The 57,671-nt window shown below is 53.5% G+C and carries 53 protein-coding genes, 1 tRNA gene, 2 pseudogenes and 1 riboswitch (1 of these 57 running past the window's edge); of the genes and pseudogenes, 40 read left to right on the top strand and 16 right to left on the bottom strand.

The window, feature by feature from the left end; translation table 11 throughout:
- The 6 genes in view from KGZ92_01780 to KGZ92_01755 are tightly spaced (at most 53 nt apart) and all read left to right on the top strand, a layout consistent with a single transcriptional unit that may run on beyond the window.
- Positions 1-1,091, top strand: partial view of a PAS domain S-box protein gene (locus tag KGZ92_01780; protein ID MBS3888013.1) — the final stretch only. It extends 1,558 nt beyond the left edge of the window; 1,091 of the gene's 2,649 nt are visible here — the last part of the coding sequence; its start codon lies beyond the left edge, outside the window; its stop codon occupies positions 1,089-1,091.
- Positions 1,092-1,144: 53 nt separating this feature from the next.
- Positions 1,145-2,032, top strand: coding sequence for an efflux RND transporter periplasmic adaptor subunit (locus tag KGZ92_01775; protein MBS3888012.1), 888 nt, complete (start codon positions 1,145-1,147; stop codon positions 2,030-2,032).
- Between the two features lie 10 nt (positions 2,033-2,042).
- Complete coding sequence (locus KGZ92_01770; protein MBS3888011.1) at positions 2,043-2,762, top strand: ABC transporter ATP-binding protein; 720 nt, start codon at positions 2,043-2,045, stop codon at positions 2,760-2,762.
- Positions 2,728-3,900, top strand: a complete 1,173-nt coding sequence (locus tag KGZ92_01765) for an ABC transporter permease (protein ID MBS3888010.1) — start codon at positions 2,728-2,730, stop codon at positions 3,898-3,900. Before KGZ92_01770 ends, KGZ92_01765 begins: the two co-directional genes overlap by 35 nt.
- A gap of 50 nt (positions 3,901-3,950) precedes the next feature.
- On the top strand, positions 3,951-4,625 hold the full coding sequence (locus KGZ92_01760; GenBank protein ID MBS3888009.1) for a response regulator transcription factor: 675 nt from the start codon (positions 3,951-3,953) through the stop codon (positions 4,623-4,625).
- The gene (locus KGZ92_01755; GenBank protein MBS3888008.1) at positions 4,622-5,668 is read left to right on the top strand and encodes a HAMP domain-containing histidine kinase; all 1,047 of its coding nucleotides are present in this window, start codon (positions 4,622-4,624) and stop codon (positions 5,666-5,668) included. The genes KGZ92_01760 and KGZ92_01755 overlap by 4 nt, the downstream gene beginning before the upstream one ends.
- Positions 5,669-5,806: 138 nt before the next feature.
- On the opposite strand, the gene KGZ92_01750 is transcribed toward KGZ92_01755, so the two are convergent.
- Positions 5,807-6,112, bottom strand: a complete 306-nt coding sequence (locus KGZ92_01750) for a hypothetical protein (GenBank protein MBS3888007.1) — start codon at positions 6,110-6,112, stop codon at positions 5,807-5,809.
- A 213-nt stretch (positions 6,113-6,325) separates the two neighbouring features.
- Here KGZ92_01750 and KGZ92_01745 point away from each other — a divergent pair, with 213 nt between their 5' ends.
- The 3 genes from KGZ92_01745 to KGZ92_01735 all read left to right on the top strand — a co-directional run bounded on the left by KGZ92_01745 (position 6,326) and on the right by KGZ92_01735 (position 10,277).
- On the top strand, positions 6,326-8,002 hold the full coding sequence (locus KGZ92_01745) for a sensor histidine kinase (GenBank protein ID MBS3888006.1): 1,677 nt from the start codon (positions 6,326-6,328) through the stop codon (positions 8,000-8,002).
- Positions 8,002-8,727, top strand: a complete 726-nt coding sequence (locus KGZ92_01740; protein ID MBS3888005.1) for a response regulator transcription factor — start codon at positions 8,002-8,004, stop codon at positions 8,725-8,727. Before KGZ92_01745 ends, KGZ92_01740 begins: the two co-directional genes overlap by 1 nt.
- Before the next feature lie 119 nt (positions 8,728-8,846).
- Positions 8,847-10,277, top strand: coding sequence for a carbon starvation protein A (locus KGZ92_01735; GenBank protein ID MBS3888004.1), 1,431 nt, complete (start codon positions 8,847-8,849; stop codon positions 10,275-10,277).
- A 62-nt stretch (positions 10,278-10,339) separates the two neighbouring features.
- On the opposite strand, the gene KGZ92_01730 is transcribed toward KGZ92_01735, so the two are convergent.
- On the bottom strand, positions 10,340-11,308 hold the full coding sequence (locus KGZ92_01730) for a deoxyhypusine synthase family protein (GenBank protein ID MBS3888003.1): 969 nt from the start codon (positions 11,306-11,308) through the stop codon (positions 10,340-10,342).
- 250 nt (positions 11,309-11,558) lie between these two features.
- Between KGZ92_01730 and KGZ92_01725 the strand changes: the two genes are divergently transcribed.
- Positions 11,559-12,713 (top strand): cation:dicarboxylase symporter family transporter, encoded by a 1,155-nt coding sequence (locus KGZ92_01725; GenBank protein MBS3888002.1) that lies wholly within the window; start codon positions 11,559-11,561, stop codon positions 12,711-12,713.
- Between the two features lie 77 nt (positions 12,714-12,790).
- Here KGZ92_01725 and KGZ92_01720 read toward each other — a convergent pair whose 3' ends face one another.
- The 3 genes and pseudogenes from KGZ92_01720 to KGZ92_01710 form a co-directional block, all read right to left on the bottom strand.
- On the bottom strand, positions 12,791-13,993 hold the full coding sequence (locus KGZ92_01720; protein MBS3888001.1) for an acetyl-CoA C-acetyltransferase: 1,203 nt from the start codon (positions 13,991-13,993) through the stop codon (positions 12,791-12,793).
- 39 nt (positions 13,994-14,032) lie between these two features.
- Positions 14,033-14,776, bottom strand: coding sequence for a 3-oxoacyl-[acyl-carrier-protein] reductase (gene fabG, locus KGZ92_01715; protein ID MBS3888000.1), 744 nt, complete (start codon positions 14,774-14,776; stop codon positions 14,033-14,035).
- A gap of 101 nt (positions 14,777-14,877) precedes the next feature.
- Positions 14,878-15,273, bottom strand: a pseudogene (locus KGZ92_01710) (GntP family permease).
- Positions 15,274-15,585: 312 nt separating this feature from the next.
- Between KGZ92_01710 and KGZ92_01705 the strand changes: the two are divergent.
- Together KGZ92_01705 and KGZ92_01700 are read left to right on the top strand one after the other, a co-directional pair.
- Positions 15,586-18,147 (top strand): diguanylate cyclase, encoded by a 2,562-nt coding sequence (locus KGZ92_01705; GenBank protein MBS3887999.1) that lies wholly within the window; start codon positions 15,586-15,588, stop codon positions 18,145-18,147.
- Positions 18,119-18,406, top strand: a complete 288-nt coding sequence (locus KGZ92_01700) for a heavy metal-binding domain-containing protein (protein ID MBS3887998.1) — start codon at positions 18,119-18,121, stop codon at positions 18,404-18,406. Before KGZ92_01705 ends, KGZ92_01700 begins: the two co-directional genes overlap by 29 nt.
- On the opposite strand, the gene panC is transcribed toward KGZ92_01700, so the two are convergent.
- From panC to KGZ92_01660, 8 genes are all read right to left on the bottom strand, one after another.
- Positions 18,398-19,237: a pantoate--beta-alanine ligase gene (gene panC, locus KGZ92_01695; GenBank protein ID MBS3887997.1), complete on the bottom strand. Its 840-nt coding sequence runs from the start codon at positions 19,235-19,237 to the stop codon at positions 18,398-18,400. The genes KGZ92_01700 and panC overlap by 9 nt on opposite strands.
- A gap of 15 nt (positions 19,238-19,252) precedes the next feature.
- Positions 19,253-20,035: a 3-methyl-2-oxobutanoate hydroxymethyltransferase gene (gene panB / locus KGZ92_01690; protein MBS3887996.1), complete on the bottom strand. Its 783-nt coding sequence runs from the start codon at positions 20,033-20,035 to the stop codon at positions 19,253-19,255.
- 12 nt (positions 20,036-20,047) lie between these two features.
- A complete protein-coding gene (locus tag KGZ92_01685) occupies positions 20,048-20,413 on the bottom strand; it encodes an aspartate 1-decarboxylase (protein ID MBS3887995.1) in 366 nt (121 codons plus the stop codon).
- Positions 20,401-21,324: a DUF2520 domain-containing protein gene (locus KGZ92_01680; protein ID MBS3887994.1), complete on the bottom strand. Its 924-nt coding sequence runs from the start codon at positions 21,322-21,324 to the stop codon at positions 20,401-20,403. The genes KGZ92_01685 and KGZ92_01680 overlap by 13 nt, the downstream gene beginning before the upstream one ends.
- Positions 21,325-21,398: 74 nt before the next feature.
- Entirely contained in the window at positions 21,399-22,625 is a 1,227-nt protein-coding gene (gene coaBC, locus KGZ92_01675) for a bifunctional phosphopantothenoylcysteine decarboxylase/phosphopantothenate--cysteine ligase CoaBC (protein MBS3887993.1), read from the bottom strand.
- Positions 22,626-22,632: 7 nt separating this feature from the next.
- On the bottom strand, positions 22,633-23,397 hold the full coding sequence (locus tag KGZ92_01670; protein MBS3887992.1) for a type III pantothenate kinase: 765 nt from the start codon (positions 23,395-23,397) through the stop codon (positions 22,633-22,635).
- 73 nt (positions 23,398-23,470) lie between these two features.
- Positions 23,471-25,429 (bottom strand): ferrous iron transport protein B, encoded by a 1,959-nt coding sequence (gene feoB / locus KGZ92_01665; GenBank protein MBS3887991.1) that lies wholly within the window; start codon positions 25,427-25,429, stop codon positions 23,471-23,473.
- Positions 25,430-25,441: 12 nt separating this feature from the next.
- A complete protein-coding gene (locus KGZ92_01660) occupies positions 25,442-25,684 on the bottom strand; it encodes a ferrous iron transport protein A (GenBank protein MBS3887990.1) in 243 nt (80 codons plus the stop codon).
- 124 nt (positions 25,685-25,808) lie between these two features.
- Here KGZ92_01660 and KGZ92_01655 point away from each other — a divergent pair, with 124 nt between their 5' ends.
- A complete protein-coding gene (locus KGZ92_01655) occupies positions 25,809-26,291 on the top strand; it encodes a DtxR family transcriptional regulator (protein MBS3887989.1) in 483 nt (160 codons plus the stop codon).
- 121 nt (positions 26,292-26,412) lie between these two features.
- Positions 26,413-27,675, top strand: coding sequence for an MFS transporter (locus tag KGZ92_01650; protein MBS3887988.1), 1,263 nt, complete (start codon positions 26,413-26,415; stop codon positions 27,673-27,675).
- Here KGZ92_01650 and KGZ92_01645 read toward each other — a convergent pair.
- The gene (locus tag KGZ92_01645) at positions 27,672-29,015 is read right to left on the bottom strand and encodes a nicotinate phosphoribosyltransferase (protein MBS3887987.1); all 1,344 of its coding nucleotides are present in this window, start codon (positions 29,013-29,015) and stop codon (positions 27,672-27,674) included. The two genes, KGZ92_01650 and KGZ92_01645, sit on opposite strands and share 4 nt — an antisense overlap.
- Positions 29,016-29,148: 133 nt before the next feature.
- Between KGZ92_01645 and KGZ92_01640 the strand changes: the two genes are divergently transcribed.
- The 25 genes and pseudogenes from KGZ92_01640 (at position 29,149) to KGZ92_01520 (ending at position 52,991) form a co-directional block, all read left to right on the top strand.
- The gene (locus KGZ92_01640; protein MBS3887986.1) at positions 29,149-30,153 is read left to right on the top strand and encodes a ThiF family adenylyltransferase; all 1,005 of its coding nucleotides are present in this window, start codon (positions 29,149-29,151) and stop codon (positions 30,151-30,153) included.
- 67 nt (positions 30,154-30,220) lie between these two features.
- The gene (locus tag KGZ92_01635) at positions 30,221-31,810 is read left to right on the top strand and encodes a PAS domain S-box protein (protein ID MBS3887985.1); all 1,590 of its coding nucleotides are present in this window, start codon (positions 30,221-30,223) and stop codon (positions 31,808-31,810) included.
- The gene (locus KGZ92_01630) at positions 31,807-33,117 is read left to right on the top strand and encodes a response regulator (GenBank protein MBS3887984.1); all 1,311 of its coding nucleotides are present in this window, start codon (positions 31,807-31,809) and stop codon (positions 33,115-33,117) included. The genes KGZ92_01635 and KGZ92_01630 overlap by 4 nt, the downstream gene beginning before the upstream one ends.
- An 83-nt stretch (positions 33,118-33,200) precedes the next feature.
- The gene (locus KGZ92_01625; protein ID MBS3887983.1) at positions 33,201-33,659 is read left to right on the top strand and encodes a transcriptional repressor; all 459 of its coding nucleotides are present in this window, start codon (positions 33,201-33,203) and stop codon (positions 33,657-33,659) included.
- Positions 33,643-33,906 carry a metal-sensitive transcriptional regulator gene (locus KGZ92_01620; protein ID MBS3887982.1) on the top strand — a complete coding sequence of 88 codons (264 nt, stop codon included), beginning with the start codon at positions 33,643-33,645 and terminating at the stop codon, positions 33,904-33,906. The genes KGZ92_01625 and KGZ92_01620 overlap by 17 nt, the downstream gene beginning before the upstream one ends.
- 31 nt (positions 33,907-33,937) lie before the next feature.
- A pseudogene (locus tag KGZ92_01615) lies at positions 33,938-34,147 on the top strand (heavy-metal-associated domain-containing protein).
- A gap of 68 nt (positions 34,148-34,215) precedes the next feature.
- On the top strand, positions 34,216-35,133 hold the full coding sequence (gene trxB, locus KGZ92_01610) for a thioredoxin-disulfide reductase (GenBank protein ID MBS3887981.1): 918 nt from the start codon (positions 34,216-34,218) through the stop codon (positions 35,131-35,133).
- Positions 35,130-36,515 (top strand): L-seryl-tRNA(Sec) selenium transferase, encoded by a 1,386-nt coding sequence (selA, locus tag KGZ92_01605; protein MBS3887980.1) that lies wholly within the window; start codon positions 35,130-35,132, stop codon positions 36,513-36,515. The genes trxB (KGZ92_01610) and selA overlap by 4 nt, the downstream gene beginning before the upstream one ends.
- Positions 36,512-38,446, top strand: a complete 1,935-nt coding sequence (gene selB, locus KGZ92_01600; GenBank protein MBS3887979.1) for a selenocysteine-specific translation elongation factor — start codon at positions 36,512-36,514, stop codon at positions 38,444-38,446. Before selA ends, selB begins: the two co-directional genes overlap by 4 nt.
- A gap of 9 nt (positions 38,447-38,455) precedes the next feature.
- Positions 38,456-38,552, top strand: a tRNA-Sec gene (locus KGZ92_01595).
- 561 nt (positions 38,553-39,113) lie between these two features.
- A complete protein-coding gene (locus tag KGZ92_01590; GenBank protein ID MBS3887978.1) occupies positions 39,114-40,046 on the top strand; it encodes a LysR family transcriptional regulator in 933 nt (310 codons plus the stop codon).
- The gene (selD, locus tag KGZ92_01585) at positions 40,043-41,068 is read left to right on the top strand and encodes a selenide, water dikinase SelD (protein ID MBS3887977.1); all 1,026 of its coding nucleotides are present in this window, start codon (positions 40,043-40,045) and stop codon (positions 41,066-41,068) included. The genes KGZ92_01590 and selD overlap by 4 nt, the downstream gene beginning before the upstream one ends.
- Before the next feature lie 96 nt (positions 41,069-41,164).
- A riboswitch (glycine riboswitch) is annotated at positions 41,165-41,267 on the top strand.
- 129 nt (positions 41,268-41,396) lie between these two features.
- Positions 41,397-41,702, top strand: coding sequence for a late competence development ComFB family protein (locus KGZ92_01580; protein ID MBS3887976.1), 306 nt, complete (start codon positions 41,397-41,399; stop codon positions 41,700-41,702).
- Positions 41,674-42,060 carry a GrdX family protein gene (locus KGZ92_01575; protein MBS3887975.1) on the top strand — a complete coding sequence of 129 codons (387 nt, stop codon included), beginning with the start codon at positions 41,674-41,676 and terminating at the stop codon, positions 42,058-42,060. Before KGZ92_01580 ends, KGZ92_01575 begins: the two co-directional genes overlap by 29 nt.
- 29 nt (positions 42,061-42,089) lie before the next feature.
- Complete coding sequence (gene trxB, locus KGZ92_01570; GenBank protein ID MBS3887974.1) at positions 42,090-43,310, top strand: thioredoxin-disulfide reductase; 1,221 nt, start codon at positions 42,090-42,092, stop codon at positions 43,308-43,310.
- Between the two features lie 66 nt (positions 43,311-43,376).
- Complete coding sequence (locus tag KGZ92_01565) at positions 43,377-43,694, top strand: thioredoxin (GenBank protein MBS3887973.1); 318 nt, start codon at positions 43,377-43,379, stop codon at positions 43,692-43,694.
- An 18-nt stretch (positions 43,695-43,712) separates the two neighbouring features.
- Positions 43,713-44,996 carry a glycine/sarcosine/betaine reductase component B subunit gene (locus tag KGZ92_01560; GenBank protein MBS3887972.1) on the top strand — a complete coding sequence of 428 codons (1,284 nt, stop codon included), beginning with the start codon at positions 43,713-43,715 and terminating at the stop codon, positions 44,994-44,996.
- 56 nt (positions 44,997-45,052) lie between these two features.
- Positions 45,053-45,517, top strand: coding sequence for a glycine/sarcosine/betaine reductase complex selenoprotein A (locus tag KGZ92_01555; protein MBS3887971.1), 465 nt, complete (start codon positions 45,053-45,055; stop codon positions 45,515-45,517).
- Between the two features lie 36 nt (positions 45,518-45,553).
- A complete protein-coding gene (grdB, locus tag KGZ92_01550) occupies positions 45,554-46,867 on the top strand; it encodes a glycine reductase complex selenoprotein B (GenBank protein MBS3887970.1) in 1,314 nt (437 codons plus the stop codon).
- Positions 46,868-46,941: 74 nt separating this feature from the next.
- Positions 46,942-48,483: a ketoacyl-ACP synthase III family protein gene (locus KGZ92_01545; protein MBS3887969.1), complete on the top strand. Its 1,542-nt coding sequence runs from the start codon at positions 46,942-46,944 to the stop codon at positions 48,481-48,483.
- Positions 48,484-48,497: 14 nt separating this feature from the next.
- Positions 48,498-49,655, top strand: a complete 1,158-nt coding sequence (locus KGZ92_01540; protein ID MBS3887968.1) for a glycine reductase — start codon at positions 48,498-48,500, stop codon at positions 49,653-49,655.
- Between the two features lie 96 nt (positions 49,656-49,751).
- A complete protein-coding gene (locus tag KGZ92_01535) occupies positions 49,752-50,102 on the top strand; it encodes a DUF2680 domain-containing protein (protein MBS3887967.1) in 351 nt (116 codons plus the stop codon).
- Between the two features lie 111 nt (positions 50,103-50,213).
- Positions 50,214-50,915, top strand: coding sequence for a response regulator transcription factor (locus KGZ92_01530; protein ID MBS3887966.1), 702 nt, complete (start codon positions 50,214-50,216; stop codon positions 50,913-50,915).
- The gene (locus KGZ92_01525) at positions 50,912-52,273 is read left to right on the top strand and encodes a HAMP domain-containing protein (protein MBS3887965.1); all 1,362 of its coding nucleotides are present in this window, start codon (positions 50,912-50,914) and stop codon (positions 52,271-52,273) included. Before KGZ92_01530 ends, KGZ92_01525 begins: the two co-directional genes overlap by 4 nt.
- A 295-nt stretch (positions 52,274-52,568) precedes the next feature.
- A complete protein-coding gene (locus KGZ92_01520) occupies positions 52,569-52,991 on the top strand; it encodes a CPBP family intramembrane metalloprotease (GenBank protein MBS3887964.1) in 423 nt (140 codons plus the stop codon).
- A gap of 332 nt (positions 52,992-53,323) precedes the next feature.
- Here the strand turns inward: KGZ92_01520 and KGZ92_01515 are convergent, their stop codons facing one another.
- Positions 53,324-55,060 (bottom strand): ABC transporter ATP-binding protein, encoded by a 1,737-nt coding sequence (locus KGZ92_01515; protein MBS3887963.1) that lies wholly within the window; start codon positions 55,058-55,060, stop codon positions 53,324-53,326.
- Positions 55,061-55,424: 364 nt separating this feature from the next.
- Entirely contained in the window at positions 55,425-56,372 is a 948-nt protein-coding gene (locus tag KGZ92_01510; protein ID MBS3887962.1) for an SPASM domain-containing protein, read from the bottom strand.
- A 609-nt stretch (positions 56,373-56,981) separates the two neighbouring features.
- Here KGZ92_01510 and KGZ92_01505 point away from each other — a divergent pair.
- On the top strand, positions 56,982-57,671 hold a 690-nt coding region (locus KGZ92_01505; GenBank protein MBS3887961.1), incomplete at its 3' end, for a helix-turn-helix transcriptional regulator.

The raw sequence follows: 57,671 nt of genomic DNA, 5'->3' as shown, positions 1-57,671 counted from the left end.
TTAGCCGTGACATCACGCAGAGAGCCGAGTCACGCACAGCCGAAGAGAGGCTGGCCTTGCTCGTCACGCAGTCGAGTAATGCCATTATCTCAACTAAGCGGGATGGCAGCATTTTGACTTGGAACAGCGCAGCCACTGCCATGCTAGGGTATGACCAGGACAAGGTGCAGGGAGATAATTTTGCCCGCGTACTCGGTGGTGGTCACCAGCAATGGGACGAAATCTTTGCTGCTGTTCATGACGGCCAATCGCCTAGCGTTATGACGACGGAGCTCAGACATCAGAATGGCGCATCCATCAAGGCCATGGTGACGCTGTCTCCCTTGCGGCACTACTCACATGTCCTCTACGGGGTAGTCTTGGTTGTGCGCGACCTAACCAAGGAGACTCGCCACGCTTATGAGCTGTTTCGGCTCGATCGCCTAAATTATGTGGGTCAAATCGCCAAAGGAATAGGGCATGAGCTACGCAACCCTCTGACTACGGTGCGAGGTTTCTTGCAACTCTTTGCTAGACGTCCCGAGTTAGCCGGGTATACCTCGCACTTCAAGCTGCTTATTTCTGAGATGGACCGCATCAATGCTTTACTTACAGAGTTCATGACGCTGTCTGGCGGGCGCCACATAGACTTGGTAACGCTCCAGCTTAATGATATCCTCGTGGCGCTGTGGCCTGCTCTGCAGGCAGACGCCGAACTAGAAGACAAAGAGGTGTGGCTCGAACTAGGCGAAGTGCCTGAACTCGTGCTGAACGAAGTCGAAATAAGGGCTCTGGTGGTAAACCTAGTGCGCAATGCTCTGGAGGCTTCGCCACAAGGAGGAACCGTGACTATCAGTACGGCGCACATCGGGGATACGGTTACTTTGGCCATTACCGACCATGGCGGGGGCATTAGTGCCGAAGATGTGGCGCAGATAGGCACACCCTTCTTCACAACTAAGAAACATGGCACCGGTATGGGCTTAGCAGTCTGTTATGCCATCGCCAGAACTCACCACGCCACGATTGATTTTGCCAGCAGTGACGGCACCACGCGCTTTAACGTTTCCTTTCCGACCACTTTTACTACGAGCAAATATGTTCACATTTAGTTCATCTGGTAGGTCTAAACTATTGTTATCCCCTATGGAAAGGCGAGATGAAAATGAACAATGGTAGACCAGCCAAAAAGAAGAGCAAGTATACGTACTTAGGAGTAGCGCTTGGGGTGCTACTAGCCGTCGGCGCCTTCGTTGTGTTTCGCAATGCAGGCCAGAGTGAGGACGCCGCGTATGAGTTTCACACCGTAGGCAGAGGTGTCATAGCCCGGACGGTTACCGGCACAGGGCGCGTCGCACCGGTAGATGAAGAAGTTGTCTTTGCCCCTAGCGGCGGGCAAGTTGTAGAGCTTGCTGTAGCTCTAGGCGACACAGTGACTAAGGGCCAAGTTCTGTTGCGCATGGGTGATGGCAAGTCGATTACCGCCCCGCGCCACGGAGAAGTAACCTTGCTCTTGGTGCGGCGTAACGAGTGGGTAAACCCTGGCGCTAGACTTGTGGAGATAACTGACTTTGCCAAACTCGAAATCACGGCGCAGGTCGATGAGCTAGACATCGCTAAGTTGCAGCACGGACAAAGTGCCACCGTTGATATTATCGCCCTGCGAGATGAAGAAATTACGGGGGGCATCACCAGTATCGCGCGGGAGGGCGTGCTATCTGGCGGTATTACCACCTTTGCCGTGAAAGTATCCCTGCCGAACCCGGAGGGGCTCTTGGTGGGTATGTCGGCTGAAATTAGAGTTGAGACGGCACGCGCTAGTGACGTCTTGGTTGTACCCATAGTCGCGGTGTTCTATGAGGAAGAGAAACCCCTCGTGTTTGTGCAGAACGCAGAGGGTCGCTTAGAGCGGCGGTCAGTGGTGATAGGACTGAGTGACGGCAGGCAAGTGGAAGTTACCAGTGGCCTTAACGAAGGTGAAGTGGTGGGCTTTGCTAAGCCTGAGCCACCGGAAACACCGGGGATGCCGGGGCCCATGCGTGGACAGCGCTAGGGAGATGACTATGACACAGTTAATTTCACTCGTAGACGTGGACAAAAGCTACTTTGTGGGTGATGAAGAGCAAGGCGTCCTGCGCCAAGTTAACTTGCAGGTGCGACAGGGCGAAATGCTCGCTATACTTGGTCCCTCGGGCTCTGGCAAGACCACGCTCATGAATATTCTAGGTTGTCTCGATGTGCCGACGCGTGGAGAGTACCATCTAGACGGAGTGTTAGTGGCTAACTTGACAGAACCGCAGCTAGCTCGTATTCGCAACAAGAAAGTAGGCTTCGTATTTCAGAACTTTCAGCTGTTGCCTCGTTTAACAGCGTTCTCTAATATTGAGTTGCCTTTGATTTATAGCCATTTTGGGCTGGCTGAACGGCGAGACAGAGTGATGAACGCCCTAGAAGCAGTCGGTATCCCACATAAAGCCCTGAGTCGGCCCAATCAGCTTTCAGGCGGGCAGCAGCAGCGTGTAGCCATTGCCAGGGCCATGGTCACGGAGCCGGCCGTTATTCTGGCCGACGAACCAACAGGTGCTCTCGACCAAAAGACGGGCCAGCAAGTAATGGAGCTGTTTAAGCAGTTTAATGCGCTAGGTCGCACCATCATCATGATCACCCATGACCCCAGTGTCGCGCAGCATGCCCGGCGCGTGGTGCGCATTCTCGATGGGCAAATTTTTGAGGAAGGAGATGATCGCTATGCTCAGGGAAGTTCTCGCGATGTCTCTCGATAGCATTTTCAGCAACAGGGTGCGTTCAGGCTTGACTGTGCTCGGGATTGTTATCGGGGTCGCCAGCATCATCGCCTTAATGCTCATAGGCAGTGGTGCGACAGCCTCCATTCAAGGAGAGTTGGCCGGGTTAGGGGGTAATAGGCTCAGCATTACTATAACCGGTACTCCCCAGAAGGCAGGGCTCACCGATGAGAACCTGCGTCAACTGGCGAACACGCCCTTAGTCACTGCGGTGTCCCCTTTGACTAGCGCACGAGGCTACCTCTTCGCCAACGAAACCAAGAAAGAGAATGTGCGAATTTTTGGCCGCAGCAGCCAATTTTTTGCAAACGACGCCAATGAGGTAGCCTTCGGACGGGCACTACACCCCCTCGATATTGTCAATCGCCAACATGTCGCGATACTAGGTGCTACCTTGGCCTCCGAGCTATATGCCAATCGCTCTCCCTTAGGCGAAAAAATTATCATCCGCGGACGCGAATTTGTGGTCGTGGGAGTGATGGCAGCAAGCAGTGGGTTCACGCAGAGTAATGTCAATGAGGCGATAATTGTTCCCTACAATGTGGCGGAACGCGCCCTAGGTGGGTCGCGCGTAAACTCTGTGGAGGTCTACTTTGCCGAGGGCAGCGATGTGGAAGCGGTGCGGGATACAATTGCGGCGGCACTTACGGGCATTTTTGACGGACGGAGCGATGTTTTTAGCATCGCCAACCAGCAGGAGATCCTCGATATGATGGCTTCGATTACGAATACCCTGACCCTGCTCCTAGCAGGCATCGCTGCGATATCACTTCTCGTGGGCGGAATTGGCATTATGAACATGATGCTCGTTTCGGTGACCGAGCGCACCAATGAAATCGGTCTGCGCAAAGCCCTCGGGGCAGAGCCAGGGCTCATTATGGTACAGTTCCTGATAGAGGCTGTGGTACTATGTGTCCTCGGCGGCGCGCTAGGCATAGTGGTCGGTATGGCTTTGGCCTACTTGGGAAGTCTTTTCATTGGCTTTGATTTTGCTGTTACCATGTCGCCCATTCTCTTAGCGGTAGGGTTCTCAGTGGCGGTAGGGTTAATCTTTGGACTTGTCCCCGCGAGAAAGGCTAGCCGTCTTAACCCTATCGATGCCCTGCGCTATGTATGAGGTAGGTACGTCTTATTTTATGGCTATACTTTTCGAGGGAGGGACGGCAGGTGGTACGTGTCCTCGTAGTCGATGATCATGCCCAAATCCGTAGGCTCATGGCCATTTATCTTGAGCGAGAAGGCTTTGACGTCTGCCAGGCCGAGCATGGCAGGGAGGCCCTTCTATTGTTAGAAAAGCAGGCAGTCGATCTTGCCGTAGTCGATGTGATGATGCCCAAAGTAGATGGCTACGAACTAGTAGAGCAGTTGCGGAGAGCGTCCTTCTCTTTGCCGGTCCTTATGGTCACCGCCAAGGATACTTTTAGTGACAAGAAAAGGGGGTTTGAGGCGGGTGTTGACGACTACCTAACCAAGCCTGTGGATATGGATGAGCTCGTGCTCCGCGTCAAAGCGCTGCTGCGTCGCGCCAAGATAAACAGTGAGCGCAGGATCGTCATGGAGGAGCTCGTCCTAGATTCTGACACTCTGTCAGTCCAGGCGCCAGACCGTGACATCGCCCTACCTAAGAAAGAATTTCAGCTACTATTTAAGCTGCTCGCCTATCCGAAGCGGATTTTTACGCGACAAGAGTTGTTGGATGATATCTGGGGCTACGACAGTGAGGTTGATGAGCGGACCGTAGATGTTCATATTAAGCGCCTGCGGGATAAGTTCGCTGACTGTAGCGAATTTGAGATTGTAACTGTCCGCGGACTAGGCTACAAGGCAGAGCGACGCCCATGAGGAGATCCATCTATGCCGAGTTGGTGCTGGTGTTTGTGGGGGTTGTCTTTATCGGCAATTTGCTGGTCTCAGTGGGTTATATCATGAGCATTGAGCGACAGCTCCTCACAGACTACTACCCGATCTACCCGGATGTTAAGCAGCATATTATTAACTTTCGCCACGTCATGGGGCGTTTTAGCGTTACCTCTCTTGTGGTAGGCTCGGTCTTGTTTCTATTTGCTGCGGCCTACATTGTGAAGCCCATAAGGTCGCTCAGCGAGGCTACGAAGCGCATTGCGCAAGGTAATTTTTCGGTGCGCCTACCAGAGAAGAGACAGGACGAAATCGGTCAGCTCATCGTAAGCTTCAATGCCATGGCTAAGGAACTGCAAAGTATCGAGATGTTGCGCAGTGATTTCGTCTCGGCGATTTCGCATGAGTTTAAAACGCCGCTGACGTCTATCCGAGGCTACGCTAAGCTCCTGGGTGAGTCAGAAACAGACGAAACAAAGAAAGAGTACGCGGCAATCATCATGGAAGAAACTGAGCGTCTTTCTCATTTAGCGAGCAATATTTTGCTCCTGACTCAGCTCGAGCAGGACGGCGCAACCCTAGTTAGAGAGAGCTTTCGCTTAGACGAGCAACTGCGCAAGGTAGTGCTGCTTCTCGAGAGCGCTTGGCAAGAAAAGGGCCTCAAACTACAGATAGAGATGCCGGAGGTCTTTTACTTAGGGAACGAGCAGCTCCTCTATCAAGTTTGGATTAACCTCCTTGATAATGCCATCAAGTTTTCACCAGCCGGCAGTCCGCTGACCATAACTTTGCACGAGAGGGCTGGCAGCGTGGAATGCGAAATTAGCGATGCGGGCGAGGGCATACCGCCGGAGCTCCATGGAAAAGTGTTCGAGAAATTCTACAAGGCAGATAAGTCTCGCACAGGCAAAGGCAACGGCTTAGGGCTTTCCATTGTTAAACGCATCGTCGCCATGCATGGCGGCGCGGTACTCTTGTCCTGCGTTGTTGGTCAAGGCACCACAGTAACAGTGCGCCTGCCAAGCTAATCGCCTCGCGAGTGCCCGTAAATGCTGCAGTCAGTCTAGGCAGCATGGGTAGCGGGCTGCTACAAATAAGAAAAACACCCCGAGGTTGTGCGCGCACTAGGCGTCGCTACCTCGGGGTGTCTAGGCAGAATTACACTACTAATTGCGAGGACGCTCAAAAATATTTGTATCTTCACCGATACGATACCACTGCGTGCCGTGGCACTCTGGGCATTCATCCGCCCTCAGGGTATGCACATGTTCTGTAGGGGTAGTCTTTTCTACTGCGGGCTCGCACCCCTCAGGTGAATCTATTGCTAGTGCCATGGACCGAGCCTGATCGAGGGCGAAGAACTCTGTACTTATCTCGGGCGAGGGCGCTACGCTGGAAGCAAAACCTGCGTCCATCTCTTTTACGGTCCCACAGCCCACACACTTAACGATTGCACACTTGGTGTTTGTCATATTGCTCCACCTCCTACCCTAATGGTACAACTCTCGGCAGAAATATTCAATAGAGCAGCAGTAATTTTTATTGGCAGTAACCCACAGCAGTCGATTCGCTCGCACTCTGTGTACCCTATGGTTAATAAACGTTCCTTCTTGTTTCCTGCCTCTTACTTCTTACTTTTTGCTTCTTGCTTCCTGCTGTATACTTAGGTTGCAGGGGGTGTTGTCATGACTGGTGTTCATGCGCGGGTGATTTTAGGGCTTATTAATAGTCTTTCTTTGATGTGTGTTATTGCCTTTCTCTTGTCAAGCACTGCGCCGTTTCAGAAAACGATGTATGGGGACTCCCAAAATAGGTGGGGCAAGGCGTTCCTAGCCCTCGTCTTTGGTCTCTTTGGCATACTCGGCACTTATCACGGCTTCCCGGTGGAGGGGGCCATCGCCAATTCACGCGCGGTGGCCGTTGTCGCGGCGGGGCTCCTCGGGGGGCCAGCAGTAGGCATTGGGGCGGGCCTCATTGCCGGAGGGCATCGCTACCTCATAGATATTGGGGGCTTTGTCGCCGTAGCCTGTGGCCTATCAACCGCGCTAGGTGGCGTGGTGGGCGCACTGCTGCGTCCCATCTTCTTGCGCTCGCGTCAGCGCTGGGTGGTGGGCTTTTGGGCTACCGCTCTGGCCGAGGTTCTGCAAATGTCGATTATTTTACTGCTAGCGCGTCCCTTTGTGGCGGCAGTCTCCCTAGTTGAGAAGATAGGGCTCCCTATGATCCTCATCAATGCCTGTGGCGTCGCCATTTTTGTGTTAATTCATAACACCATTTACAAGAGTCGTGAGCAAGAGGCAGCGTATCAATCAGAGCTGGCTTTAAAAATAGCGCAGAGAACCTTGCCCATCTTAAGACAGGGTTACAATGAAGATACCGCGCAGCAGGCCTGTGCCATTATCTATGCCGAAGCACAAGTTGATGCGGTGGCGATGACGCTTGGAGATCGCATACTGGCTCACGTAGGCAAGGGAGCCGACCATCACTTGGCGGGGGCTGACATTCAGACCCGCTTGACGATGTCGGTCCTCTCAACAGGTGGCCCCCGTGAAGCGCAGTCCGCACAGGAGATTGGTTGTAGCCATGAACGTTGTGCGCTCCAGTCGGCCATTATCGTTCCCCTCTATGCCGGGGCAGAAGTCATGGGGGCACTAAAGCTGTACCGAGTGAAGAGCCATTCGATCACGGCGGTAGAAAGGCGGCTAGCTGAAGGCTTAGCGAGCTTGTTTTCCGCGCAGCTCGAATTAGCAGAAAAAGACTTACAAGAAAAACTCCTAGCCAAGGCTGAGCTGCGCGCGCTGCAGGCGCAAATCAACCCCCACTTTCTCTTTAACGCCCTCAACACGGTTGTCTCATTTTGCCGCACCCAGCCCGAGACGGCGCGCCGTCTTTTACTGCACCTAGCCGATTTTATGCGCATTGGCTTTGTTCATAATCCCGACATGGTGCCGCTCAGTAAAGAACTGCACCATGTCGAAGCCTACCTAGAGATAGAGAAAGCGCGTTTTGGCCAAAAGTTAGAAGTCCAGTATGATCTACGCGCGGAGGAATTTACCCTGCCTCCCCTAATTCTACAACCCTTAGTTGAAAATGCCGTGCGGCATGGCATTCAGCCCCACACCGCAGGGGGCCTGCTGCGCATTGTAGCCAGGAGCGATGCAACTGCGCATACCGTTATCATCAGCGACTCGGGTGTTGGCTTTGCCGTCAACAATGTCGCTGCTAGCGGCAATGGTATCGGTCTTAAAAATGTCGAAGAACGATTGCGCAGTCTCTATGGCGCTGAATTTGGCTTGTCGGTAATTTCGCAAGTGGGGGCGGGCACCGTCTGTACCGTGCGCATCCCACGGGGGGTGGCGTAGTGAGTATCAGCGTACTCATCATTGACGACGAAGAACCAGCGCGCCAAGAACTACGCTTCTTGCTCAGTGCCCTACCGTGGTTGACCGTGGTTGGCGAGGCAGAAAATGCCGCCCTTGGGCTCGCAGGCATAATTGCTCTGCATCCGGACTTAGTATTTTTAGATATTCAGATGCCGCAGCAAAGCGGCGTAGATCTCTGCACAGAGATTGCTCAGTTACCAAATCCTCCCGAGGTAATTTTCGCCACGGCCTACCATCATTATGCGATAGAAGCCTTTGAACTCAGTGCGCTAGACTATATCTTAAAGCCCTACCATCCGCCGCGCGTTCTCAAGGCTACCCATAAGGCACGTGCCGCCATTCTTAAAAAGCGTGGGGGGAGCACCCCTGCCGTCTTAGAGCGTCTGCCGCTACGGGTGGACGATAGGGTGCTTTTAGTCCCCTATGTGGATATCGCGGTAGCCTATACCGACGGTCGTGACGTGCTGGTGGCCAGTAAAGGGGCAGTTCACCGCTCCGATCTATCACTACAGGAGCTCGAGGAACGTCTCGCCGGCCACAACTTTTTTCGCGTCCACCGCGGTTACCTCGTAAACCTAGGCAAGATACGTGAGATTTCACCTTGGTTTAGCGGCAGCTACATGCTTAAAGTCGAAGATTTTGTCTCCGAGGTGCCAGTTAGTCGCAAGCAGGCCAAGGACTTTCGCCTGCGAGTTGGTCTCTAGCCACTCAAACAGGAATGGTGACCATTCAGCGCGACATTTAAGCCATTTGCGCAATAAGTGGCACATTTCACTCCCTCCCTAGTACAATCAAAATAGTATGCGGGAATGGAGGGATTATGCTGTTTACTTTTCTAGCTGCGTTGGCACTACTAGTCGGCGGTTACTTCATCTATGGTACTTTCGTCGAAAAGGTCTTCGGCATTGACGAGAAGCGCGCGACACCTGCCTGCGCTAATCCAGATGGCGTTGACTACGTTCCCCTCAGTTGGTGGCGAGTGTTTCTCATTCAGTTTCTTAACATCGCTGGCCTTGGCCCTATTTTTGGCGCCATTGCGGGGGCCTTGTGGGGGCCGGTCGCCCTGCTGTGGATTGTTTTCGGCAGCATTTTTGCCGGTGCCGTGCATGACTTTTTCTCGGGCATGATTTCTCTCCGCCACAACGGGTCCTCCGTGTCGGAAATAGTGGGCATCTACTTGGGCAATAATGCCAAGCAACTGATGCGCGTGTTCTCGGTGATTTTGTTGGTGCTGGTAGGGACCGTCTTCATGACCGGCCCGGCGCGCCTCCTCGTTACCCTTACGGATGGCGCGGTTCCCCTTAACACCTGGCTTATCGCTATTGTGCTATACTACTTCCTCGCAACTATTCTCCCCATTGATCAACTTATTGCCAAGATCTATCCCCTCTTCGGTGCCGTACTCTTAATCATGGCTATCGGCATTGGGGGTGGCATCCTCTTCTCGGGCCTGCCCGTGCCGGAACTGACTCTGGCTAACCTACACCCACGCAACTTGCCCATCTGGCCGTTAGTGTTTATCACTATCGCCTGCGGCGCAATTTCGGGTTTCCATGCTACGCAATCGCCGATGATGGCACGTTGTCTTACTAATGAGAAGCACGGGCGCCGTGTGTTCTATGGCTCCATGATTGCCGAAGGCGCTGTAGCCCTCATTTGGGCGACTGCCGCTATGACCTTCTACGGTGGCTCTACCGGACTGGACGCCGCCTTAGCGCAGGGTGCCGCTGGCAGGGTGGTGCATGAAATCTCTATGACCTGGCTTGGTGCCATCGGTGGCGTGTTAGCCGTGCTTGGCGTCATCGTCTGCCCCATTACTTCGGGTGATACCGCCTTCCGCAGTGCGCGCCTGACCATTGCCGACGCTCTGGGCTTTAAGCAGCTCGACATCAAGAATCGCCTTATCGTGGCTATTCCGCTCTTTGCGATTGGTATTTATCTTTCGCAAATCGACTTTGCCATTATCTGGCGCTACTTTGCTTGGTCTAACCAGACCTTGGCCATGATCATGCTCTGGGCAGCCGCGGTCTACCTCAAGGTTAATGGTAAGCTGCACTGGGTCGCTACCGTGCCGGCAACTTTTATGGCGGCAGTAACCTTCACCTATATCTTGCAGGCTCCCGAGGGTCTGCGTCTAGCCACCTCCATATCGTACCCCGTCGGTCTGGCAGGAGCCGCCCTTTGTCTAGGAGTGTTTCTGTTTTACAAGCATGTTCCCATCATGCCGCCGACGAGTAAGAAGGCTGCCCAGTAGCTGCGATTAAGTAAGACCGGGGCAGAAGCCCCGGTCTTACTCTTAGGTGTGACATTGTGCCCCTACCAACCTAAGACATAGCCAAAGATAAGGGGAGCGACGATAGAGGCGTCGGATTCGATCATAAATTTAGGGGTACTAAGGCCTAATTTGCCCCAAGTAATTTTCTCGTTGGGCACCGCACCGGAGTATGAGCCATAAGACGTGGTCGAATCACTAATCTGGCAGAAGTACTCCCAGAGGGGCACGTCTTCGTAAGCTAAGTCTTGCGCTAGCATGGGCACCACGCAAATGGGGAAGTCGCCGGCAATGCCGCCGCCAATCTGGAAAAACCCAAGCGGCCTATCTTTTGACTGCGCTACATACCAGTCCGCAAAATACTGCATGTACTGAATACCAGATTTAACGGTGTGCACATTGCCTACATCGCCTTTAATGACATGTGCGGCGTAGATATTGCCGAGGGTAGAGTCCTCCCAGCCAGGCACAATCATGGGCAAATTCTTTTCTGCGGCGGCCATCAACCAGGAGTCCTTGATGTTGATTTGGTAGTAAGGCGCGAGTTTGCCCGCGAGCAAAATGCGGTACAAAAACTCATGGGGAAAGTAGGCCTTGCCCGCGCGGTCGGCATCTTGCCATTCGGTAAGAATAACTTTCTCAATACGCCTTATAGCTTCCTCTTCAGGAATGCAGGTATCGGTCACGCGGTTTAAATGTCTGTCGAGCAGGGCGACTTCGTCTTGCGGGGTGAGGTCGCGGTAGTTAGGGATACGCACATAATGGTCGTGGGCCACTAGGTTGAAGACATCTTCTTCCAAATTAGCGCCCGTGCAGCTTATAGCATGTACCTTGCCTTGGCGAATCATCTCGGCCAACGAGAGCCCGATCTCGGCCGTACTCATGGCCCCAGCCAAGGTGACGAGCATCTTTCCACCTTGACTTAGATGCTCTTTGTACCCGACGGCCGCGTCCTTAAGGGCGGCGGCGTTAAAGTGGCGAAAATGGTGATTGATAAAATCCGCAATCGACATATGGGAACACCTCTTTCGAAAAGTATGTAGTGAACGATAGCTACACCATAACTTTAACACAAAGCTGGTAAAAGACAAACTTGGCTGGTGTGGGGTCTTGGCAAAAAGATAGTTATATGATAGCTTGTTGGTGGGACTGCATGTATGGTGATAGGTGATTTTTGTCTACAGCAGCGAGGGGAGTGCAAAAGGCGTTGCCTTCATTCTGCAGTCAGATACTGGTCGACAAAAGTGGAAGGGGAGAAGTAGCATGAAATTAATCGGACGTTTGGTCGCGGCTATCGTGGGGGGTATACTGCTCGGTCTTTATGCACCAGCCTTTCTCACGCGCATCCTCATTACGGTACAGGGCCTTGTTGGGCAGCTAATTTTCTTTAGTATTCCGCTCATTATCGTCTTCTTCATTGCCGATGGCATCATTAATCTAGGTAGCCGGGCCACCAAGTTAGCTCCCATGACTGTAGCCTTGGCTTATACTTCAACTATTCTTTCCGGGCTGTTAGCCTATGTCGTGACCATCGCTCTCTCACCGGTGATAGCTAATGTGGCCGGTGAACTGACCGCCGGACAAAAGCTGACCCCTTACTTTACCCTCGCCATTGCGCCTGTCTTTCCCGTTATGTCGGCCCTGGCCTTGTCCTTTGTCCTTGGCCTTGGGGTCGTGACCACGGGCAGTGATACCATGAAAAAAGTGCTCACTGAGGGCAAAAACATCATTGAAAAATTGATCGCTAACGTAATTATCCCAGTGATACCGCTATTTATTGGTGGTATTTTCGCCGGTATGGCCGCAGAAGGTACGGTTTTCAACACCCTGCGCGCTTTCGGTCTGGTCTTGATTATGGCGGTGGCCGTGCAATGGTTGTGGATTTTTGTTCTATACGTCTTAGCCGGTGCCGTAGCCAAGAAGCCGGTTTTGAGCTCAATCAAGACCATGTTGCCAGCCTACCTTACTGCTGTGGGTACTATGTCTAGCGCTGCCACCATGCCAGTGACGCTGGTGCAGGCTCGCCAGCTACCTATACGCAAGGAGATAGTTAACTTCGTTGTTCCGCTGTGTGCCACTATCCACCTATCTGGTAGCACCATCGCCATTATGATGTGCGCAATGGCGGTAATGATTATTATGCCGGGATATACAGTGCCTACTTTGGCCGGAGTCATGCCGTTTAACTTCATGCTTGGTATTATTATGGTCGCGGCCCCCGGGGTGCCTGGTGGCGCGATTATGGCAGCCTATGGACTGCTCGGTACCATGCTAGGGTTCAAAGAAGCTGCTCTCGGACTAATGGTCGCTCTTTACATGGCGCAAGACAGCTTTGGTACCGCTACGAATGTGGCCGGCGATGGAGCCCTTGCCATATTGGCAGACAAGTTAGCTGGAGAAGACAGAAAGAAAAAATAGTAGCGCTTGTTTCACCAGAGGAAAAGAGACCTTGAACGCCTTTGGCGGCTCAAGGTCTCTTGGCTTTGCGGGAGTTCCTAGACTGACTTTAGGATTACCGCCGTACCCATGCCGCCGCCTATGCAGAGGGAGGCCAGGCCGTACTCGACATTCCGTTTCTTCATTTCGTAAATAAGAGTGGTGATAATGCGCGCGCCCGAGCCGCCCACGGGGTGGCCGAGTGCTATGGCGCCGCCATTGACATTGCAGCGCTCCAAAATCCAGTCCTCACTGACGCCATGCTCTTCCGCTAAGCCCTTAACTACACCGAGAGATTGCGCGGCGAAAGCTTCATTGAGCTCGAGCAGATCGATCTCGGAGAGCTTTAGCCCGGCAAATTTCAGCGCGGCAGCAACAGCCGGAATGGGGCCTAGGCCCATAACGAGAGGATCTACACCACCCTGACCAATACCTACCACTTCAGCGAGAGGGGTGAGGTTGTAGGTCTTGAGCGCCTGTTCTGAAGCCAGTACATAGAAGGAGGCACCATCGTTAATGCCCGAGGCGTTAGCGGCGGTAATAGTACCATCTTTCTTAAAGGCAGGCTTGAGGGTGGCCATCTTTTCGAGCGACGCACCGCGATTAGGGTACTCGTCTGCGGCCACGACTACGGTCTCTTTGCGAGTCTTTACTTCTACGGGGCATATTTCATCTTTAAAGCGACCGGCATCGATGGCGGCGATAGCCTTTTTCTGCGAGGCCACGGCGAAAGCATCTTGCTCCTGCCTGGTGATGCCGTACTTCTCCGCGATGTTTTCGGCAGTAATTCCCATATGGACATTGTGGAAAGCGTCGGTAAGGGAGTCATGGATCATGTGGTCGACGGCCTGAACATGGCCCATGCGGTAGCCAGAACGAGCGTTAGGCAGTAAGTAGGGCGACAGAGACATGCTCTCTACGCCACCGCCAATGACGACCTGGTGAAGTCCTAGGGAAATATTGGCATAAGCATTGAGCATCGCCTTCATGCCCGAGCCGCAGGCCATGTTCAAGGAGTAAGCAGGGGTAGTGATGGGTACTCCAGCCTTAATGGAGACTTGACGGCCTAGGCCCTGTCCTTGACCAGCCGGCAGCATGTTGCCTACAATCACTTCATCAACGGCATCAGGTGGTAGGCCGGTAGTCTCTAGCAGGCATTTAATAACGCCCGCGCCTAGATCCGCAGGATGAACGGTGGACAACGCGCCGGCAAAAGAGCCAATGGCAGTGCGCTTGGCGGCAACTAGGTACACTTTTGACATAGACTATCCCTCCAAATCTTAAGTTTAGGGTAGTGAAGACTAGAGAACAAGGCCTCCGTCAACGCTGAGCACCGTTCCCGTGACAAAGCGAGCTTCGTCGGATGCGAGGTACAGGTAGGCATTAGCAATGTCATCAGCGTAGCCGAGGGACTTAAGAGGCGATTTGTCCTTCATCATCTCGAGCACCTTCTCGGGCATCTTTTCCGTCATGGGGGTGATGATAAAGCCGGGGGCGACGGCGTTACAGCGGATGCCTTTTCTGCCTAGCTCCTTGGCCCAAGACTTAGTCATGCCGATGACGCCCCACTTGGTGGCAGCGTAGTTTGTTTGCCCAAAATTACCATAGATGCCCACAACAGAGGAGGCGTTGAGGATAACTCCGCCTTGACCTTTTTCGACCATCACGGCGGCTACAGCCTGGCCACAGTGGAAGACGCCCTTGAGGTTGACGTTCAATACGCGATCCCACTCGGCTTCGGTCATTTTGAGTAGGGTGTTGTCGGCAGTAATGCCGGCGTTGTTGACCAGAATGTCGATCTTGCCATAGGTGGCCACAGTTTTGGCGACCATGTCATCTACCATGGCCCTGTTGGTGACATCGACCCCTACACCGATGGCCTGCCCACCGGCAGTGGTGATCTCAGCAACGACTCTATTCACATCAGCTTCATTAAGATCGACGACAACAACTTTCGCTCCCTCTTGGCTGAAACGCTTGGCGGTAAACTCACCGATGCCACGACCGCCGCCAGTGATTACGGCTACCTTGTCTTTGAGACGCATCTGTTTTCCTCCTTTTCTACTTAGCACTGACACGGGACACTAGCAGGGTAAGCAAGCTCCCTGCTAGTGTTCTCAGTCAAAGCAACTCTGCGCTTATTCTACTAAACTATACCGAAACTGGCGAGAATGATGGCGACGATAACTGAGACAATAGGCAGTGCCAGCGAGACGACAAAAATATCGATGTAGGAGTCTTTGTGGGTGAGGCCAGTGACGGCAAGCAGTGTCAAGACTGCGCCATTATGCGGCAAGGTATCGAGACCGCCGGATGAGAGAGAGGCGATGCGGTGGAAAACCTCGGGGTTAATGCCTGCTGCTTGAGCAATAGCAAGGTATTCTTTACCGAGCGCAGTAAGGGCAATGCCGAGGCCACCTGAGGCCGAACCGGTTGCGCCGGCGAGAATGTTAACAGCGATGGCAGGTGAAACGAGGGGGTTACCTTCGATGCCCATAACAAAGTCGGTCAGTTGCTTGAAAGCGGGTACGGCGCGCACCACCATGCGGGGTTCCGTCAGGCCGCAGCACTGCCAGTACGTCTGCATCATGCAGCTCAAAAGCCATTTTGGCATCGAGCAGCGTCTTGTGTTCGCCAAGACAGAGGGGCTCGCGAAAAATTAACTCCTTAGCAATCACCTAGCATCAACTCCCTCGGCGTAAAATTCTGTCGCTGCGTAAATATTTCGCGGTGTGTGGGCTCTTTCCTGCACCCTTGCCCCGCGGGCTGTATTTCTGGCAGGAGATTTACTTGCCAGCAGAGAACTAGTAAAGAAATACTGAGATAAGGCATAACGGCAGGGGGGGCATCGACTATGGAGGGACTACTAAAGAAATATTACGCGTTGTTGGTCTTGCTCCTTGTTGTCCCCATCGTGGCGGTATTGGTGCAGTACGGCTTTTATCATTCTATACTAGAGCAAAAGTCCCGCAACCTAGCTGTGGAGAGAATGCTCGGGGCGGAACAAAAGCTAGCTGCCTGGCTAGATGCACGCAGGCAAAATATTCGCCTAGCGAGCTTGACAGCGTCAAAGTATCCCAACGATGCTCTGGCACTGCGCGCGGGTTTGCAGACCATACTCCAGTCGGACCCTTACTTTCGCTCTCTCTACTATGTCACGCGGGAAAACAAGATGGTGAACGCCACCGACTTTGTGCCCCCGCCTACGCTCGACTTTCGGCTGCGACCATGGTATGTCAAGGCGGCAGAAAAAGGCGGGCTGGTGCTTACTGACGTTTTCCTGAATGCTTCGCGCGATGACTACATTGTCACTGTGGCCATGCCAGTCTACGGCGCAAGTGCCGAGCTCCTGGGCGTGGTTGGCGGCGATATATCGCTCTCCACCATTGTGGCCCTTACAGAGAATACCTATATCACCTCGCGCAGTCATGTGTTCCTGGCTGATGGTGCCCAGTTAATGGCTTTTTCGCGACTTAGCCATGGCTTTTCCCTCGAGCAAGCGCAGACCACTTACCAGTGGCTCGTGAACGCTTTTCCCAACACTAGCCGCGGCATAACTCTCACGCATGTCGGGGACCATGGCGGATACTTTGCGCGGTGGCAAGTTTCTGGAACAAATTGGGTGCTATCAGCTTTTGTCCCAGCGGCCGACCTAGCAACAGACACGGCCATGCTCCGGGCGGTTATTGCGGGCTTACTCGCTAGTCTGGCTGCCATGGCGGCCCTGTTCGTGTTTATTCAGCAGCGATATGTCGTGCGCCCCTTGATGCGCTTGGCGGAGGGCATCGGTCGTATCGATGTGGAAAGAACCCCATCCTATCGTTTGCCCACCACCAATATGTATGAGACCGCCCGAGTTGTAGGCATTCTCAACGGTCTGTTGGCGCGTCTTGAATCGTATCTCCATCATGTGCGCGAGAGTGAACTGGCACAAAGGGAACTAAATGCCTCGCTCGAGACGGCTATGCAGCACGCGACGGAGCACCACCACGAAATTTCGCGTCAACACGAGTACTGGAAAGCGCTATTTGCCAATTCGCAGGACGCCATTGTCTTGCTCGACGGGCACAACTGTATACTAGAAACCAACGAAGCCTTTAGCCTGCTATTTGGCTACTCGCCCGATGAGGCACGGGGTAGCCACCTCGAGGGCCTGCTGGCTACGCACAAACTTGAGGAGGCCAACGCCCTCACTTTAAGTATGATGCAGGGCCTAACCTGCGGGTTGGAGTCCACGCGTCTGCATAAGGACGGTCGCCAAATTGAAGTCGAGATTAAAGGCGTGCCGGTGCACATAGGGGAACATTATGTCGGGGGCTATGGCATCTACTCCGATATTAGTATGCGCAAGGAGAACGAGCGTAAAATCATCCGCATGAGCCACTACGATCAATTGACAAATGTCTATAATCGCGCCTATTTTGACCATGTCTTTGCCGAGCTCACGGCCCATGGACCATGGCCAGTAAGTCTGATCATGGGGGATACCAACGGGTTAAAAGTTGTCAACGACGCCTTTGGGCACGGCATGGGCGACGAGATTTTAAAGCGCACGGCCCGCGTCTTGGCCCTAGAGGCCAGACCGCAAGACACTGTGGCGAGACTAGGTGGTGATGAGTTCGCCATGTTATTGCCAGGTGTGGATGAAAACGAAGCAATGGCCATATGTGCTCGTATACGAGAGCGCTGCCAGGCTGGTAGTGACACCACTATTCATTTGAGCCTGGCGCTAGGCGCGAGTACCGCTCACGACAGACAACGCAAGGAAGTGCTCTTTACCGCGGCAGAGGAACGCATGTATCATCAAAAGCTACTAGAAGGAAAGAGCATCCGTAATTCGCTTATTGCTTCTTTGCGTCAAGCACTGCAAGAAAAAACGCATGAGACCACGGAACACAGTATGCGCATGACTGATCTCTCGTTGCGTTTAGCAGCTAAACTTGAACTCTCTCCCTCTATGCGTGATGATATCGAGGTTTTCGCCTCCATTCACGATCTTGGCAAAATTGCCATTCCCGAACAGATCCTCGAGAAATGTGGCCCACTGACAGCCGAAGAATGGAGCATTATGCAGAAGCATAGCGAAATAGGCTTTCGTATCGCCAGTACCTCACCCGAGTTATCCCATATTGCCGAATGCATCTTGCACCACCATGAAAGGTGGGATGGCACAGGCTACCCGCAAGGACTTAGGGGAGAAGCCATCTGCTTGCGGTCGAGGGTCGTGGCGGTAGTTGACGCCTATGACGCCATGACCAGCGACAGGCCCTATCGCCGCGCTCTAGGGCGAGAACTAGCCCTAGCAGAGATAGAGAAGGGGCGCGGTAGACAGTTTGACCCCCGCGTTGCGGACGCTTTTCTGGCCCTGATGCATAGCTCCGCAGAATATGAACCCACTGGGCAGGGGGAGGATTGATGCCTTGAAAACTAGAGAAGCACTCCTGGTCACGACCAACACCGTGGCGGATAAAGAGATAGTCGAAGTGCTAGGGCTAGTACAAGGCAACGCCAGCGGTCTTGCTTTGGCGGATGCCTGCACCGCGGCACTAGTTAGCCTAAAAACCACAGCATTGGCGCAGGGCGCTAATGCTGTGGTAGGGGTCAGGTTTTCTGCGGTAGGGCGAGACATGGCCTTTGAGGTTCTGGCCTATGGTACGGCCGTAGTGCTAATCTAGCAGGATATTGTCTATGAGGCGGGTCGGCCCAACTTTAGCCGCGACGACAATTAGAGAGCCTAAGCGAGCTTGTCTCTCGGTAGCGAAGCTCTCGCCATCGACCAGCTCTACGTAGTCGATGGCGGCAAAGTCGCCTTGGGCCATCTCTTCACGCACAATTTTAAGCAAGTTGTCTCTGTCTCGCAGGCCTTCCTGCCACGCGGCGTGCGCCGCGCGTAGTCCGCGCGAAATATAGAGGGCGGTCTGCCTGTCGGCGGCACTAAGGTAGACATTGCGACTGCTCATCGCTAGCCCGTCGGGCTCGCGTAGTGTCGGGCAGGGCACGACTGTCGTAGCAAAATTTAAGTCCTGCACCATCTTTACAATAACTGCTAACTGCTGCGCATCTTTGCGACCAAAGTAGGCCTGTGTTGGCCTAACTATATTAAAGAGCTTGGCCACAATCGTGGCCACACCGGCAAAATGCCCCGGCCGTAGCGCGCCTTCAAGCATTTCGGTGACCCCGCACACCTGCACGGTGGTGTCCATGGTGCCCCCCGGATACATATCGCGCACCTCGGGGATAAAGACATAGTCCACCCCCCGCGCGGCAAGAAGCAGTAGATCGCGGCTAAGATCACGCGGGTACTTGGCCAAATCTTCGTGGGGCCCAAATTGCGTGGGGTTGACAAAGATACTGACGACGGTGCAGTCATTCAGAGCCTTGGCCCTATCCACCAAACTTAAGTGTCCTTCGTGGAGGTAGCCCATGGTCGGTACAAAACCAATGGTCTGGCCTAGGAGAGAGTGGCGAAGGGCAAGCATTTCAGCAATCGTGGTGACTACTTGCATATGGTCCTCCTGTCATTAAGTGAGTGGCGGAAAGGTGCCTTGCTTGACTTCTTGCAGGTACATCTTGACCGCTTGCTTCATGAGGTCAGGCAGGTTAGTATACTGCTTCGCGTGCTTGGGCACATAATCGCTTAGGCCAAGTATGTCGCCGAGCACCTGAATTTGGCCATCACAGTATGGCCCGGCCCCGATGCCAATGGTGGGGATGGACAGAGCCTCTGTTACCTCTTTAGCCAGTGCCGAGGGTATACATTCTAGGACCACGGCAAAAGCGCCGGCCTCCTCGAGGGCTAAGGCATCCTGCAACAAACGTTCTGCGGCATCACGTGTTTTGCCCTGTACTTTGTAACCGCCCAGTTGGTGCACATATTGCGGCGTAAGTCCGATGTGCCCCATAACAGGAATGCCAGAGGAGACAATGCGTGCCACCGTATCGCTAACGACCTTGCCGCCCTCGAGCTTAACGGCAGTTACGCCGCCGTCCTGCACGAGGCGGATGGCGTTCCGCAAGGCGTCTTCTGGCGTGGTATGGTATGTTCCAAAAGGCATGTCGCCCACAATAATTGCTTTGGTCGCCCCACGCGCGACCGCCTGGCAGTGGTGCACCATTACCTCGAGGGTAACGGGCAGGGTGGTGGGGTGTCCGAGTGCCACCATGCCTAAGCTGTCTCCGACCAGTAAGACAGGGATGTCTAGAGCGTCGACGATCTTGGCAGTGGGGTAGTCGTAAGCGGTCAGGGCCAGTATCTTTTCCCCCGCTGACTTCATCTTGCGCAAAGCGTGAATCGAAACTCGCACTAGAGGCACCTCCTATTGTTTTTCGGGACTGCCCTTTAGGGGTTGGTTCTTGGCATCGACATGAACGACTTTAGGCACGAGAGAGCGGGCTGAGACGTTGTCCACCGTGCTATAGGTAATGATGATGACTAGGTCGCCTGGTTGTACCAAGCGGGCCGCTGCCCCGTTCAAGCAGATGGTGCCAGAGCCGCGCTCGCCGACAATGGCGTAAGTTTCAAAGCGCGCACCGGAGTTGACATTGACCACCTGTACTTTCTCGTAGGGCAGAATATCGGCGAGATCAAGTAAATTGCTGTCAACTGTGATGCTGCCCTCATAGTTAAGGTTAGCATCGGTGACGGTGGCGCGGTGGATTTTAGACTTCATCATTTCACGCATCGTTGTTCCTCCATTTGCAGTAGATTTAAGATTTGGCGGTAACGAGCCTCATCAAGGCTGCCCTTACTAACGGCCAGCGGCAGCGTGGCCATGGCTAGGGCGTGGTAGAGACGGGCGGTCTGGCCTGTGTCAGGGAGCTCGGCAAGGGCTCTTAAATGCTTGTGCACCGTGCCGCTGTCTCCCCGCGCGATGGGGCCAGTTAAGGCAGCTACAGGGCCTAACTCGAGGGTGTTGTGGCTGGCAGAACGCACGAGGGGAGCCATATACTCGAGCGCAGCCTGCGCATCGTAGCCCATCTGCTGCCAAAGCTGCACTGACGTCGCTACCAGGGTGGTAAGAAAATTCGAGGCCATAACAGCCGTCAAGTGATACAAGGCCCTGTGCTCCTCAGCGATGAGAAAGTGTCCAGCACCCACGGTGTGTGCCAAACTCTCTAAGAGGCTCAAGCATTCCGCATCAGAGCCGGCCAGACCAATGTAAGAGACCTTTAGCACGAGTGCCTTGTCGTAGAGTTCGCGCGCTCTGGCACAGTCACTAGGGGCGAATGAATTAAGCGGGTGAAAAGAACCAACATGCGCGCCTTCTTGGCTGGCCGCCTCAAGCACGGACAGTGTTTGCGCCCCGCTCAGGTGTACGGCGGTTTTGCTGGCGTCCCAGGTGACTCGGGCGCAATTTGCGGCGATAGCGTCATCGGGGGTAGCAATAAAGATGATTTCTGCCTGCTTCGCCATGTCCTCTATAGCTACAACTTGCGGGTGAGTATCTGTGGACTGGCCAATGGTCTTAGCTAACTTTTCGGCTTTCTGCCTGTCTCGACTGGCCAGCGCCGTAAGAGGTAGCCCCTTTAAGGCCAGCGCGTAAGCCAAGGCGGCCCCCATTCTACCTAAGCCTATTATGCCTATAGATTTCACGGTCCTCACTCCTTATTACTGCAAGAAAACAGCCTAGTCCATAACGCAATGGCCTAGGCTGTTTTGTATGAGCCCTACCTTTGCGTCTCGGTCACCAAGGATCCAAGCGCTGGCACTACCCTATGCAAGAGAATGATTCTATCGAGTATTATATGCGCTAATTTCTCTTTTGTCATCAGGGGCAAGGGTTCATTCTCCTTGTTCGGATAGAGCAAGGTGACTTCATTGGTGTCCACATCAAAGCCGCTGTGGGGAGAGGTAATGTCATTGGCCACAATTAAGTCTAATTGCTTGCTGTAAAGCTTTTGTCGTGCATTCTCAAGTAGGTCGCGGCTCTCGGCCGCAAAACCAATCTTTAAGAACGAGCCGGTAAGTGAAGCCAAGATGTCTCTGGTGCGTTCTAACTCGAGCACGAGTTTCCCTGCGGTCTTCTTGATCTTATGTTGGTCGGGTTCCTTAACGGTGTAGTCGGCCACGGCTGCCGCCATGATAAGGGCGTCACAGTGCGAGGTGTGCTCCCTGACCGCGGCAGACATCTCCTCTGCCGTGCGTACCTTCACCAAGTTAACCCCGCGTGGCGGAGTCAAAGAGGTCGGCGCGGAGATGAGGTCTACCTCTGCCCCTCTCGCCGCCGCGGCACTAGCCAAGGCATAGCCCATCTTGCCTGAAGAACGGTTGGTAATAAAGCGTACTGGGTCGATGGGCTCCTCGGTTCCACCGGCCGTGACGACTATCCTCTGCCCCACGAGGTCTTGTCGCGGGCAAAGCACTTTCTCTACGGCCTCCATAATCTCGTGCAGTTCTGTCAGCCGCCCGGGGCCAGTCGTGCCACAGGCCAGGCGTCCCTCCCCCGGGCCAACAAAAACCATGCCCCGCGCAGAGAGATCAGCGATGTTTTCCTTGGTTACTGGGTTTTCGTACATAAAGTTATTCATAGCGGGGGCAATCACTACCGGGGCCCGTGTCGCGAGAGCAGTGCAAGAAAGCATGTCGTCCGCGAAACCATGGGCGAGTTTGGCAATAATGTTGGCCGTGGCTGGGGCAATAAGGAGGACTGCGGCGCGGTCTGCCAAGGCAATGTGTTCGACGGCCATTTCGCTGTGCAGAGTAAACATTTCCGTTACTACGGGGCGATGCGTGATGGCCTGTAGGGTGAGGGGGTTGATAAATTCCTGCGCGGCCCTGGTCATCACCACATCTACCTCGTAACCTGCTTTCACTAGTCTGCTGGCTAAGTCGGCCGCTTTGTAGGCGGCGATACTGCCGGTAATGCCGAGAACTACTATCTTTTTCTCCATAATCTCGCCTCTACTTGTTCAGCTCGTAAATAAGGCGCAAGCCTTCGAGCGTGAGATTGTCGTTGATGGCGTCAAACACAGTGGTCTCCTCGGCGATCACTCTGGCTAGCCCGCCAGTGGCGATGACCTTGCAAGGGCAGCCTAGCTCACTCTTTAGTCTTGCTACCATGCCTTCGACTAACCCAGCATAGCCGAAGATCAGCCCCGACTGCATGCTGTCGACGGTGTTCTTGCCGATGGCATGTTTCGGCCGCTCAAGTTCCACTCGGCTAAGCTTCGAGGCCCGCAAGAACAGCGCCTCGGCGGAGATGCCGATGCCGGGGGCTATGGCACCCCCGAGGTAATCGCCCTGGGGAGATAGTACGTCAAAGGTGGTGGCCGTGCCAAAATCTACGATAATGGCGGGTGCGCCGTAGAGATGCAAGGCGGCCACGGCGTTGACGATACGATCAGAACCCACTTCGCGAGGGTTGTCGGTTCTAATTTTCATACCCGTACGCACCCCTGCCCCGACAACTAAGGGCTCGCGGCCAAACAGCCTCTCGGCTACCGCCTCGATCGTCCCTTGCAGAGGAGGCACGACATTAGTAAGCACCACGCCTGCCACATCTTGTGGCCTGAAATGGGCGTCCCTCACTAGGGAGGAGATAAGGGCATAATACTCGTCGATGGTGCGCTTCTGGTCGGTGGAAATACGCCAAGTTTTCGACCAAAGACCTTCTTTGTACAGACCTAGCACCATGTTGGTGTTTCCTACATCGATGGCAAATAGCACAACTCTCGCCTCCATGCTCCACTAGCTAGTAGCATAATTCTAGTAAGTATCGTATCGAATGAAGGTCAGGGAGTCAATGCCAGCCTAGTAGCGGTCCTAAGAGCCGTGCCCCTTGTGCTACTGCCGTGCACACAACGATGCCGGTTACAGTGGGGATGATAAAGGTCAGTGCCGTCCACTTTAGGCTCTGAGTTTCTTTTTTGGCGGTGAGCAAAGTGGTGCCGCAGGGCCAGTGGCAAAGAGCGAAAAGCATGGTGCAGACGGCCGTTAGGGTGGTCCAACCATTTATCAGGAAGAGTTGGCGTAGGGCCTCGAGACTGTCTAGCTCAAGCATGGACGTGGTACGCATGTAGCCCATAATGAGTATAGGAATAACAATCTCATTGGCCGGCAACCCCAGTATAAAGGCCAGCAAGATAAACCCATCGAGACCCATCATGCGCCCTAAGGGGTCGAGAAAACCGGCTGAAATGCTTAAGAGACTGCTGCCCCCGACTGTAAAATTACCCATCATCCAGAGAACTATCCCTGCCGGGGCGGCCACTATCACCGCCCGCGAAAGAACAAAGAGGGTGCGATCGATGAAGGAGCGAACGAGAACCCGGCCTAGTTGGGGGCGGCGATAAGGTGGTAGCTCCAGGGTAAAGGAGGAGGGGAGACCCTTGAGTACAGTTAGGGAGAGCAGTTTAGCGATGAGCATGGTCAGTAGAACGCCGAGTACTACAGTCATAAGAACGGCGAGAGTGGCGAGCAGGGAGCCAAATGTTCCTCCTAGGCCAGCCAAGAAAATAGTCGCCACGACAATAAGGATGGGGAAACGGCCATTGCAGGGCACGAAATTGTTAGTCAGAATGGCGATGAGTTTCTCCCGTGGGGAGTCGATGATGCGGCAGGCAATAACGCCCGCGGCATTGCAGCCAAAACCCATGCACATAGAGAGCGCCTGCTTGCCATGCGCACCACAACGCTTGAAGAAGTTGTCGAGGTTAAAGGCCACACGGGTAAGATAGCCGAGGTCTTCTAACAGGGTGAAGAGGGGGAAGAAGATGGCCATAGGGGGGAGCATCACTGCCACCACCGTCGTCATCGTGCGATAAACCCCCGTAATAAGCAGATCCTGTAGCCACAAGGGCAGGCCAACGGCCATCGCTAAGGCGGTTATCTCTACTTCTAGTGCCGCAAAAAAATGCGCCAGTAGTTCTCCTGGGTAGTTTGCGCCCACAATGGTTAGCCAGAAAATTCCGCCGAGCAAGAGGAGCATAATCGGCAGGCCAAAATGACGGCTGAGCAAGATCTTATCTATTTTGCGGTCGAGACGGTCGTGCCGCACCGAGGGCAGGGTGACTACCCGGCTGGCAATGTCTTGTGCTGTGGTGACGAGGCGTTCTGCGACCAGATCACTTTCGTCTTGCGGCAGCAAGGCTTCGCGGCTCTTGCTCGAGGCTTCTCCCCTAGGGGGGTTGTCGACCGTACCTAGCTCCTCCCTAGGGGGCCTGTGCGCGAGCCGTAGCGGCCGGGTGGCTAGCTCTTGAGTGGCCACTTGCCGGATTGCTTCTTGCAAGGAAGGTACTCCGTCGCCGTCCCGGGCGTTCGTTGCTACCACAGGCACGCCGAGCAGAGCGGCGAGGTTTTCTATATCTACTGTAATTCCCTTGCGCCGCGCTTCATCCACCAGGTTAACACAGACCACTACCTTGTCTGTTAACTCGAGCACTTGTAAAACTAGGATGAGATTGCGCTCCAGGCAGGTCGCATCAGTTACAATCACCGTAACCTGCGGCTCTGCACTGCTGATGAAAGCCCGGGCAATGCCTTCGTCAAGGGAAGTCGTGTGGAGCGAATACGTGCCCGGTAGGTCCACCAGGCGGTAGGTGGCACCTCGCCAAGTATAGGTACCCTCGGCAAAGGTGACCGTCTTACCAGGCCAATTGCCGGTGTGCTGTCTCAGCCCGGTTAGGCTGTTAAAGACGGTGCTCTTGCCGGTGTTAGGATTGCCGGCTAGGGCAACGGTGAACTGTGCAGCGTAACTCATGCCGTTCCCCCCTCACTCGGTGTGTTGTATCAGGATTTGGCAGGCTAGGTCAGCACGCAAAGCAATGACGCTACCACGTAGACCATAGGCGATAGGGTCTCCTGCTGGGCTCTTATGGAGCACTTCGACCGCGGTGTCGGGGATAAAACCTAAATCCTGTAGTCGTCTGCGGGTCTTGCTTGTCGCCTGAAGTGAAACAATGTTTCCGCGACAGCCTAGAGGTAGATGCGCCAAGGGAATGACTTCTCTCTCCATAAACTGACCTCCCACTTTTTTGTCATGGCTCGGTGATGTCGTACATATGTTAGCAGCAGGCAAAAAAGTTGCCTGCTGCTAACATATGTGTGGCGTGCCAAGACGGTTACAGGAGGAGGTTAAGGTGGGAGACGAAAATGAATTTCATACTTTTCGTGGCTACGAGCTACTGCGTCAAGAAGATAGGGCCTTGCTTAGCCCTAGCCAAGAAGATTACTTAGAAATGATTTACAGACACTGTGTGCAGCATGACTACATTCGTATCAACACCTTGGCCGAGCAGCTCCACGTCGCTGCCCCCTCAGTAACCCGCATTACCAAGAAACTGCGCGAGCTAGGTTTTCTCAAGCATAGGCGCTATGGTTATGTGACCCTCACTGAAGCGGGGCAAGCGGCCGGCGCTTTCTTGCTAGATAGGCACAACACGGTGCAAGCCTACCTTTCCGCCCTCGGCGTTCTGAACAGAAAATTTGTGGATGCGGAACTAATGGAGCATTGTATTAGTGACGAGACCCTGCAAGCCATGAAAGCATGGCTCAAATTCCTTGAGGCCAACCCGGACATCCTGGAACGCTTCCAAGAAGGGCAAAAGCGCAGTACACTGTGAAATTTCTGCATTATTTGACCAATTCTTCGTAGCCTAGCAGGTATACGCCAGGCACAGGGCGAAATTACCTAGTAGGCATCTCTTGATGCCCTGTCGCATAAAAAGGAGGTTTTTTTCGCTCATGAATGAACAACCTGCCGTGCCTGTGCTGCGCAACAAGACTTTTCTCATTCTCTGGGGTGGTCAAGTCGTCTCCCTTCTCGGCGATACACTCTTTAACCTAGCTCTGATGTGGTGGGTCGTTAGTGTGACGGAGAGTGCCGTCGCGGTTTCTTTTGTGGCGCTAGCAACCTCGCTGCCGATGTTAATCCTCGGGCCTTTCGTTGGCGTCTACATAGATCGTAGCGACAAACGCCTCATGATGCTCGCCGCGCATACTCTGAACGGGCTGATTACAGCTGTGATGGCCCTGCTCTACTGGCGAGGTATCTTCTCCTTGCCAATTATTCTTGTGGCTGCCGTCCTGATGGGCATTGTGTCTAACCTAGATGGCCCGGCTTACGAGGCCTCAATTCCGGTCGTTGTCGATAAGGATGAACTAGTGCGCGCTAACTCGCTCATGGAGACTGCTGGGAGCATCATCAGGCTACTCGCGCCCGCTTTAAGCGGAGTGCTCATCGCTGCCGCTGGGGTGGGGGCGGCCATTTTGGCCAACTCGATATCCTACTTTGTGGCCGCGCTCTCTCTCTGCATCATCAGGTTCGCCTCGCCTAAGATTGAAAGTGGGGCCCAGAGTTTTAAAAATGATTTTAAGAGCGGGCTGCAGTTCATTTTCCGCCACCCGGTGCTGATGCCCATGTTGATCTACGGCGCCATGATAAACTTGGTACTAGCGCCTATTAGCGTTTCCATCCCCCTGCTTATCATGAAAGTTTTAGAAGGTGGACCAGCTCTTATGGGTCTCTTCGGCAGCTTTCAGTCGGCCGGCGTTCTCGCTGCCTCCTTGATCTTGACTAGCGCCCCCTATCTAATTAAGAAAAGTGGTCTGGTGCTCATAAATTCGGCAGTAGCTCTAGGAGCAGTTACCTTGGTGGTGGCTTTCGCGCCGCATCAGGGGTGGCTACTTATCGGGGGCGCCTTGGTTGGTTTTGTGCTTGTCACTGCTAATATGGCTTCGCGCAATATCTGGCAGCGTGAAGTTCCCGCTGAACTGCGAGGTCGCGCCTTTACCGCTCGCGAAACTATTTCTAGTGGGCTGAGGCCACTTGGGCAAGCACTAGCAGGCCCTGCCGTGGCTGTGGTAGGACCTGTGTTCATGATCGCCAGCGCCGGGGTGCTCTGCATGGTGGGCGGTTTACTAGGCTTTTTTGTTCCTGCAGTCCACACCTACCCTAAAGAGCAGGCGTCAACTCTACTCGAGGTGCCTGTCAGTTCAGACGACTAGCTTTGGACACGGCAAAGGTCGCTATTGTGGCAGGGCCCTCGGCCAAGTTTTGCGAGTGGCACCCAATCATCCGCCAGCTTAACGCGTACAATGTCGCCCGTAAAGTCCGTGCTACTGCCCTTGGTGTTCTCAAGCAGTGAAGAGCCTACGCCATAAATGTCTACCGGCACCCCGAGCGACTCAAAGGCAGTTATGCGCGCTAAATCAAAGCCGCCCGTGACGACTATTTTTACATCTTGACACCACTTGGCGGCAAGGGTTTCTGCTTCTAGCGGCAGCCCCCACTCGAGGTAGGCCGTATCTATACCCCTGCGTATGTTGTGGACGAGGCGCGGATTAACACCGCAGTCTAGCTCTCTGTCCCCTAGCGGCGGAACAGAGACATCGCGCATATTGCCGGCTGTATCGGGACGGACGCCATATAAAACATAGAGTTTGGCGTTCGCCATATCACCGGCGGTAAAGTACCCTAAGTACTTGGCGAACATGGCCTGCATTACTTTCTTGGCCTCGGCCACGCAGTCATTATGAAAATCTATGAGGGCGATACGAGGTATTTCGGGGGGCATGGTGCGGCAAAACTGCAGCATGGCCTCACGTGTATCACCAAAAAAACAAGCAATGCTGGCGTGACTAATGGTGCCGCCCCCCTGAACCCCCAAGAAGGCCCCTTGCGCATCGGTTGAGACAAACACACGACTACTAGCGCCGTAGTTTTGGTTGTAGGCCGCTACCGCTATGCTGTAGGCATAGCCGTGTAGCGGTTGCACTCTGTAGTGGGCGAAGCGAGCCGGGAAGAAGTAAATATCCTTGCCCCGGGCCGCGACCAAAGTATTGTAGACATTAGTAGCCACGCGCGAGCTTTCCGTAAGAACGCCAAGAATGGGTGTCTCGAGTTTGGCAAAGTCGCGATAGCGGCCCCTCACTTTAAGCACCGGCCTAACATCTAGCGAGTCTCCATGGTAGGGAGTGAGGGTGCCATCGGGCACCGCCTCCACCTCGAGCTGGCAGTAGGTACTGACAAATTCGCCACTAGGCGTAAAATAACCAGTGCCTTCCCGCAGTATGGCCAGACTCTCCTCCACACCTGCCACTACCGCAAAGGGTTGGCGACGCGGGAAAAACTGCATCTCGACTTCGAGGTCGCCCGTTAACACCAGCGAGAGGTCTCCCGGTAAGAGCGATGTTTCGCCAGCGAAGGTGTAGCCTTCACTGGCCAGATGCCCTAAGAGGCGCACCGTGTTAGAAAAATAAGCATCGGTGTAGTATCCTTTACGTAGGCGCTCTATATCGAGTTCGAAAGTGTGGGGCGCAAGTGTATAGGTAAAAGACTTTTGCACAGCATATCCTCCTCGGTCTTCAGCAGAATTACAGTTTTATGGCGGTAGGGCGCAGGGTGAGAAATTGCTCCCCTATGGTAATCATAAAGTATTTTCAAGTCTTTCTCAATATTTGGCGCAGGGGGCATGGAGCATGAATAGGTACATCGCACAGACAAATATTGCTTTTCTAGGCCCTCTGGGTCAGGAGAAACTGTCGGCAGCTACAGTTACCATTCTAGGCTGTGGAGCTTTAGGTACGGTGGCCGCCGATCTTTTAGCGCGCGCTGGGGTGGGCCGAATTCGGATTATTGATCGCGATGTGGTGGAGCTAGGCAATCTGCAGCGCCAAACACTTTTTGTGGAAAGTGATGCCGAGTCGAGAATTCCCAAGGCAGAGGCGGCGACTCTACGGCTACAGCAAATTAACAGCGACATTGTGGTGGAAGGCCTAGTCGCCGATTTCACTGGTCTTAATGCCTTAGAGCTACTTCTGGGCAGTGATGCGGTCATTGACGCCACGGACAACTACCTGGCGCGTTTCACCTTGAACGAGGCCTGTTTGGCCCTCAACTTGCCCTGGGTTTATGGTGGGGCCTTAGGCACTGGCGGCGCGCTGGCCGTCTTTACCCCGCAGGGCCCGTGTTTTAGGTGCCTCTTTACGGAGTTGCCTGTGGCCGGAGCGGGGGAGAGCTGCAGAACTACGGGTGTGCTTGCCTCGGTCACTACCATGGTGGCGGCGCTACAGGTAGTAGAGCTTTTCAAGCTTTTAACAGGCCAGGCGCCTCTCTCAGGTCTCTTGCAGCTAGAGCTCACGAGAACAGAATTCCTTACGCAGCCGATTCCGCAAGACCCAGCTTGCCCAGCCTGCCAATTAAGGCGAACTGAGTTCTTAGGGCAAGAGCGCGACAGCCTGGCCGCCCTTGTCTGTGGGCAAAACAGTGTCTTGCTACCTGGTGCCGCGGGTGAGTGTACGTTACTCGCGCTGGCGGAGCGGCTCAAGGTGCGCGGTTTTTCTGTGGATAACTCGCGGTTTCGCTTACGAATTGTGGCTAAAGATGGGTATGAAGTGGTTGTTTTCGCAGATGGTCGAGCTCTCGTCTACGGTACAAGTAACATTGTTACGGCTAAGGCAGTCTACAATAGTATTTTGGGCTAGGGATGTAACAAGGCAGGTGAGTGCGCCTCTGCCAGCGAATTAATAGCTAAGTAACTGGTGGAGTAAAATGTTTGCAGTGCAGGTGATGGCAGAGATGTGGTGGCAGGCGCGTAAGTCAACGCTAAGTAAAACCAAAGAGAGTATTGAACTTCTTGCTCATCATTGTAGTGATGCCGTAGTTCTCTTTGACGCCTCGGGGCGTGTTGCGGCATGGAACGAAGGAGCAAGCAATGTCTACGGCATGACGGAGCACGAAGCAAAGCAAGAAGTTTGGCCCATTTACAGACCCACGGAACGCAGTGCTATGTTAGAAAAGTTTAGGAATGCGCAACAGGGTGAGTCTCCCACCGTTGGTGAAGAGATGCATGTGCAGGCTGGCGGGGATGAAATTGCCGTAAAGGTCACCTGGCAGGCCCTGCGCGGCGAAAACGGAGCGCTTATGGGCTGGCTCATGATTGCGCGAGAGTTATCGCGAGGGCAGCAGGTATCGCGCGAACTAGAGCAGGTTAACGAGCAGCTATCTTCATTGGCGGTCCTAGCGCGGCTCTTTGCCGATTCTAAGAATTTGCGCAAAACGGTGGAAGTTGCCGTGCAAGGTCTGATGAGGGCGGTGCAAGCTTCATTTTGTCAGCTAGAATGCACTTTTGCGGACCGCGAGGACTCCTTTCAAACGATTACGGTCGGGTCTCCTTTGTCCGAGGAGCAGTTGCGCTTGTTGCATGCGGCCATGGATGAAGCGCGTGCAGCGCGGCGCACAGTGCAGGCGAAAGAATATGTCGCCGCTCCCGTCCGTGCCCTAGATCGCGGTGTGGGCGTGGTGGCGCTGTGGTTTGATTCGGCGGCCTCCTCAGGCACCCGGGTCAAAGTAGTAGAAACTGCCGCGCAGCAGCTGGCCGCCGTCATACATACGGCAAGTCTGGTACATAAGGAGCAGCAGGCAGTGCTCCGTCTTAAGGAGATTGATAAACTCCGTGGTGATTTTGTGGCCATGGTCTCGCATGAGCTGCGTACGCCACTAACCTGCATTAGGGGTTTTACCGATACTTTGCTCCGGCCGGATACCAAGTGGCCCGAAGAGGAAGAGCGAGAGTTTTTACTATCTATCAAAACCTGCTCCGAGCAAGCTCTGCGCGTGGTGGATGACTTGCTGTCGGTGCAGCAGGCCTCTCTAGGCAAGATCGTGGTCGTGCGGGAGCCGCTTTCTTTAGGCAAGCTAGTAGCCGAGGCCTGTCGCCGCGCGCAAAACTCTGCCCACAGCCACACTATTATGTGGTCAGTGCCCGACAATCTGCCCGTAATTAGGGCTGACTTTGTGCGGATAAGTCAGGTGCTCGACAATCTGCTCAGTAATGCCATCAAGTATTCGCCCCTAGGCGGTGAAGTATGGGTCAGGGTGCGCGGAATGTTAGGGGAAGTAGAAGTTTCGGTAACAGACTGCGGCATCGGCATTGCGGCCGAACAACAGGAGTTTGTTTTTGAAGAGTTCTATCGTGTCGATAACTCTGTCGGTCGCCAGACCGAAGGCCTAGGGCTTGGCCTAGCCATTGTGCGCAGCATAGTCTTGCTGCATGGTGGTAGAGTATGGGTAGAGAGCGCTATTGGCTCTGGTTCAACTTTTTACTTTACTTTGCCAGCTAGTGGGGGGAGTCAGCGATGAAGCGTATATTAGTGGTGGACGACAATCGGCTTATCGTGAACTTACTTAGAGTTAATCTCATGTCGGCGGGGTACGAAGTGCTTACCGCTACCGACGGATTCCAGGGGCTGGCCACTGCGGTGGCAGAGCGCCCGGACCTGATCATCCTGGACGTGATGATGCCAGAGATGGATGGTTTCGAAGTGGCGCGTCAGGTGCGCAACAATACGCTTATCGCCCATGTTCCTATTATTATGTTAACAGCCCGGGGGACGTCGGACAGCATTGTGGCTGGGCTAGATGCAGGCGCTGACGACTACATGGCCAAACCCTTTGAGATTTCGGAGGTGTTAGCGCGAGTCAAGGCCCACCTGCGCCGTTCGCGTACCGAGCGTTCACTTAACCCCATTACCAACTTGCCTGGCAATATCGCCATTACGGACAAGCTGCAGCAACTAGCAGAGTCCACCGCACCTTTTGCCGTGATTTACACCGATATTGATAACTTTAAGTCATACAATGATGCCTACGGTTTTTTGCAGGGAGATGTGGTTCTGCGCGCCCTAGGTTTGATCTTGGTGCACGCCACCAGGAGATGGGGTAATGAGCATGACTTTGTCGGCCATGTCGGCGGCGACGACTTTATACTGTGTACCACGCCGGACAAAGTAGACGGCATTTGTCAAGAAGCCATTGCCTGTTTCGACGCCGAGATGCCCAAGCTCTATCATGCGGACGACCGCGCTAGAGGGTATGTCCTGGGCTACTCTCGCGAGGGTCAGCCAGTAGAGCAACCCCTCATCACCGTCTCGTTGGCCGTAGTCACTAACGAACATCGCCCGATCGAAAGTCACTGGCAGATTGCCGAGCTCGCAGCTGAAGTTAAGCGCGTTGCCAAACAGATGAATCACAGTATCTATATCAAAGACTTGCGCAGTGGGCGTCCCACCGCCGAGGAGGGTCTGTTGCAGCGTCAAGTCACCACTAGCTCTAGGCCGCGCGTAGCACTCATTACTAAGGATAAGACTTTGCGCTTAGTGGCCCCCACGATTCTTAAGCGCACCTGTCTCGACGTGCTACTTTGCGAATCTATTGCTCAGGCACTAGAACAGACGAGTGGTGGTATCGTGGTCGATTGGGATATACTTAGTGATGAAGATAAAGCTCGCCTAAAAGAAGCTTCGCGCGAGGGGCTAAAAATAGTCTTGCTCAACTGCCCTGCGGGCGAGACCGAACTCTGGCGGACGGAGGGCCTAGATTGCCAGCCTAAGCCATACAACTTAACGCTCTGGGCTGAGTTCTTCAAGCGGGAGTGCTGCCGGGCCTAGGGCGATGCTCGGCGTGCCCTTGACACAGCTGCTCGAGGGTGTCATGCTAAACGTAAACTATAAATAGGGGTGGCATTGTGTCGGTGGAGCAAAACATAGCGCAAATTATCGGGGTACTTAAAGAGAAAGATTTTCGCCTTACGCCACAGCGCGAGGCTATTTTGCGTATTCTTCTCGCAACGGAGATCAACCATATGACAGCGGAAGAGATCTACACTGTAACGCGCGAGAAGAATCCCGAAATCGGCCTAGCGACAGTCTACAGGACTCTAGACCTTTTTGAGAGTCTTGGCATTGTCTCGCGTCTCGATTTTTGCGAAGGCGGTCGCAAGTACGAGCTGGCAAGCGATAAAGAGAGGCATTACCATCATCATCTCATGTGCTTAAGCTGCGGCGAAATCATCGAGTTCAACGAAGATCTGCTCGATGAATTGGAGGCGCGTATTGCTAAGCAAAGTAATTTCAAGATTACGGACCATAGCTTGCGGTTCTTTGGCTACTGCCAAGGCTGTCGGGAGCCCCACAATGAAAGCCCCGCGTGAAGATATACTGCAGCGTCTGCGTAAAATTGAAGGGCAGGTCCGTGGTCTACAGCGCATGGTCGAAGAAGATCGCTACTGCCTAGAAATCCTCACGCAGGTTGCTGCCGCCCGGGCTGCACTCGACAGCGTCGGTCTTAAAGTTTTAGATGGACATGCGCGAGGGTGCTTAGCCTCTGCCATTAGGTCGGGGCAGGCAGAGGAGTCCATTGACGAGCTGCTCGCCGCTTTAGAGCGATACATGAAGTAATTATCCATGATGGAAAACAGGAGGTATCGGCATGAAAGAAGTTGCTTTTATTGTAGCAGGAATGACTTGAGGCCATTGTAAGGCGACCGTGAGTCGAGCTTTATCAAGCGTGCCTGGAGTCCATGCGGTGGCAGTCGATCTTATGAAGCGCAAGGTGAGCATTTCATACGACCCCGAAAAGGTGTCGCTCGACATCTTGAAAGGTTCGATCGCTGATACCGGATATGACATAGAGGCCTAGATATTCTCGACCCACGAAACTCTCGTGGGTCGTTATTTATTTTAGATAGGAGGTTCGTTGTGAACGATATTTACGATGTCTTAGTCTTGGGTGCGGGCCCAGCGGGGCTTACGGCGGCCCTCTATGCGGCGCGAGCTAACTTGAAGACGCTTTTGCTGGAACGGCTAGGCCCGGGCGGCCAGATGGCCACCACAGCCATCATCGAAAACTACCCGGGCTTCGCTGAGCCTATTGACGGTGTTGAGCTAGCCCTCTCCATGTTACGGCAGGCAGAAGGTTTTGGGGTAGAAGTCATTTATGACGATGTGCAAAGTGTTGAGTTTAGCGGTGAAGTAAAACAGGTTGTGGGTTTGTCGGGGACATACTATGGAAAAGCCGTCATAGTGGCTACGGGTGCATCTTCGCGCCGACTAGACATCCCAGGCGAAGCTAGATTTACAGGCCAGGGGGTGTCTTTTTGTGCCACCTGTGACGGGCCACTGTATGCCCACAAACATGTCTTGGTTGTCGGTGGGGGCGATACCGCTGTAGAAGAAGCGCATTTTCTTACTCGCTTTGCGGCCTCAGTGACTTTAGTGCATCGGCGCGAGAAGTTTAGGGCGCAAAGCGTATTGGTAAAGAGAGCGGAAGACAACCCTAAAATTCGTATCATGTACAACACCACAGTGAAAAGCATCCTCGGGGAAGGGAAGGTCGCCGGGGTCATCCTGACTAATGTCTTGACCGGCGAAGATTTCGTGCTACCCATCGATGGAGTATTCGTTCTCATTGGGCAGGTGCCAAGCACCAGCGTTTTCCAAGGGGCCTTGCGACTTGATGCCACAGGCTATGTCTTGGCGGGCGATGACTTAACTACTTCCCTGCCCGGCGTCTTTGTGGCGGGTGACGTGCGGCAGAAACATTTGCGGCAAGTTGCTACCGCTGTTGGGGATGGAGCCTTAGCTGCTTACTCGGTGGACAAGTACCTAGAGGGCAAAAGCTCGTGAACACACAACGCTTGCGCGAAATTCCCCAAGTCGATGAAGTTCTGCGGCGGGGCGAGTTTGCTGAACTAGTAGCCACTTACGGGCGAGTAGGGGTGCGAGAAGCAGTGCAGAACGCGCTAGAGGAAATGAGGGGCGCTATTTTGGCCGAGGAAGCTGCCGCCCTAGCTACACCTCAACCTCATACTGGGCTCCTCGCCCGCGTGCAGACCATACTGGGGGAGAAGAGGCAGATGAGCCTGCGGCGGGTCATCAACTGCACAGGGCTTCCTTTGCATACCAACTTAGGCCGTGCGCCCTTAGCGGAGGAGGCCATCGCCGCGGTGGTTATGGCGGCGAAGGGGTATTCGACTTTAGAATACGAGCTAGATACAGGTGAGCGGGGAAGCCGCCAAAGCCATGTGCGGGCTCTCCTCTGTGAACTTACCGGGGCGGAAGATGCTCTCGTGGTTAACAACAATGCGGGTGCAGTGCTACTGGTCCTTAGTGCTCTGGCCAAGGAGCGGGAAGTAGTCGTGTCGCGGGGCGAGTTAGTTGAGATCGGGGGGGCTTTTCGCATTCCCGAGGTCATACTGCAGGGTGGCGCGAGGCTTAGAGAAGTTGGTACAACCAACAAGACCTATGCGCGAGATTACGAACGCGCCATCACGGAGCAAACAGCGGCCTTGCTCAAAGTGCACACCAGTAATTTCTTGGTAACGGGTTTTACGGCAACCGCCTCACGGGCGGAACTGGTCGCGCTGGCCAAAACCCACCATGTCCTGGCCATTGAAGACCTCGGCAGTGGGACAATGCTACCCCTCTGGGGCGAGCCCACAGTGCAAGAGGCAGTGTCCTCTGGCCTAGATGTGATAACTTTCTCGGGGGACAAACTGCTGGGGGGGCCGCAGGCAGGTATCATTGTTGGCAAAAAGCACTTAATAGAGCTTATTGCTCGCCACCCCTTAGCACGCGCCCTGCGCATTGACAAACTAACTTTAGCTGCGCTCGAGGCGACTCTGCGCCTCTACCGCCACGGTGATTATCTAGAGAGAGTACCACTCCTAAGTATGCTCAGGATGCCTGTAGATGAGTTAAGAGAGAAAGCCGAAGCCTTAGCAGCCCAAATTGGTAACCTCAGAGGTATGCAAGTGCAAGTGATGGCCTCTTCTGGGCAGGTGGGCGGGGGCTCCTTGCCTGGCCAGGAACTACTGGGGTGGGCAGTAGCTATTCTGTCTCCCCTAGGGTGCATGGAGCTGCTGCACAAACTGAGACAGCGGGCGGTGCCCATCATTGCGCGCCTGGAAAAGGGTCGGGTGCTCCTAGACCTGCGCTGTGTCTTGCCTGGTGAAAAAGAAGAGATTGTCGAGGCCCTCGCCTCCCTTGCCGCAGAGGTGCCGGCATGAGGCGGCATTTTGTCATTGGTACGTCGGGTCATATCGATCACGGCAAGACGACCTTGGTGCGCGCGTTGACGGGCATCGATTGCGATCGTCTGAAAGAAGAGAAGGAACGCGGCATCACCATTGATCTAGGCTTTGCTTTTTTTGACTTGCCAAGTGGTCGGCGGGCTGGCATTGTGGATGTGCCCGGACACGAACGCTTTATCAAGAACATGCTTGCCGGGGCCGGGGGCATTGACATCGTTCTCTGGATTGTCGCTGCCGATGAAGGCGTCATGCCGCAATCAAGCGAGCATCTGGCCATTTTGTCTATCTTGCAGGTCAAGCACGGTATTATCGTCGTGACCAAGGCCGATTTAGTGGATTCCGAGTGGCTTGAACTAGTAATTTTAGATATCCGCGAGAAAGTACAGGGGACTTTTCTCGCTAATGCCCCCCTCGTACCCGTTTCGGCCGTTACCGGGCTAGGTTTGCCTGCGCTAGTGGCAGAAATAGATGCTCTAGGTGATCAAGCACGCCCCAAGGATGTAGCCGAACCAATGCGCATGCCCATTGATCGTGTCTTTACGGTGCAAGGTTTTGGCACTGTGGTGACTGGCACCTTGCTAGCCGGAGATGTGAAGGTAGGCGATACGGTAGAAATACTTCCGGCAGGGCTCTCAGCGCGCGTACGCGGCCTTGGCGTGCATGGACAGAAAGTGGCGCAGGCGGGAGCAGGTCAGCGCACCGCCCTAAATCTCGCGGGGGTGCAAGTTGCCGAGCTTTCGCGTGGGGATGTACTAGCCGCCCCGCACAGCCTGCTGCCCTCGCTGATGCTTGACGTGCGCCTATCACTCTTAGCTGAGGCTGAGAAGCTCCTTACTAATCGTGAACGGCTACGCGTCTACACCGGTGCGGCAGAAGTTCTTTGTCGCGTGGTGCTCTTAGAACAAGATGCCTTAGCGCCGGGGGAGAGCGCCTATGCTCAGCTGCGTTTAGAGGAGCCCCTAGCGGTGCGGGCAGGCGACCGCTTTGTTTTGCGTTCCTACTCACCCATGCTGACCATTGGTGGGGGTAGCGTCATCGACCCTGTGCCGCTAAAGCGTAAACGCTTTAGAGAAAAGAGCATTGCTGAATTAGAGACCTTGGAAAGAGGAAGCACGGGCGAGGTCATCATGCATACTTTGCAGAAGGCGGAGGGACAAATTTTGACGCGCGAAGAACTGCTGCGCCTTGTGCACCGCCAGGACAAAGAGGAAGAGCTCGAAGAGCTTCTGGCCAAGGAGGCGGTATACAGCCTGCGGGCTGACGAGCATGAATTTATCGTCTCAAGCTTGGCCACCGATCATCTGCAGAAAAAAATAGACGCGGAGCTAGTGCTGTACCATCGCCGGTATCCTTTGCGCAGTGGCCTGCCGCGCGAGGAACTCCGTAGCAAAGTACTGCCTAGTGCTAACAGCCGCCTCTTTGCTTCACTCCTTTTGTTTCTGCAGAACGAGGCAGGCTATGTTCTGGGGTCGCGCACCATCGCCAGTCGCGACTTTGCCGTAGAGTTTGTCGGTAAATGGGCGCGGGGACGTGAACAGACCCTAGACGTACTCCACACAGAGCTCTTTAGCCCTCCCCTGGTAGATGAACTAGCGCTAAAGCTCTCGCTGACCTTAGAAGAGCAGAAAGAAATTATGGAGGCACTATCTTTGCGAGGGGAGGTAGTTAAAGTGGCCGAAGGCCTGTACTTTCACCCTCAGGCACTGATACGTACCCGAGAGCTTATCGTGGCCCATTTTCAAAGTGAAGAGGAACTCACACTCGCTACCTTTCGTACCATGATCGATTCAAGCCGCAAGTATGCCCTACCCCTACTGGAGTATTGCGACCAAAAACGACTGACAGTCCGCTCTGGCGAAAATAGGCGGCTGGCAGCCTCCTTTGACAGCGTATTTCTCCCGTGCTAAACTTGTAGTGGGAGTAGATAGGTTCTGGTGTGCCTTCCGGGCTTCAAACCCGGCAGCGGGCTCTAGACAAGTCCGCGGTGGGTTCGATTCCCACATACTCCCGCCACCCCTCAGTTTTTGCTACACATCCCCCCTTTGGTCCCTAGGTGTATGCTTGGGGACTTTTTTTCTGCCTTGGCACTTGGCACCTGCATTCTCGTTGACACCTAACGAGGAAGTGAGGGCATGGTGGCAATCATGCGGCAGATGACTTCTATCGTCTCCTACCCTTCACTACGGAGATGGAGCTTTTTCTAACCACAGAGTACATAACTAGATGTTAGAGATTGGAAATTAGAAATTAGAGAGGGAGGGCACGTTTTTTACCACAGAGTACACAGAGGTCACAGAGAAAGAAGGAGTTAAATTAGGCAATTAAATTCGTTCTATCTTCCTCTCTTTTCCACGCCTCTGTGACCTCTGTGGTTGAAATCGTCTCCTATTGAGAAGCAGAAAGACCTCTGTGTTGCCCTCGGTGTAGAGCCGCCTACCTCGTTATGCGTTGGTGGGAATGCAGGTTGACACTTGGTACTGCCGGTTAGCGTAGATGCCAAAAGTTGAGATTCTTTGCTAGCAGGAGTAAGCACACGAGTAGAGAATAGTCTTACCGAAGAAGGGGGATGGGTTTGTGAATATAAACTACTTGCGAACGTTTCTCACGGTGCTGGAAACAGGCTCCTTCTCGGCTGCTGCGAGAATGCTAAGTCTTACCCAGCCCGCAGTGAGCATGCAGATTCAGGCCCTAGAAGACTATTTCGGTACGAAGCTGCTCGAGAGGCGCGGGCGTGGGCTCGAGCTTACGCGTGCGGGAGAATTAGCCTTAAGAAATGTTAGCCATCTGCTAGAATTAATCGACAGCACGCGCAAAGAGATCGATGAAATGACCTCGGAAGTTACCGGACCGCTGCTCCTCGGGGCGAGCACTGTTCCTGGTGAGCATTTGTGCCCGACGCTCCTCGCGATGTTTATCCAGCGCTACCCCCGCGTCAAGCCACGTCTCCTTATTGAAAACACGTCGGTCATTGTCGCCAAGCTAGAGCGCCATGAAATTGACTTGGCCATAGTGGGGGCTGCTCCCAAAGAGGCCGAAATTCGCGCCGAACCAATCTTTCAGGATGAGATAGTGCTATTGGTCCCCCCTAAGCACCGTTTTGCGTCTCTAGAACAAGTGCCTTTAGATGAGTTCTGCCGGGAGCCCATGATAACCCGTTCTGCTGGCTCTGGCAGTCGCCTATTTGTAGAGCGTGAGCTGGCGCAGCGCGGCATCAATATGGGCAGGCTCGGCGTGGTGCTTGAGGTTGGTACTTCCCTGGCGGCGCTAAATGCGGTGGAAGCAGGTATTGGAGTAGCCTTAGTCTCGGCCTTTGCGGCCGAAAAGTCAGTGCGTCTAGGTGTCGTGGCTAAAAAGCGAGTACAGGGGCTAAGTTTCAACCGCTCGCTATACCTCTTGACACTGCATCGCCGTTACGGCGGTCGGTCCATTGCCGAGATGGCGACTTTTCTGCGCTCGCCCGAGGCACGCAGAGCCATAGAAGGGAGGGTAGGAACTTGGGAGAAATGAAGTTGACGACGTTTTCTAAAGGTGGCGGGTGAGCCAGTAAGCTCGGGCCGGGCGCCCTAGAAAAAATACTACAACACCTACCCAGAGTGACCGACCCTAGAGTCTTGGTAGGGATTGAAACCAGCGATGATGCCGGGGTGTACATGCTCAATGACGGTACCGCTTTAGTGCAGACTGTCGATTTTTTCAGCCCCATGACCGACGACGCCTACTTGTTTGGGCAAATCGCCGCCGCTAACGCACTTAGCGATGTTTACGCCATGGGGGGTGTTCCCCTGACCGCGCTCAACATCGTCTGCTACGCTGCTTGCATCCCTCCCGAAGTGATGGGTGAAATCTTGCGCGGTGGGGCTATGAAGGCGCTCGAGGCCAAGGTCGTGATACTTGGCGGGCACACCGTCGAGAATGACGATATTAAGTACGGTATGGCGGTAACAGGCATTGTGAACCCAGAGGCTATGATTACTAATCGGGGTGTAGAGCCAGGCAACAAGTTCATTCTAACCAAGCCTCTCGGTAGTGGGATTATTGCTACGGCTACTAAGGCCGAAATTGCGGCCGAGAGTCACAGTAGGTCAGCGCTACAAGTGATGGCTACCTTGAATAAAGACGCAGCTGAAGTGTTTGGTGCCTACAAAGTGTATGGGGGCACCGATGTTACGGGCTTTGGCTTGCTTGGGCATGCGGTGGAATTAGCGCTAGGCAGCAATGTGGAAATTCACCTCTACACCGCCGCCATACCTGTACTCCCCGGGGTGCGCGACTATGCCGCCATGGGCCTAGTGCCGGCAGGTGCCTATAGTAATGCGGCTCACTTCGGCAAGTTCATTGATTTTGACGTAGCCGTAGATGAGATCTGGCGAGACGTGCTTTTTGACCCCCAAACTAGTGGAGGGCTACTCTTTGCCGTGGGTGCCGCACAAGCTGACGAAGTGGTAGCCATGCTGCTACGGCGGGGAGTCGCGGCGAGAGAAATTGGGGAAGCCCGTTCTAGTTTGTCCCCACTGGTGGTAGTGTGGTAAGCTTTAGGCGGCGAATTGTAAAAGTGTCAGGCCAGGATGCCTTGCAGGCGAGCGAGGGTAGTGGTATGCTTATCTTGTGAGCAGAATAATTGCTGGGGGAAGCTAGCGGAAGAGACCTTTCGGGGCGCCGAAGGAGCAAGACTGTACTGAGTAGCCACGGTGCAGTTAAACTTTCAGGCAAAAGGACCGCTATGTCGACAGCACTCTGGAAAGCCTTTTTTGGGCACCGAAGGAGCAGGCAGTGGGGAATCTTACTGCGAAATCTCTCAGGTTACGGAGACAGAGACATGGGCGGCAAGCTTTGCCGTTCATTTTTTTCATCCGAAAAATGAAAGGTGGAATTTGCTTGTTACTAAAGAATATCACCCAAGACATCGTCTTCGACAAACTTGAGGAAATCAAGCTGCTTTTTCCTGATGTTTGTACCTGCACGCGTTGCCGCCTCGATATCGCCGCCATCGCCCTCAATCATTTGCCACCACGCTATGTCGTGACTGAAATGGGGGCCGTATTCTCGCGGGTAAGCAGCCTAGACGTGCAGATTGTCGCTGATACGGTTCAAGAGCTCACTCGCGCTGTGGAAATTGTGCGGAAGGGACCAAGGCATGCCGTACAGCATAGTAGTGAGCAATAACCCGACCTTAGAGTATCGTGCCACCGATATCTGTCTTAAGAGCCCCGATAACTTAGCCGTGCTAGAAACTGTGCGTGACTACGTGCATCTTGGGCATCACTTGCTCACCCATCCCTTTGCCGGCAGCGTGAAACCAAATGAAAACCCCTTTCGCTCCATAGTGATTACATATCAAGCCTTTGGCGTAGACTACCAATCAGTACAATTAGTTGAGGGTTGCCTTAGCGTGGCACGGCGCATGTTAGCAGAGCGCCCCCTGCGGGATTACTCCCCTAGTGTGCTGTGTGATCTTGCCAGCATCGATAAGTCGCTCTGTGACGCAGGACTTATGTCCTTGCGCTTGGCAGGGCATTACTAGCGCGATTCAACTTAAGGAGAGTGGATTAATTGTCAGACGTATGGGATTTAATTATCATTGGCGGTGGGCCTGGCGGCTTGTCGGCGGCCATGTATGGCGCCCGCAGCAAGCAGAAGACCCTGCTCATCGAAAAAGCGAAGCCAGGCGGTCAGGCTGGTAGCACGCAAGATATGGAGAACTATCCTGGGTTTGCCAGGGGAACAACCGGGCCAGGCCTTATGAAAGCCTTTGCGGAGCACGCGACCTCTTTCGGGGCCGAAATCATCAGGAACGAAGTTGTCTCAATTGACGCGGCAGCCAAGGTAGTCCACTGCAAAGACGGCACACAGTATGTGGGACGCACTTTGATACTAGCCCCTGGCGCCGTTCCCCGCACCTTGGGGGTAAAAGGGGAACAGGCCCTGCGGGGCAAGGGTGTCTCCTACTGTGCTACCTGTGACGCCGACTTTTTTACGGACTTAGACATCGTGGTGCTCGGCAATGGCGACGCCGCCATCGAAGAGAGCCACTACCTAACCAAATTCGCTAATTCTGTCACCATCGTTGTTATACATGATGAAGGTGTACTTGATGCCGCACCTATGCTGCAAGAGCGCGCTTTTAAGAACCCCAAAATCAACTTTATCTGGAACTCTACTATCCAAGAGATCAAGGGTGATGGCATTGTCGAAGGCGTGGTCATTCGCAATGTTAAAAATAACGAGCTTACCGAGCTCGAGACGAATGGCGTCTTTATCTACATCGGCACTATTCCCCTCACCGACTTTGTTAAAGGGCAAGTAAACCTCGACGCACGGGGCTACATTATAACTGATGAGCGCATGGAGACGAGTGTTGACGGCGTCTTTGCCGCCGGCGACGCGAGGGTGACTTACCTACGCCAAGTAGTAACCGCGGCGGCAGATGGTGCTATTGCGGCCGTGGCTGCTGAAAAGTACATCATCGAAGAAGAAGGTTTTGCCGAATCGGTCTTGCACGAAAGCCGACCTGTAGCTGTTGCCTTCTGGACTCCGATGGAGAGCAAGTGCATCGAAATGATGCCCGTCATCGAGACTGCCATAGCGAGCTACGGCGACAAAGTAAAATTATGGAAAATGGACACCTACCGCAATCAGCGCGTTGCCAAGCGGTACGGCGTTGTCCAGCAACCCACAGTCCTCTTCTTTCACCACGGCGAAATCGTCAGCCGTCTGGTAGAAGATGAAATAACCCCATCCTCACTAAACGAGAAACTCCAAGTCTTATTCTAACTCCCAACTTCCCAATCTTGCTTCCTATCTCTTGCATCTTGCTTCTTGACAAAGGAGGTGATTTAGTTGATTGAAGTCCACAAAGACAACTTTGACCAAGAGGTGCTACAGGCAGAGGGCTTGATTGTCGTAGATTTCTGGGGCCCCAAGTGTGAAAAGTGCTTGGCTATCATGCCAGACGTCGAACGCTTGGCGGAGCAGTATGGCAGCAAGGCCAAATTCTGCAAGTTAGACACCTCGGGTAATCGGCGCCTCGCCATCGCGCAAAAGGTCATGGGTCTACCGGTGATTGCCTTCTACAAAGGAGGCGAGAAGATCGCCGAACTTGGCCCCGCGGAATGCACTGCACAGATTATCGAGGCTAAAATTCAAGAATTAATCTAGGCTAGGGAGGTGACAAATTTGCGTTTAGATCTAGGTGTAATTACCATTACCGATGTCAAGTTCGGCCCTCGCACTGAAGTAAAAGCTGGGGTGCTCTACGTCAACAAGGAAGAGATGATAAATCATCTGCAGGATGAGCGTCTCGCTTCGATTGACATTGATTTGGCGAAGCCGGGTGACTCGACCCGCATTGTCCCAGTCAAGGACGTCATTGAGCCGCGCGTAAAAGTAGAGGGTAAGGGCGGCGTTTTCCCAGGTTTTGTGAGTAAAGTAGACATGGTTGGTGACGGCGTGACCCATGTGCTTAAAGGCGCGGCTGTCGTCACGACGGGCAAAATTGTCGGTTTCCAGGAGGGCATTATCGACATGTCTGGCCCCGGTGCCGAGTTCACCCCCTTCTCGAAGACCAACAATGTAGTAGTGATTGCCGCGCCTGTAGAGGGTTTGCTGCAACATGAGCACGAGCACGCGCTACGTATTATGGGCTTTAAGGCTGCAACTTACTTGGGCGAAGCCGGACGGCACGTCAAGCCAGACCAAGTCACGAGCTACAATTGCCCACCGCTACCGGTCGCCATGGCCGAGTACCCTGGGCTACCCAAAGTAGCCTATGTCTACATGTTGCAGAGTCAAGGTCTTTTGCATGACACCTACCTCTACGGCATTGACGTCAAGCGCATTCTACCGACCTTCATCTATCCCACCGAAGTCATGGATGGGGCCATTGTTTCTGGTAACTGCGTCTCGGCTTGCGATAAGAACACCACCTACCACCACCAAAATAGTCCTGTCATTGACGAGCTACTGGCGCGCCACGGCAAGGACTACAATTTCTTGGGCGTTGTGGTCACGAATGAGAACGTCACCCTAGCGGACAAAGAGCGTTCATCTAATTTCACCGCTAAGTTGATCGGCTGGCTCGGTGTTGATGCCGCCATCATTTCGGAAGAAGGTTTCGGTAACCCTGACGCCGACCTAATGATGAACTGTGTGAAGCTAGAGAAGCAAGGCATTAAGACCGTACTGGTCACCGATGAGTATGCAGGGCAAGACGGTGCCTCGCAATCGCTCGCCGATGCCGACCCCCTGGCCGATGCTGTAATCACAGCTGGTAATGCCAATGAAGTCATCGTTCTCCCTGCCATGCAGAAAGTCATCGGCCACCACGAGGTAGCAGATGTTATCGCTGGCGGCTGGAACGGCAGCTTAAACGCCGATGGCTCTATAGTTGCGGAAATCCAAGTCATTACTGGTGCGACTAATGAACTAGGCTTTAGCAAACTAACGGCCAAAGTTATTTAAGTTGGTTGAATAAGCTCATAATTTCACGAAGAATTTTACGAAGGAGGTAGTAAACCATGTTGCAAGGTAAGAAAGTGGTCATTCTCGGTGATCGCGACGGCGTGCCAGGACCCGCAATCGAAGAATGCGTAAAGTCCGCGGGCGGAGAAGTCGTGTTTTCTGTCACCGAGTGCTTTGTCTGAACAGCCGCGGGTGCCATGGACCTGGAGAATCAACGTCGGATTAAGGAATTGACTGAAAAGTATGGTGCCGAGAACATAATTGTTGTTCTTGGCGGCGCAGAAGCTGAGGCCTCAGGCCTCGCTGCCGAAACCGTTACTGCAGGCGATCCGACTTACGCAGGTGCCTTGGCAGGAGTCCAGTTGGGACTAGCCGTATACCACATTTTCGAACTGAAAGACAAAGTTGACGCTACCGTCTACGAGAATCAGATCAGCATGATGGAGATGGTCCTCGATGTTGACGCTATTCTGGCAGAAGTAGGCAGTATGCGCAAATCCTATAGCAAGCATGGCCAGTAGGGGCCAGTCGCAGAGTCCTGAGAAGGGGGGAAGAATATGAAGAGCGATAAGTTCAAAGTAGTACATTACTTGAACCAGTTTTACGGCGGCATCGGCGGCGAGGACAAGGCTGATCATAAGCCCGAAGAGCGCACTGGTGCAGTTGGCCCAGGGCAAGCTCTCCAAGCAGCCATAGGTAGTCATGGCGAAATTGTGGCCACCGTAATATGTGGTGACAGCTACTTCAACGAGAATGTCGATACCGCACTCGCTGTGATTCTGGCCATGATCAAGAAGCATGAGCCATCCATCGTCGTCACCGGCCCCGCATTTAATGCCGGACGTTACGGCGTAGCTTGTGGAGCGGTAGCTAGAGCAGTTAAAGATGAGCTCAAGATCCCTGTGGTGAGCGGTATGTATCTTGAGAACCCAGGGGTAGAGATGTATCGCAAGTATGCCTACATCGTCGAGACCACCAATAGCGCGGCCGATATGCGCAAGGCCATTCCCCAAATGGCGAAGTTGGTAATTGCCTTGTCGGCGGGCGAAGAAGTAAGCCCAGAAACACATGGCTACTTGTTGCAGGGACTGCGCAAAAACTACTTCCATGCTGAGCGCGGCGCCAAAAGGGCAGTAGATATGCTCATCAACAAAATGAGTGGTCAACCCTTTGCTACCGAGTATCCTATGCCACACTTCGATCGGGTGGCCCCCAACATGCCTGTGGCTGATGTCACAAAAGCTAAAATTGCCCTTGTTACCTCCGGAGGCATTGTCCCCAAGGGCAACCCCGACCACATTGAGTCCTCTAGTGCTAGCAAGTACGGCAAGTACGACATCGCCGGCGTGAAGGATCTCACCGTGGAAAGCTTTAGCACCGCCCATGGCGGCTACGACCCTGTCTATGCCAATCAAGATGCCGACCGCGTTCTGCCGGTGGATGTCTTGGTAGAAATGGCCGAAAACGGCGAAATTGGTTCATTGCACCGCTACTTCTACTCTACCGTAGGTAATGGCACGGCTGTGGCCAATGCAATAACTTTTGCCAAGAAGATTGCCCAGGAGCTACTGAACGACGGCGTGCAAGCGGTCATTCTCACTAGCACCTGAGGAACTTGCACACGTTGCGGAGCAACGATGGTAAAAGAAATTGAACGCGCCGGCATTCCTGTGGTGCATATGTGTACCGTAGTTCCTATTTCACTCACCGTTGGCGCTAATCGCATTGTGCCTACGGTCGCGATTCCTTATCCGCTCGGCAACCCACTGAAGACCCCAGCCGAAGAGAAGGAACTGCGTCGCGCACTAGTGCGGAAAGCATTGCGGGCCTTAGAGACAGAAGTACATGGTCAAGTAGTATTTGATAAGTAAGTAAAAAGAGCGGGCGGGCTTCCCGCCCGCTCTTTTTCATCGCGGTTACCACCACAAATCCTAGGAGGTGCTTTATGTTTCCAGTAATCAAGGGGGCTGCCTACGCCCTCTTCCATGCCCCCAACATGTTGGTCGATCACGGCACCACGCAAATTCAAGAGCGCTTAAAGAATCCCGAGAGTGAGTATCTCAAAAAGGTCTATGCGCATACCCGTAGCTTCAACGACTGCGTCATCTATCCTCCCAACCAAGCCTACATTGGCGGCATCACCCCGCGCGAGCTCGAGAACATGCCTAAGCCATGGTACCAAAACAACATGACGGGCGCTTCGCGCTTCGCCAAATTTGGCGAGATTATGCCCGAAGACGAGCTCTATGGCGTGATGAAGCTAGTCGATTCGTTCGACTTAGTCTTGCTCGAGCCCAGCTTTGCGGCTTTAGTCTCAGCAAAGCTCGCAGCACACCCCGTATTTCAGGGTGTGGATTTAAGTAAGCTGCAGAAAACCTCTGACCTCACTACTATCCAAAAGCTAGTCGACGAACATGTCGCCGAGCCCCTTAAACTTGGTGACGAGTTAGTTGGTTGCGTGCGTCAAGCCCATGACACAGACAATTCACTTACCGCTCACATCATTTACGAAAACCTTACCGCCATGGCCTCGGCCGTAGTGACAGTGCGCAACTTGCTGCACAAGACAGGGCTTGACCCCAAAGAGGTCGACTATGTGATCGAGTGCTCCGAAGAAGCCTGCGGTGACATGAACCAGCGCGGTGGTGGCAATTTTGCCAAGGCCATCGGCGAAGTGGTTGGCTTTGTCAACGCCACCGGCAGTGATACGCGTGGCTTCTGTGCCGCTCCGGCCCATGCCATGATCACCGCAGCCGCCTTAGTGCAGGCCGGCATCTACAAGAATGTTGTCGTCGTCGCCGGCGGCGCTACCGCCAAGTTAGGCATGAATGGCAAAGACCACCTTAACAAAAATCTGCCCATCTTGGAAGACGTGCTGGGCGGTTTCGCCATTTGGGTTGCCGCTAACGATGGCGTTAACCCCATCATCCGCACCGACGCCATCGGCAGGCACACCATCGGTTCAGGCTCTAGCCCCCAGGCCGTCATTCAGGCTCTAGTGACAGACCCGCTAGACCGCGTCAACATGAAGATCACCGACGTAGATCAATACGGCGTAGAAATGCAGAACCCAGAGATAACTGTACCCGCCGGTGCTGGCAATGTGCCTGAGGCCAATTACAAGATGATTGCGGCTCTCGGTGTCAAACGCGGCGACCTCGAACGCACCGACATTCCGCAGTTTGTGCACAAGCACGGCATGCCAGGCTTCGCCCCCACCCAGGGTCATATCCCGTCGGGTATGCCCGTAATCGGCTATGTGCGCGAACAAATGCTTAATGAGCAAATTACGCGCGCCATGGTTATCGGCAAGGGCAGTCTCTTCTTGGCCCGCATGACCAATCTCTTTGACGGCGTTTCTTTTGTTATCGAAAAGAACCCGGGCCAAGTGAAAAAGGCGACAGGTGGAATCGATGAGCAGGAAGTGCGGGGCATCATTGCGTCCGCCATGCGTGCGGTAGTCGAGTCTCTCACCACAACCAAGTAGGCGAGGGTGAGACGATGATAGAGGCCAAAGCACTCGTCGCCAAAGTGTTTTCAGAGATTGCCGACGCCCTAGAGACAGGCGTCTTCGGTGCCCCCACCTGCATAGGCATCACTCTCCTCGGCAGTGAGCACGGCGTTGCCGAAATTGTGCGGGGCGCAGAGCAAGCTGCACGCGCTAACCCTGACCTTACGGTGGTCTTAATTGGGCCGCGCGTAGAATCGAACCTGCGCCAAGTTCACGCTGACTGCGAGAGCGCACAGCATGAAGTTATGGAGCGCATGCTCGCAAGCGGCGAGCTCGCTGCCGTCGTTACCATGCACTACAACTTCCCTATTGGCGTAGCTACCGTGGGGCGCGTTATTACCCCCGGGCGCGGGCGAGAAATGTTTCTTACCACCACAACCGGCACCGCCGCCACAGATAGAGTAGAGGCCATGGTCAAGAACGCCATTTACGGCATCGCCACCGCGAAGGCTGCCGGTATCGAAAACCCCACCCTGGGCATTCTCAATGTCGACTCCGCTCGCACGGTCGAAAGGCAGCTGCAAAAACTGGTAGATAACGGCTATGCAGTTAGTTTCGCGGAGTCCATCCGCAAGGACGGTGGTTCGGTGATGCGGGGGAACGACCTCTTAGTGGGGGCACCCGACATCATGGTCACTGACACGCTCACGGGCAATGTCCTGATGAAAGTGTTCTCGGCCTATACTACGGGCGGCGACTACGAGTCTCTCGGCTTTGGTTATGGCCCCGGGGTAGGTGAAGGCTATGGCAGAATAGTGCTTATTCTGTCACGCGCTTCAGGCGCCCCTGTGGTGGCCGGCGCCATCAAGTATGCCGGCGACGTGGCCAAGGGCAAGTTGCTCGAGAAAGTGGCCGCGGAGTTTGCTGCCGCACGCAAGGCAGGGCTCGAAAACCTGCTTAAGAAAGAAATTAAGGCTACCGCCAAGACCGAAGAGGCGGAAGTAACCGCACCGCCCGCCAAGGTAGCCACTTCAGAAATCGCCGGCATAGACATACTCGACCTCGAAATTGCCGTGCGCGAGGTATGGCGAGCAGGCATCTTCGCCTCCACCGGCATGGGCTGCACCGGCCCCGTAATCCTCACTGCAGACGAAGATTACGCTCGTGCGCAAGAAGTACTCGCCAAGGCAGGCTACATCAAGGCCTAGGTCTCAATCTCCACAAGTCCTCCATCTTGTCTCCATCAGTTCTCTATAGTTAATAGATATACTGAGGTCGAACGAAGATGAAGGAGGTCAAAGAAAATGAAAAAAACAATCATCATCATTGCCGCGCTAGTCGTTATAATGGCTGTTGCGGTGCCCGCCGCCCTCGCCATGACAGACCCAGAGAAAGCAGAGCTCACTGCCCTGCATGAGCAAATGCACGAGCTCAGGCTGCAGATCTTAGACAAGCAAGTTGAGGCGGGCCTAGTGACGGCCGAAGACGCGGCAGAGATCCGCGAGCGGATGGAGCAAACTTGGGCGACGAAGCTTGAGCGCATGTCTCAGGGAGATTTCGCCTTCGGCCCAAGGCAAGGTGGCGGCTTCATGATGCGCGGCGCTTCTGGCGGCGGTAACGGTTGTGGCAATGGCCAAAGAAGTACGGGGCGCTAAGCCCCGTTTTCTTTTTCGGCAGGCATTTGGTATATTGATTGCAGGACAGGGCAGTGCCAACGGCAGCTTAAATGCGCTTACTGCCGCCAATTAAGCCGCGGGGGTGTCTAGGTGGAGAGAATTTTGGTGGTCGATGATGAAGTGAAGATTACCCGCGTCATTCGCGCCTATCTAGAAAAAGAGGGTTTCAGTGTCACCGAAGCCCATGATGGACAAAATGCACTAGATTTGGCGGCGAGCGGAGAGTTTTCGCTCATGGTGCTAGACCTAATGCTGCCGCACCTATCGGGCGAAGAGGTAGCTAGACGGCTCCGCATGTCGGGGCAGACTCTGCCCATCATCATGCTTACAGCTAAAGATGGGGAAGAGGACAAAATAGCCGGGCTAGGAATTGGCGCGGATGACTTTATGGTCAAGCCGTTTAGTCCGCGAGAACTAGTGGCTAGGGTACACGCCATATTGAGGCGGCTTCGCCCCAGCAAGGGTGGTTTGCTCGCCGATGTATGGGAATTTGGCAGTGGCAGGCTCACCATCGACACCTTGCGCCACTATGTAGCAGTTCTAGACGTATCAATTGCCCTTACCGCGACTGAATACAAACTCCTTGTAACGCTTGCGCGCCATCCCGGGCGTGTATTTTCGCGCGGAGAATTGCTCGAGGCCATATCGGGGGAGTTATCTACCGGATTTGACCGCGCAGTCGATAGCCACATCAAAAATCTGCGCCACAAAGTAGAACCACAGCCAGACCAGCCCATATTCATTAAGACCGTCTACGGCGTAGGCTACAAATTCGAGGATGAGAAAAAATGAACCATCGCTTCGGCCACAAGTTGATGCTGACCATCGCCATCCTCTCGGTCGGGGGTATAGTTCTGGCCGGGCTACTAGCCAGCCTGACCCTCGAGTGGAATTTGCGCCAGTACCTGCGGAGCGAGCAAGAGGGCGCTAATCTGCGTCTGGTGGAGACGCTAGCTCTCTTGTATGAGCAGGGCGAACCATGGCAGGCTATCCGACGTTCCGCTATGGACATGGCGATGACGGCAGGGCGGCATATCCGCGTGCGAGACAGCGCGGGCACCATCATCGTCGATGCCCTGCCGCACATGATGCGGGGTAGGCATGGAATGCGCTGGCGCGGTGGGCAAGAACTACTTGGGGAAGCATACTCCTACCCCTTGCAAGTCGCCGGGATACAAGTCGGCCAAGTTGAAATCGCCTCTTTAGGGCAGCTCGGCATATGGAGCTACGAGGCCCTAGATTTTCGCCGCGCTGTTTTTTTTGCCACAGTTCTCACGAGCATCGTCGCCACAGTAGTTGCCGTTTACGCCGGGCGCGCTTTCTCGCGGCGCCTAACAGGTCGCCTAGACATGCTAACTCTCGCTGCCGAAAGGCTGGGTGCGGGTGACCTAGAGGCTCGCGCTAGCCTGGGTGGAGACGATGAGTTGACTATGCTTGGCGCGACGCTCGACAAGCTGGCCGATAGTCTAGCTATGCAACAGGCGTTGCGCAAGAAACTGACGGGGGACATTTCGCATGAGCTTAGGACTCCTCTCGCCACGATGCAAAGCTACTTAGAGGGTTTCCGTGATGGTGTGCTGGAGCCAGACACATACAATCTGGAGGCAGCCATCGAAGAATCGCATCGCCTAGCGCGATTAATGAAAGATTTGCAGGACCTGAGCGCCAGGGAGTACAGTCAGAAGGGCACGACGCTTCGCCAGATAGAGCTTGGCGAATTCTTAGCGCGAGAGGCCCTAGTAGCCCGCCCCCAGTTTACGCAAAAGGCCCTCACACTTCTCTGTGAGGAACCCAAAGCGTCCGTAGTTGTGACTGCGGACGAAGAACTTCTCTCGCGTATAGTACGAAACCTCTTAAGTAACGCACACAAATACACCCCAGAGGGGGGTAAAGTTGAGATCTCCATATTTAGTGCTGCAGGGGAAGCGGGCTTCGTAGTGCGCGACAACGGCGAAGGCATTGCTAGCCTGCATCTCCCCTTTATTTTTGAGCGCTTCTATCGTGTCGATTCTTCGCGCACCAGGGAGACAGGTGGCTCGGGCATCGGCCTAGCAATTGTGCAGGAGGCTGTGCATGAGCTAGGGGGCCGTATAACGGTAGAGAGCGAAGTAGGTCGCGGCAGTGCTTTTCGCGTTGCCTTCCCAGCGTGAGGACAGAGGGGACTATACATTTTATGAGAGAGGGAGAGACAAACATGAAAAGATCCCAAGTGATCAGTCTGGCTTTTAGTCTGCTAGGTGTTGCAGCATTTTTTGTAGTAGGTAATGTGACTAAGCAAAGGACCTCGGTATGTAACAACTTTCTGTACCAATTTGTGATGTTAAATGTGACATTGCTAATCGTTCTTGCAGTTCATAGAATTACGAAGGCAGAGTATTTTAAAGTTGGTAATTTGTCTGCCCAAACCACGCCGATAAAATTATTAGGAATAGGCAGTAAAGACAGTTGGAAGCAAATTGGTATAACTTTTCCATTATTATTTCTCTTGTCACTGGAACTTACTTGTATTTAGGCAATAGAGAAGCTATTGCCAGTGCCTCGTCGGAGGCAATTTTCCTAGCTGTGATTATCGCCTTGCCACTAGCCTTATTTAATTCCTTCAATGAAACAATAATCACCAGATGGACTATTGTTGAAGGGTTCTCAAAGAATCCTAAAGTCGCAGCAATTATTGGAGCTCTTATCTTTGGGATACCTCACTATTTCGGTGTGCCGGGAGGGTTACCAGGGAGTATTATGGCTGGGTTCTTAGGCTGGTTTCTTGTCAGATCTATTTTTGATACAAAAGGAATTGGATGGGCTATAATCATTCATTTCCTGCAAGACGTGTTGATATTTAGCGTGCTGCTGCTCGGTGTCTTACCATAGTTCTTCGACAAAGTGGACCCCATCGTTGCCGAGCAGCTTGTGAATGTCTCAATCATCATTTGCTGCTTGGCAATTGATATCGCCAGACTAGGCCTTTCCTTTGCATAAACCGCTTGCCGTTCTGCCATAATATAGGCCGTATTTTCCTCTGCCCCTTATCACGCTCTTGACCGAATTGCGTGCTAGTGTCACAAGTCCATTATAGTGACGCCCGACACTAGTGCGCCTATGGGGCGTTCTTGCTAGTAAAACGACTACGCCAAGCTAGACTTGAGGCCTAAATGGAACACTAACGACCAGGTTCATGGTAACAGCAATCCGAAAGCGTGTTTTTAGAGCTCCCGACCGAATTCCATAGCACTGTCAACATATGTGCGAATGATATCACGGCAGACTTGGTTGCTGTGCATAAGGTCAGCCAACTTGCCTTCGGCTATCACTTGCCCCTCACTTAGCACAATTGCCCGCGTGGCTAAGCGCAATATATTTGGCCGGTGTGAGATAATAATGCCGGAACGGTCCACCATATGGCCTGCCAATTTCTCGAGCAGGGCACGCTCGTTTACTAGGTCAAGATTGGTGAGGGGTTCATCAAGTATAACCACGTCTTTATTTGCGTAGAGTAGTCGTGCTATCTGCACTCGCTGTTTCTCCCCCCCAGATAGAAACCCGCCGTGCTCGCCTAGTAGCCTGCCGCGCAGATGCTCAATCTCTAGCATTGCGATTACTTCCTGCAAATGCCCATTATCGACAGGTCGTCCTAAGGTGATGTTGTTATCAAGGGTGTCATTAAAGATGCCAATGGTCTGTGCGCAGTATCCAAGGTGCTGAAACACAAGACCGGGATATAGGCCCTTTACTTCAGTACCAAAAAATTTCACGTGGCCCTCATACTGTTGTTCAAGTCCAAGCAGTACATTGAGGAGAGTGGACTTCCCCTCCCCAGAGAGTCCTATTACAGCCACAATTTCACCTCGTGGCACATCGAAACTCACATTTTTCAGAACAGGGTTATCCTCACCATAGGAAAGGGCAACATCACGCAAGCTATATACGGGAGCGTTTGGGTCTGGCGTAATACTTCTGTCACTAAAAGCTTTTTTTGTTTGCTCGGTTTCCGCAAAGTAGGTGAGTATACTCTCTAGCGTCGCGACGACTCGTACGGAGATTGGCGTCAGGGACTGCAACATGTTGAGAGGCTCGGTCAGCATGGCAAAGTACGCCCAGAGTGCCCAGATAGTGCCGATGGTCATGCGACCGTTTACTACAAGATAACCGCCGTAGACAAGGACCAACAGGCGAGTGACGTAATCGGGCAAATCAGTCATTGCTTTGTCGAGTTGCACCCGTCTAGATTCTGCCTGCAAAGCTACGCCTACTAACTCGTTACTCATAGCCATGTAACGACGGTTGCTCTTTTCCCGACCTTCGCCTGCAAGCACTTCGTGGAAATTGTCAAAAATCTCGACAATGTACGTGGTTGCCCGTCGCATTAACTCGAAGCCATGGACATAAAGATGACGGGTTGCTCGGCTTATGACTTCAGAATACGCTGCAAGAAGCACCACATTAAAGACAAACAGTGCAAACAACGTGCGATCCCAGACAAGGACAATACCAAGTATCACTACCATGCGCGCAAGTGCTACTAGTGCTCGTATATATCCATAATCAAGCACGATAAAAGCGTCGTTCAAATGATTGTTGATCAAGGTTGCGAAGTAAGACGACCCTTGCTGCCGCAGCTTCTGCCATGGAAGATAAAACGACTGTGCGAACACCCGGGAGCGCAGCTCCATAACGGCACGCCACTTGCTCTGCACGTAGAGCAGGTCTCCGCCGTAGCTCAAGATAAACGAGGTAGCATACACAGCACAAAGGATGTAGACTGTGCCCCAGTCCATACTGCCTTTAGCTAGGCCATCTATAATCTCGCGCACCAAAAGCGGGCTCACCACTCCTAATATGGCTGGGACATTTTCCAGCAAACCTCCGATGAGTATTGGCAGCAGCCGAGGTAGTCCAATCAATGAATAAAATGTGTATATGATGCGCAGGTTCTTTAACATGCTCACATCTCCCATCTCCAGTCTACAGATGTTGCAACCTTGCCCCATGCGACAATGTGGATGGGCCTAGGGCTATGCCTAGGCCCATCCGTCAGTTCACAAAGGCCAACATGAGGTAGGGCTTACGGTGTTATTCCTTTGCAGCAGAAGCCGTCTGCGCAACATAACCCGAACCAAGCACAGTCCCATTCAGAGGGCTGCTCGATTTGTTCCATGCGCACTGCTTCCCGTAAGATTTTCATATGTTCTCACCTCCCTTTTTGAGGTCTCAGCACACGAGGTTAATTCACCGCTACCCTGTGGTGCAGCGGGGCGTGCTTAGTTCGATGTGCTCCTGCAAGGAGCGTAGTAGTTCAGATTCACTCTAGAAGCATGGTTGTCGTTTCGAAATGATTCTAGCTCGTAGACATCCTCCCATACAAACAGGAAGGAGCTTGCATGTAAGGCACTCGTTATCGGATAAGCAGTCTCCTTTCCAAAGAGTAGCGCGGGAGTTGTAAAGCGGAGTGCCATCCTCGGAGAGGCGGCCGATCGTGTAATTCTCATCACCCACTAGATTGTCGCAAGGGAATAAGAGGCCATCGGCTCCGATGACATAACTGTATTTCCGCTCACAAGGACACCAAGCAGGCGTAGGCATTGGCAGAGGGTCGAACAATCCTCCCGGCGTCGACACCTTAAGCTGCTCCATAACCATCTTGGCTAAGGCACGCTGCAAACCAATTCCCTCTTCAATGGAACATATGTCAGAGGTTATAGCTTGAATGTCGTCTCGCGCGGTGTCAAAGTGGTAGACTGGACGGCAGTAAATCTGAAATCTGCTATCGTGGCCAAAGTCCGCTACAAACATATCTGTCATGTTTCGAGCAGCGTCAATTGTAGTACGCAGAAAATTGACCCTTATTGTCATCTTGAACTGTACTTCATTGGGTAGCTGGGTAATTAGCTTGAGATTTTCATAGATGGTGTTGAATGTCGGTTTTCCGTTCTTAAGTGTACGAAGCTGATCATGAGTTGTACTGTCTCCGTCAAGGGTTACTTGAAATTCGCGGATGCTCGCATCAAGTAATCTATTGAACAAATTACTTGTAAGCAAGTAACCATTTGTTACCATCGTACACTTTACGTCTAATTCGTACTTTGCGCTAAGTGCTAGGAGGCGGTTCTGAAATGACATGATCATTGGTGCGGCTAGTGTTGGTTCACCGCCAAACCAAGATATTTTTATGTGGGTTCGCTGTCCTTGGTTCTGGTTTCTCACCGCGCTACGCTCGATCAATTGCAGAGCGGCATCGTAAACCCACGGCTTCATGAATAAGTGTCGCTTGTTGTACTGGAAGCAATAAGGCACGTGAAGTTACACGCTTCTGCGGGTAGCATGGTAAGATGTAGTAGGCGCTCATCGCTAAGGAAAGCATTGCTCCACTTTCTGATATCAGACAATTCATCGCAATCATTTTGAACAACAAAACCTTGGGAAACGAGGGCGGGTAGAAAACTGCTCTCAGAATTCCCAACGGGATCTTCGAGGACAGACAACAGCTTGCCAGCCTCCTCAACATCTGCGCATACGACAGCTCCGGTCTTGCTATTATAAAGTCCCAGTCTGCCATCGGGCAATGTAGTATGAAAGGTATACCGACTCCTTACATTTTTCAATGGAACACGACCTTCCATGTTTTAATTTGTATTCATAAATACCGGGTGTTCTCAACCTCAACCCTGTCTCACGGCTGGCATCATTTTTGAAGGATATCATCTCACCTCCAAAGAAATAGACTTACAGGGTGGCGGAGAGTTATCGCCGACTCGGCGGGGGCAATGCCGGCAATTATTATTGCCACCATAATACATTACTGCGTACTAGTGTCACAAGTCCATGATAGTGACGCCCGACACTAAGTCAGGTAGGGGGTACTATATGTTGGGAAAACGACTACGCCAAGCTAGACTTGAGGCTAGGGTGTCTCAGGCCAGTTTGGCAGGTGGCAGATTCTCGCGGTCATATGTTAGCGAAATCGAGCGAGGACGAATTAGTCCTTCCAGTGAAAATCTGCAGTTCCTCGCAGAGCGTTTGGGGAAGCCCCTATCCTACTTCCTTCCTTCGGCGCAAGAGGATGACGACTTAGGTAAAAAGGCCGTAATTGACCGCATACAAAGTCTTGCCATGACGGGTCAAAGTGGTGAAGCGATGGGACTAGCTCAGTCTCTTGAGCCATGCATGGACTCCCTATCTTCTGCTAACAAGGCAAATTTTCTCCGCATCACAGCCTGGATGCAGTATAACGCTGGGGATCTACTTGCGGCTATCACGCGCTCTTTTCAGGCTTCAGGAATCTACGCACAGCTGGCGGATTATCAATCCCAGTGGTACACTCTTCATTCCGCAGCTCACTGCCTATACCTCCGCGGCTCATATCACCATGCGTTGGAGATTGTACAAAAGGCGCTCATGGTTAGTCTCAGAGACCCAGCGCACGTGACGGGGCGTGAATTGTCGCTATACCTGTCGGGGTGCATTCTATTTGCTCTGGGCGACACAGAGAAAGCTGGGGAAGCGTTTAAAGAGGCCGTGAGCTACGCAAGTGCCTACAACTGGGATACTGCTATC

This window comes from Bacillota bacterium (genome assembly GCA_018333655.1).
In the GTDB taxonomy this organism is placed as follows: Bacteria; Bacillota; UBA994; order UBA994; family UBA994; genus BS524.
Note: the sequence above shows the minus strand (reverse complement) of the source record. Positions and strands in the feature narration are given on the sequence as shown.

Bases quoted from the DNA above. Each gene is read 5' to 3' on its own strand.
- KGZ92_01775 (MBS3888012.1), top strand. From the start codon at position 1,145: ATGAACAATGGTAGACCAGCCAAAAAGAAGAGCAAGTATACGTACTTA.
- KGZ92_01770 (MBS3888011.1), top strand. From the start codon at position 2,043: ATGACACAGTTAATTTCACTCGTAGACGTGGACAAAAGCTACTTTGTG.
- KGZ92_01765 (MBS3888010.1), top strand. From the start codon at position 2,728: ATGCTCAGGGAAGTTCTCGCGATGTCTCTCGATAGCATTTTCAGCAAC.
- KGZ92_01755 (MBS3888008.1), top strand. From the start codon at position 4,622: ATGAGGAGATCCATCTATGCCGAGTTGGTGCTGGTGTTTGTGGGGGTT.
- KGZ92_01750 (MBS3888007.1), bottom strand. From the start codon at position 6,112: ATGACAAACACCAAGTGTGCAATCGTTAAGTGTGTGGGCTGTGGGACC.
- KGZ92_01745 (MBS3888006.1), top strand. From the start codon at position 6,326: ATGACTGGTGTTCATGCGCGGGTGATTTTAGGGCTTATTAATAGTCTT.
- KGZ92_01730 (MBS3888003.1), bottom strand. From the start codon at position 11,308: ATGTCGATTGCGGATTTTATCAATCACCATTTTCGCCACTTTAACGCC.
- KGZ92_01725 (MBS3888002.1), top strand. From the start codon at position 11,559: ATGAAATTAATCGGACGTTTGGTCGCGGCTATCGTGGGGGGTATACTG.
- KGZ92_01720 (MBS3888001.1), bottom strand. From the start codon at position 13,993: ATGTCAAAAGTGTACCTAGTTGCCGCCAAGCGCACTGCCATTGGCTCT.
- fabG (MBS3888000.1), bottom strand. From the start codon at position 14,776: ATGCGTCTCAAAGACAAGGTAGCCGTAATCACTGGCGGCGGTCGTGGC.
- KGZ92_01705 (MBS3887999.1), top strand. From the start codon at position 15,586: ATGGAGGGACTACTAAAGAAATATTACGCGTTGTTGGTCTTGCTCCTT.
- KGZ92_01700 (MBS3887998.1), top strand. From the start codon at position 18,119: ATGAACCCACTGGGCAGGGGGAGGATTGATGCCTTGAAAACTAGAGAA.
- panC (MBS3887997.1), bottom strand. From the start codon at position 19,237: ATGCAAGTAGTCACCACGATTGCTGAAATGCTTGCCCTTCGCCACTCT.
- KGZ92_01685 (MBS3887995.1), bottom strand. From the start codon at position 20,413: ATGCGTGAAATGATGAAGTCTAAAATCCACCGCGCCACCGTCACCGAT.
- feoB (MBS3887991.1), bottom strand. From the start codon at position 25,429: ATGAGTTACGCTGCACAGTTCACCGTTGCCCTAGCCGGCAATCCTAAC.
- KGZ92_01660 (MBS3887990.1), bottom strand. From the start codon at position 25,684: ATGGAGAGAGAAGTCATTCCCTTGGCGCATCTACCTCTAGGCTGTCGC.
- KGZ92_01650 (MBS3887988.1), top strand. From the start codon at position 26,413: ATGAATGAACAACCTGCCGTGCCTGTGCTGCGCAACAAGACTTTTCTC.
- KGZ92_01640 (MBS3887986.1), top strand. From the start codon at position 29,149: ATGAATAGGTACATCGCACAGACAAATATTGCTTTTCTAGGCCCTCTG.
- KGZ92_01635 (MBS3887985.1), top strand. From the start codon at position 30,221: ATGTTTGCAGTGCAGGTGATGGCAGAGATGTGGTGGCAGGCGCGTAAG.
- KGZ92_01630 (MBS3887984.1), top strand. From the start codon at position 31,807: ATGAAGCGTATATTAGTGGTGGACGACAATCGGCTTATCGTGAACTTA.
- KGZ92_01620 (MBS3887982.1), top strand. From the start codon at position 33,643: ATGAAAGCCCCGCGTGAAGATATACTGCAGCGTCTGCGTAAAATTGAA.
- selB (MBS3887979.1), top strand. From the start codon at position 36,512: ATGAGGCGGCATTTTGTCATTGGTACGTCGGGTCATATCGATCACGGC.
- KGZ92_01580 (MBS3887976.1), top strand. From the start codon at position 41,397: ATGAAAGGTGGAATTTGCTTGTTACTAAAGAATATCACCCAAGACATC.
- KGZ92_01575 (MBS3887975.1), top strand. From the start codon at position 41,674: ATGCCGTACAGCATAGTAGTGAGCAATAACCCGACCTTAGAGTATCGT.
- KGZ92_01545 (MBS3887969.1), top strand. From the start codon at position 46,942: ATGTTTCCAGTAATCAAGGGGGCTGCCTACGCCCTCTTCCATGCCCCC.
- KGZ92_01540 (MBS3887968.1), top strand. From the start codon at position 48,498: ATGATAGAGGCCAAAGCACTCGTCGCCAAAGTGTTTTCAGAGATTGCC.
- KGZ92_01535 (MBS3887967.1), top strand. From the start codon at position 49,752: ATGAAAAAAACAATCATCATCATTGCCGCGCTAGTCGTTATAATGGCT.
- KGZ92_01525 (MBS3887965.1), top strand. From the start codon at position 50,912: ATGAACCATCGCTTCGGCCACAAGTTGATGCTGACCATCGCCATCCTC.
- KGZ92_01515 (MBS3887963.1), bottom strand. From the start codon at position 55,060: ATGTTAAAGAACCTGCGCATCATATACACATTTTATTCATTGATTGGA.
- KGZ92_01510 (MBS3887962.1), bottom strand. From the start codon at position 56,372: ATGAAGCCGTGGGTTTACGATGCCGCTCTGCAATTGATCGAGCGTAGC.